At 73.6% G+C, this 57,328-nt stretch carries 49 protein-coding genes, 4 tRNA genes and 1 pseudogene (2 of these 54 only partly in view); 33 read left to right on the forward strand and 21 right to left on the reverse strand.

From position 1 onward, the window contains the following. Positions 1–147: the end of a LytR C-terminal domain-containing protein gene (locus tag NX801_RS05360; protein WP_258785807.1), read on the forward strand. Its footprint begins 489 nt before the window's first position; the window shows 147 of its 636 coding nt (coding positions 490–636); the start codon falls outside the window, past its left edge; the stop codon is at positions 145–147. Between the two features lie 239 nt (positions 148–386). On the opposite strand, the gene upp is transcribed toward NX801_RS05360, so the two are convergent. Then, positions 387–1,022: a uracil phosphoribosyltransferase gene (gene upp / locus NX801_RS05365; RefSeq protein ID WP_258785809.1), complete on the reverse strand. Its 636-nt coding sequence runs from the start codon at positions 1,020–1,022 to the stop codon at positions 387–389. 86 nt (positions 1,023–1,108) lie between these two features. Here upp and NX801_RS05370 point away from each other — a divergent pair, with 86 nt between their 5' ends. The 8 genes from NX801_RS05370 to NX801_RS05405 all read left to right on the forward strand — a co-directional run bounded on the left by NX801_RS05370 (position 1,109) and on the right by NX801_RS05405 (position 5,945). After that, entirely contained in the window at positions 1,109–1,351 is a 243-nt protein-coding gene (locus tag NX801_RS05370; protein WP_258785812.1) for a hypothetical protein, read from the forward strand. Between the two features lie 404 nt (positions 1,352–1,755). Further along, complete coding sequence (locus tag NX801_RS05375) at positions 1,756–2,292, forward strand: tRNA adenosine deaminase-associated protein (protein ID WP_258785815.1); 537 nt, start codon at positions 1,756–1,758, stop codon at positions 2,290–2,292. 215 nt (positions 2,293–2,507) lie between these two features. After that, a complete protein-coding gene (gene tadA / locus NX801_RS05380; protein ID WP_258785816.1) occupies positions 2,508–2,945 on the forward strand; it encodes a tRNA adenosine(34) deaminase TadA in 438 nt (145 codons plus the stop codon). A gap of 74 nt (positions 2,946–3,019) precedes the next feature. After that, positions 3,020–3,104 (forward strand) — tRNA-Ser (locus NX801_RS05385). A 127-nt stretch (positions 3,105–3,231) separates the two neighbouring features. Further along, positions 3,232–3,396 carry a hypothetical protein gene (locus NX801_RS05390; RefSeq protein WP_258785818.1) on the forward strand — a complete coding sequence of 55 codons (165 nt, stop codon included), beginning with the start codon at positions 3,232–3,234 and terminating at the stop codon, positions 3,394–3,396. A gap of 39 nt (positions 3,397–3,435) precedes the next feature. Further along, positions 3,436–3,729, forward strand: coding sequence for a Dabb family protein (locus tag NX801_RS05395; RefSeq protein ID WP_258785819.1), 294 nt, complete (start codon positions 3,436–3,438; stop codon positions 3,727–3,729). A gap of 250 nt (positions 3,730–3,979) precedes the next feature. After that, entirely contained in the window at positions 3,980–4,789 is an 810-nt protein-coding gene (locus NX801_RS05400; RefSeq protein ID WP_258786105.1) for an RNA polymerase sigma factor SigF, read from the forward strand. A 232-nt stretch (positions 4,790–5,021) separates the two neighbouring features. After that, positions 5,022–5,945, forward strand: coding sequence for an RNA polymerase sigma factor SigF (locus NX801_RS05405; RefSeq protein ID WP_258785820.1), 924 nt, complete (start codon positions 5,022–5,024; stop codon positions 5,943–5,945). Between the two features lie 307 nt (positions 5,946–6,252). Here the strand turns inward: NX801_RS05405 and NX801_RS05410 are convergent, their stop codons facing one another. Continuing rightward, positions 6,253–6,471, reverse strand: coding sequence for a hypothetical protein (locus tag NX801_RS05410; RefSeq protein WP_258785821.1), 219 nt, complete (start codon positions 6,469–6,471; stop codon positions 6,253–6,255). 179 nt (positions 6,472–6,650) lie between these two features. On the opposite strand from NX801_RS05410, the gene NX801_RS05415 reads away from it, so the two are divergent. The 3 genes from NX801_RS05415 (at position 6,651) to NX801_RS05425 (ending at position 10,832) form a co-directional block, all read left to right on the forward strand. After that, positions 6,651–7,109 carry a MarR family winged helix-turn-helix transcriptional regulator gene (locus NX801_RS05415; RefSeq protein WP_258785823.1) on the forward strand — a complete coding sequence of 153 codons (459 nt, stop codon included), beginning with the start codon at positions 6,651–6,653 and terminating at the stop codon, positions 7,107–7,109. 181 nt (positions 7,110–7,290) lie between these two features. Next, positions 7,291–9,762, forward strand: coding sequence for an MFS transporter (locus tag NX801_RS05420; RefSeq protein ID WP_487403416.1), 2,472 nt, complete (start codon positions 7,291–7,293; stop codon positions 9,760–9,762). 254 nt (positions 9,763–10,016) lie between these two features. Further along, positions 10,017–10,832 (forward strand): YceI family protein, encoded by an 816-nt coding sequence (locus tag NX801_RS05425; RefSeq protein WP_258785825.1) that lies wholly within the window; start codon positions 10,017–10,019, stop codon positions 10,830–10,832. 229 nt (positions 10,833–11,061) lie between these two features. Here NX801_RS05425 and NX801_RS05430 read toward each other — a convergent pair whose 3' ends face one another. The 4 genes from NX801_RS05430 to NX801_RS05445 all read right to left on the reverse strand — a co-directional run bounded on the left by NX801_RS05430 (position 11,062) and on the right by NX801_RS05445 (position 14,673). After that, positions 11,062–11,883, reverse strand: coding sequence for a TetR/AcrR family transcriptional regulator (locus tag NX801_RS05430; RefSeq protein ID WP_428986065.1), 822 nt, complete (start codon positions 11,881–11,883; stop codon positions 11,062–11,064). Positions 11,884–11,917: 34 nt separating this feature from the next. Further along, positions 11,918–13,459: an MFS transporter gene (locus NX801_RS05435; protein ID WP_258785826.1), complete on the reverse strand. Its 1,542-nt coding sequence runs from the start codon at positions 13,457–13,459 to the stop codon at positions 11,918–11,920. 163 nt (positions 13,460–13,622) lie between these two features. Then, positions 13,623–14,375 (reverse strand): response regulator transcription factor, encoded by a 753-nt coding sequence (locus NX801_RS05440; RefSeq protein WP_258785827.1) that lies wholly within the window; start codon positions 14,373–14,375, stop codon positions 13,623–13,625. A 151-nt stretch (positions 14,376–14,526) separates the two neighbouring features. Then, the gene (locus NX801_RS05445; RefSeq protein ID WP_258785828.1) at positions 14,527–14,673 is read right to left on the reverse strand and encodes a hypothetical protein; all 147 of its coding nucleotides are present in this window, start codon (positions 14,671–14,673) and stop codon (positions 14,527–14,529) included. A 373-nt stretch (positions 14,674–15,046) separates the two neighbouring features. On the opposite strand from NX801_RS05445, the gene NX801_RS05450 reads away from it, so the two are divergent. Continuing rightward, positions 15,047–16,030, forward strand: a complete 984-nt coding sequence (locus NX801_RS05450) for a nuclease-related domain-containing protein (protein ID WP_258785829.1) — start codon at positions 15,047–15,049, stop codon at positions 16,028–16,030. A gap of 107 nt (positions 16,031–16,137) precedes the next feature. On the opposite strand, the gene NX801_RS05455 is transcribed toward NX801_RS05450, so the two are convergent. Continuing rightward, positions 16,138–16,210: transfer RNA gene (locus NX801_RS05455), tRNA-Arg, on the reverse strand. A gap of 195 nt (positions 16,211–16,405) precedes the next feature. Next, a tRNA-Ser gene (locus NX801_RS05460) sits at positions 16,406–16,496 on the reverse strand. A gap of 283 nt (positions 16,497–16,779) precedes the next feature. Here NX801_RS05460 and NX801_RS05465 point away from each other — a divergent pair. Beyond that, positions 16,780–17,235, forward strand: a complete 456-nt coding sequence (locus tag NX801_RS05465) for an SSI family serine proteinase inhibitor (RefSeq protein WP_258785832.1) — start codon at positions 16,780–16,782, stop codon at positions 17,233–17,235. 131 nt (positions 17,236–17,366) lie between these two features. Beyond that, positions 17,367–21,503, forward strand: a complete 4,137-nt coding sequence (locus NX801_RS05470) for a PAS domain-containing protein (protein ID WP_258785834.1) — start codon at positions 17,367–17,369, stop codon at positions 21,501–21,503. 341 nt (positions 21,504–21,844) lie between these two features. Here NX801_RS05470 and NX801_RS05475 read toward each other — a convergent pair whose 3' ends face one another. Both NX801_RS05475 and NX801_RS05480 read right to left on the reverse strand, forming a co-directional pair. Beyond that, positions 21,845–23,491, reverse strand: coding sequence for a long-chain fatty acid--CoA ligase (locus tag NX801_RS05475; protein WP_258785835.1), 1,647 nt, complete (start codon positions 23,489–23,491; stop codon positions 21,845–21,847). Between the two features lie 123 nt (positions 23,492–23,614). Beyond that, positions 23,615–24,310, reverse strand: coding sequence for a SigE family RNA polymerase sigma factor (locus tag NX801_RS05480; RefSeq protein WP_258785836.1), 696 nt, complete (start codon positions 24,308–24,310; stop codon positions 23,615–23,617). A 232-nt stretch (positions 24,311–24,542) separates the two neighbouring features. Here NX801_RS05480 and NX801_RS05485 point away from each other — a divergent pair, with 232 nt between their 5' ends. Beyond that, on the forward strand, positions 24,543–25,427 hold the full coding sequence (locus NX801_RS05485; RefSeq protein ID WP_258785837.1) for a bifunctional DNA primase/polymerase: 885 nt from the start codon (positions 24,543–24,545) through the stop codon (positions 25,425–25,427). A gap of 48 nt (positions 25,428–25,475) precedes the next feature. Here NX801_RS05485 and NX801_RS05490 read toward each other — a convergent pair whose 3' ends face one another. Genes NX801_RS05490 through amcB form a run of 3 tightly spaced genes read right to left on the reverse strand, consistent with a single transcriptional unit; the run spans position 25,476 to position 27,564 of the window. Then, a complete protein-coding gene (locus tag NX801_RS05490; RefSeq protein WP_258785838.1) occupies positions 25,476–26,150 on the reverse strand; it encodes a pentapeptide repeat-containing protein in 675 nt (224 codons plus the stop codon). Positions 26,151–26,210: 60 nt separating this feature from the next. Continuing rightward, a complete protein-coding gene (amcA, locus tag NX801_RS05495; RefSeq protein ID WP_258785839.1) occupies positions 26,211–26,474 on the reverse strand; it encodes a multiple cyclophane-containing RiPP AmcA in 264 nt (87 codons plus the stop codon). Next, a complete protein-coding gene (amcB, locus tag NX801_RS05500) occupies positions 26,452–27,564 on the reverse strand; it encodes a cyclophane-forming radical SAM peptide maturase AmcB (protein WP_258785841.1) in 1,113 nt (370 codons plus the stop codon). The genes amcA and amcB overlap by 23 nt, the downstream gene beginning before the upstream one ends. A 182-nt stretch (positions 27,565–27,746) precedes the next feature. On the opposite strand from amcB, the gene NX801_RS05505 reads away from it, so the two are divergent. Beyond that, positions 27,747–28,967, forward strand: a complete 1,221-nt coding sequence (locus NX801_RS05505; RefSeq protein WP_258785842.1) for a helix-turn-helix domain-containing protein — start codon at positions 27,747–27,749, stop codon at positions 28,965–28,967. A 238-nt stretch (positions 28,968–29,205) separates the two neighbouring features. Here NX801_RS05505 and NX801_RS05510 read toward each other — a convergent pair. Then, positions 29,206–29,292: transfer RNA gene (locus NX801_RS05510), tRNA-Ser, on the reverse strand. A 44-nt stretch (positions 29,293–29,336) separates the two neighbouring features. Further along, positions 29,337–30,878, reverse strand: a complete 1,542-nt coding sequence (locus NX801_RS05515; RefSeq protein ID WP_258785843.1) for a S1C family serine protease — start codon at positions 30,876–30,878, stop codon at positions 29,337–29,339. A 194-nt stretch (positions 30,879–31,072) separates the two neighbouring features. Here NX801_RS05515 and NX801_RS05520 point away from each other — a divergent pair, with 194 nt between their 5' ends. From NX801_RS05520 to NX801_RS05530, 3 genes and pseudogenes are all read left to right on the forward strand, one after another. Further along, positions 31,073–31,930, forward strand: a complete 858-nt coding sequence (locus tag NX801_RS05520; protein ID WP_258785844.1) for a glycerophosphodiester phosphodiesterase — start codon at positions 31,073–31,075, stop codon at positions 31,928–31,930. A gap of 176 nt (positions 31,931–32,106) precedes the next feature. After that, a pseudogene (locus tag NX801_RS05525) lies at positions 32,107–32,613 on the forward strand (ATP-binding protein); the annotation flags it as partial. A 319-nt stretch (positions 32,614–32,932) separates the two neighbouring features. Continuing rightward, the gene (locus tag NX801_RS05530; RefSeq protein WP_258785846.1) at positions 32,933–33,910 is read left to right on the forward strand and encodes an SEC-C domain-containing protein; all 978 of its coding nucleotides are present in this window, start codon (positions 32,933–32,935) and stop codon (positions 33,908–33,910) included. Between the two features lie 178 nt (positions 33,911–34,088). Here the strand turns inward: NX801_RS05530 and NX801_RS05535 are convergent, their stop codons facing one another. Together NX801_RS05535 and NX801_RS05540 are read right to left on the reverse strand one after the other, a co-directional pair. Then, positions 34,089–35,012, reverse strand: a complete 924-nt coding sequence (locus NX801_RS05535) for a hypothetical protein (protein ID WP_258785847.1) — start codon at positions 35,010–35,012, stop codon at positions 34,089–34,091. 129 nt (positions 35,013–35,141) lie between these two features. Then, a complete protein-coding gene (locus NX801_RS05540; RefSeq protein ID WP_258785848.1) occupies positions 35,142–35,825 on the reverse strand; it encodes a bifunctional DNA primase/polymerase in 684 nt (227 codons plus the stop codon). A 1,243-nt stretch (positions 35,826–37,068) separates the two neighbouring features. Between NX801_RS05540 and NX801_RS05545 the strand changes: the two genes are divergently transcribed. Both NX801_RS05545 and NX801_RS05550 read left to right on the forward strand, forming a co-directional pair. Next, positions 37,069–38,637: a PP2C family protein-serine/threonine phosphatase gene (locus NX801_RS05545; RefSeq protein WP_258785849.1), complete on the forward strand. Its 1,569-nt coding sequence runs from the start codon at positions 37,069–37,071 to the stop codon at positions 38,635–38,637. Positions 38,638–38,944: 307 nt separating this feature from the next. Then, a complete protein-coding gene (locus NX801_RS05550) occupies positions 38,945–40,405 on the forward strand; it encodes an aminopeptidase P family protein (RefSeq protein ID WP_258785850.1) in 1,461 nt (486 codons plus the stop codon). Positions 40,406–40,626: 221 nt separating this feature from the next. Here NX801_RS05550 and NX801_RS05555 read toward each other — a convergent pair whose 3' ends face one another. Beyond that, on the reverse strand, positions 40,627–41,079 hold the full coding sequence (locus NX801_RS05555) for an ATP-binding protein (RefSeq protein ID WP_258785851.1): 453 nt from the start codon (positions 41,077–41,079) through the stop codon (positions 40,627–40,629). Positions 41,080–41,521: 442 nt separating this feature from the next. Here NX801_RS05555 and NX801_RS05560 point away from each other — a divergent pair, with 442 nt between their 5' ends. The 9 genes from NX801_RS05560 (at position 41,522) to NX801_RS05600 (ending at position 51,837) form a co-directional block, all read left to right on the forward strand. Next, positions 41,522–42,346, forward strand: a complete 825-nt coding sequence (locus tag NX801_RS05560; protein WP_258785852.1) for a hypothetical protein — start codon at positions 41,522–41,524, stop codon at positions 42,344–42,346. Positions 42,347–42,454: 108 nt separating this feature from the next. Continuing rightward, positions 42,455–43,258 carry a YcnI family copper-binding membrane protein gene (locus tag NX801_RS05565; protein WP_258785854.1) on the forward strand — a complete coding sequence of 268 codons (804 nt, stop codon included), beginning with the start codon at positions 42,455–42,457 and terminating at the stop codon, positions 43,256–43,258. 34 nt (positions 43,259–43,292) lie between these two features. Beyond that, positions 43,293–43,994 carry an SCO family protein gene (locus NX801_RS05570; protein ID WP_258785856.1) on the forward strand — a complete coding sequence of 234 codons (702 nt, stop codon included), beginning with the start codon at positions 43,293–43,295 and terminating at the stop codon, positions 43,992–43,994. Next, the gene (locus tag NX801_RS05575; RefSeq protein ID WP_258785857.1) at positions 43,991–44,455 is read left to right on the forward strand and encodes a copper chaperone PCu(A)C; all 465 of its coding nucleotides are present in this window, start codon (positions 43,991–43,993) and stop codon (positions 44,453–44,455) included. The genes NX801_RS05570 and NX801_RS05575 overlap by 4 nt, the downstream gene beginning before the upstream one ends. An 18-nt stretch (positions 44,456–44,473) precedes the next feature. Continuing rightward, entirely contained in the window at positions 44,474–46,657 is a 2,184-nt protein-coding gene (locus tag NX801_RS05580; protein WP_258785858.1) for a copper resistance protein CopC, read from the forward strand. A 68-nt stretch (positions 46,658–46,725) separates the two neighbouring features. After that, positions 46,726–47,961, forward strand: a complete 1,236-nt coding sequence (efeB, locus tag NX801_RS05585; RefSeq protein ID WP_258786108.1) for an iron uptake transporter deferrochelatase/peroxidase subunit — start codon at positions 46,726–46,728, stop codon at positions 47,959–47,961. A 109-nt stretch (positions 47,962–48,070) separates the two neighbouring features. Further along, positions 48,071–49,006, forward strand: coding sequence for a prephenate dehydratase (gene pheA / locus NX801_RS05590; RefSeq protein ID WP_258785859.1), 936 nt, complete (start codon positions 48,071–48,073; stop codon positions 49,004–49,006). Positions 49,007–49,729: 723 nt separating this feature from the next. Further along, positions 49,730–51,019, forward strand: coding sequence for a serine--tRNA ligase (gene serS / locus NX801_RS05595; protein ID WP_258785860.1), 1,290 nt, complete (start codon positions 49,730–49,732; stop codon positions 51,017–51,019). Further along, on the forward strand, positions 51,016–51,837 hold the full coding sequence (locus NX801_RS05600) for an HAD family hydrolase (RefSeq protein WP_258785861.1): 822 nt from the start codon (positions 51,016–51,018) through the stop codon (positions 51,835–51,837). The genes serS and NX801_RS05600 overlap by 4 nt, the downstream gene beginning before the upstream one ends. Positions 51,838–52,399: 562 nt before the next feature. Here NX801_RS05600 and lpdA read toward each other — a convergent pair. Next, positions 52,400–53,803, reverse strand: a complete 1,404-nt coding sequence (gene lpdA / locus NX801_RS05605) for a dihydrolipoyl dehydrogenase (RefSeq protein ID WP_258785863.1) — start codon at positions 53,801–53,803, stop codon at positions 52,400–52,402. A 267-nt stretch (positions 53,804–54,070) separates the two neighbouring features. Between lpdA and NX801_RS05610 the strand changes: the two genes are divergently transcribed. After that, on the forward strand, positions 54,071–54,748 hold the full coding sequence (locus NX801_RS05610) for a FadR/GntR family transcriptional regulator (RefSeq protein WP_258785864.1): 678 nt from the start codon (positions 54,071–54,073) through the stop codon (positions 54,746–54,748). A 222-nt stretch (positions 54,749–54,970) separates the two neighbouring features. Next, the gene (locus NX801_RS05615; RefSeq protein WP_258785865.1) at positions 54,971–56,230 is read left to right on the forward strand and encodes a CynX/NimT family MFS transporter; all 1,260 of its coding nucleotides are present in this window, start codon (positions 54,971–54,973) and stop codon (positions 56,228–56,230) included. Between the two features lie 38 nt (positions 56,231–56,268). Here the strand turns inward: NX801_RS05615 and NX801_RS05620 are convergent, their stop codons facing one another. Together NX801_RS05620 and NX801_RS05625 are read right to left on the reverse strand one after the other, a co-directional pair. After that, the gene (locus NX801_RS05620) at positions 56,269–56,517 is read right to left on the reverse strand and encodes an SGM_3592 family protein (RefSeq protein WP_258785867.1); all 249 of its coding nucleotides are present in this window, start codon (positions 56,515–56,517) and stop codon (positions 56,269–56,271) included. Between the two features lie 344 nt (positions 56,518–56,861). Further along, positions 56,862–57,328 carry the 3' portion of an ABC transporter permease gene (locus tag NX801_RS05625; protein ID WP_258785868.1) on the reverse strand. Its footprint extends 253 nt past the window's final position, so the window shows 467 of its 720 coding nt (coding positions 254–720); its start codon lies beyond the right edge, outside the window; its stop codon occupies positions 56,862–56,864.

Below are 57,328 nucleotides of genomic sequence, written 5' to 3' on the forward strand. Positions count from 1 at the left end.
CTCACCAGGACGGACACCCGGCCGACCGCCGATGTGGACCTGGTCATCGGTACGGCGTTCCAGGCGCTGACGCCCCCGAAGGACGCCACCGTCGCCCTCACCGCCCTGACCCGGCCGAAGCCCCTGCCCGAGCCGTCCGGCTGCTGAGGCCCGCACCGCTCCGGCCGGAACCGCCACCGGGCTGTCCGGCCGCTCGCCCGTACGGCCACCGGGCCGGTCTTCCGTACGTATCCTCTTCCGTACGTACCCTCTTCCGTACGTACACACGACGGGCCCGGCCGCCGGGTCGCCCGACGGCTTCGGCCGGCCGACCGGCCGGCCGCTCGTACCGGCTCACTCGACGATGCCGGCTCACTCGACGTGCCGGCCTCATCGACGGTGTCGGGTTACTCGGCCGTGCCGTACATCCGGTCGCCCGCGTCGCCGAGCCCCGGCACGATGTAGCCGTGCTCGTTGAGCCGCTCGTCCACCGAGGCGGTGACCACCGTCACCGGCGTACCGGCGAGTTCACGCTCCATCACCGCGACGCCCTCCGGCGCGGCCAGCAGCACCACGGCGGTGACGTCGTCCGCCCCCCGCTTGATCAGCTCCTGGATCGCCGCGACCAGCGTGCCACCGGTGGCCAGCATCGGGTCCAGCACATACACCTGACGCCCGGAGAGGTCCTCCGGCATCCGGGTCGCGTAGGTGGACGCCTCCAGGGTCTCCTCGTTGCGGATCATGCCGAGGAAGCCGACCTCGGCGGTCGGCAGCAGCCGCACCATGCCGTCGAGCATGCCGAGACCGGCCCGGAGGATGGGCACGACCAGCGGCTTCGGGGAGGACAGCTTCACCCCGGTGGTCCCGGTGACCGGGGTCTCGATGTCGACCTGCTCGGTGCGCACGTCCCGGGTCGCCTCATAGGCGAGCAGGGTGACCAGCTCGTCGGCGAGCCGCCGGAAGGTAGGGGAGTCGGTGCGCTTGTCGCGCAGCGTGGTGAGTTTGTGCGCCACCAGCGGGTGGTCGACGACGTGGATCCGCATGCCCTCCACAGTAGCCCGCACTGGCATGCACCCACGCCGGGGAGGGAAGCTGAGAAGGACGGACCCAGCCTGGGGGTGATGTCACGATGCCGGAGCCGGAGCGGCCGAAGCCGGTGCGGGAGAGCCCGGAGGACCCGGCGAGCCCGCGCCCCGGCCGGGGGGCGGCCGACGGGGGCGAGGCCGAGAGCGACGCGGAGCGCAGGCGGCGCCGGGCCCAGTTCCTTCGCGAGCTGAACGAGGCGAAGGCCCTGCGCGACCGGGTGCAGCCGCGCCGCGCCCGGGCGGTCAGAATGCGCCAGCAGATGCGGATGCGTACCTTCCGCTGGTGATGATCGTCACCCTGAGTCACACGGCGCGCGCCACCGGCCAGGGACACGCCGGACACGCCGGACACAGCGGTCGTCACGCCGGTCGTCACTCCGGTCGTCACTCCGGTCGTACCGGCACCCCCGTACTTCCGGCGACGCCCCGCGGCCGGACCGCCTCCCGGGGCCGCCGGACGCCGACCGCCGGGTCCCGCCCCGCCCCGGCGCACGGTCGCCGGGCCGCTCCACGGCGACGCGCGAGGCGGGGCGGGCGGTGACAGCGACGGGGTCGGGGACTCAGACTGGTGCACGACGCAAGAGCGGAACGCCTCTCCTGAGGGGTCCGTATCTGCCACGATTCCGGTTGGGCGGGGCACAGCAGGAGCGTTCCGCCCGATCGTCACACCTCTGATCAGTGGGAGAGTCAGGTGTACTTCGCCGCACTGCTCGCGCGCACCGAAGACGGGTGGGAAGCGAGCGACACAGAGCTCGACGATGTGGAGACCCTGTCGGATCTGACCGATCTGGCACGGGAAGCCTCGGTGGACGACGACACGGTCGTCGTCTACATCGAGCAGGAGGACGCGTGGTTCGGCATCGTCCGGGTGGAGGGCGAGGACGACCCGCGCATCTATGTGTCGGACGGGGCCGCCGCCGCGCGCTCCTCGTACGGGGAGATCCTCACCAAGGAACTGCTGGGCGACGACCGGGACGACGACGGCACCGACCTGGACGCGCTGGACCTGGACGGCACCGAGGACGGGGAGCCGCTGGACGACGAGGAGGAGGAGGAGGAGACGCCCCCGCCGGCCGCCGACGCCGTACCCGCCGCACCGGTCGGGGACCGGCTGCTCCTGGCCGACCTCGGCCTGTCCGAGAAGGGACTGCTGGCGCTCGGCCCGGACGCGCTGGCGGAGATCGCGGACGCGCTCGGCGCCGCGGAGGTACTGGAGACCGTCCGCTAGTGCACGACCCCCTGTCCTCGCCGGCCCCGCCGTCCCCCGCGACTCCTCCGCCGTCCGGGTCCCCGTCCCCGTCGTCCCCGTCCTCCTCCTCGTCCTTGTCGTCCGCGTCGTCCTTCTCGTCCTCGTCATCCTCCTCGCCCCCGTCGCCCTCCTCGGTGCCGGGCCCCTCCGCGTCCCCTCCCGCCGATCCCGTACGCGACCCGTGGCGGGCGCCCATGCGTCTCGCCCTGGCGGAGGCGGCGCGGGCGGCGCGGGCCGGCGAGGTGCCGGTCGGCGCGGTCGTGCTCGCCCCCGGCGGGCCGGAGGCACCGGTGCTGGCCGCCGGTCACAACGAGCGCGAGACCACCGGCGATCCGACGGCGCACGCCGAGGTGCTGGCGCTGCGCCGGGCGGCCGGGCGGCTCGGTGAGTGGCGGCTGGCCGACTGCACCCTCGTCGTCACCCTGGAACCCTGTGTGATGTGCGCGGGCGCGCTCGTTCAGGCCCGGGTGGGCCGGCTGGTGTTCGGGGCGCTGGACGAGAAGGCGGGCGCGGTGGGTTCGCTCTGGGACCTGGTAAGGGACCGGCGGCTGAACCACCGCCCCGAGGTGGTGCACGGGGTGCTGGCGGACGCCTGCTCCGGGCTGCTGACCGACTTCTTCCGCTCCCTCTGACCCGCCCCGCCCCACGCCACCGCGCTCCACGGCGGATTTCTCCGAAGCGGCATCTTTGGTCTAAGCTCTCTCTCGGTAGCGTGTCCGAGCGGCCGAAGGAGCTCGCCTCGAAAGCGAGTGTGGCGCAAGTCACCGAGGGTTCAAATCCCTCCGCTACCGCTCTTCACGAAGGGGCGGTCCCGTACGGGGCCGCCCCTTCGAGCGTTTGTCTCGCACCCGGGACGGCCCTCGGAAGCTCGGTTAGACTCACCCGACCGCCCAGGGGATCACAGGGGGAGCAGGGCAGATGGTGCAGGCGAAGAAGATCTCGCTCTATGTCCTTGTCGTCTTCGTGCTGTACACGATCATCACCTCCCCCGAACGGGCCGCCGATCTGGTGCAGGTAGGGTTCGAGGGCATTTCCAGCGCCGCGCAGGGCGTCGGCGACTTCATGACCGCGATCATCAACTAGCCCGCGCCCGGGCCGGCTTGCCACCCTCAGGGAGTCCGAGTGATCCGCCATCTGGTCCTGTTCAAGCTCAACGAGGGCGTGACGCGCGACGAGCCCCGGGTCGTCGCCGGCGCCAAGGCGTTCGAGGAGCTCGGCGGCCTCGTCCCGGAGCTGACGTTCTGGGAGTGCGCCTGGAACATCACCGACCGGCCCATCGCGTACGACTTCGCCATCAACTCGGCCGTCGCGGACCGGGACGCCCTGCGCCGCTACATCGAGCACCCGGCCCACCAGGCCGCCGCCGGGCAGTGGCGGGAGTTCGCCACCTGGGTGATCGCGGACTACGAGTTCTGACTCGTCCGAGCCCCCCGGCGCCGGTCCGCCGCCCCACCCTCCGGCCTTCCTCCGGCCCCCGGCCTCCGTACCACCCGTGGCACGGAGGCCTTTTCATGCCGTCGACCGCCAACACGGTGGCGGCCGGTGCTTGCACAGGCTGGACATGTCTTGTGATGCTATGACCGCTTTTGCCGGGTTAATTAGCCCTAATTGTCCTAATTGGAGAGGGGTGGCATCGACCGTGCCGGCCAGTACGACGCCTCACCAGGTGCCGCCCCAGAACGAGCCGGAGACCCGCGCCCAGCAGCGCCAGGGACGCGCCGCCGACACCCGGGCGCTCACCCAGGTGCTCTTCGCCCAGCTGAAGCAGCTGGAGCCGGGCACCGCCGAGCACGACCGGGTGCGCGGGGCGCTCATCGAGGCCAATCTGCCCCTGGTGCGGTACGCGGCGGCCCGCTTCCGGTCCCGGAACGAGCCCATGGAGGACGTGGTCCAGGTCGGCACCATCGGGCTCATCAACGCCATCGACCGGTTCGACCCGGACCGGGGCGTCCAGTTCCCGACCTTCGCCATGCCGACCGTGGTCGGCGAGATCAAGCGGTACTTCCGGGACAACGTCCGGACTGTCCATGTACCGCGCCGGCTGCACGAACTCTGGGTGCAGGTCAACGGCGCCACCGAGGACCTGACCACGGCACACGGCCGGTCACCGACCACGGCCGAGATCGCGGAGCGGCTGAAGATCTCCGAGGACGAGGTGCTCTCCTGCATCGAGGCGGGACGGTCCTACCACGCCACCTCCCTGGAGGCGGCCCAGGAGGGCGACGGACTGCCCGGACTGCTCGACCGGCTCGGCTACGAGGACCCCGCCCTGGCCGGGGTGGAGCACCGCGACCTCGTCCGGCATCTGCTCGTCCAGCTCCCCGAGCGGGAGCAGCGGATCCTGATGCTCAGGTATTACAACAATTTGACTCAGTCTCAGATCAGTCAGGAACTGGGCGTCTCCCAGATGCATGTCTCCCGGCTGCTGGCCCGCAGTTTCGCCCGTCTCAGGTCCGCAAACAGAATCGACGCCTAACCTGATTGGGTAAATTAGCCCGGCCTCGGTCGGGCGGCCAAAAGCCACATACCCCCACCTCTCGGCGCGGATCCCCCTCTCACATGTCGACAAGTCACTACAGCGTGTTGCCGACATGTGACATTCTGCTGGAACCGCGTTTGCCGCAGTCCCGCCGCCGGTATTCAGGTGGAGGCTGCGTTCCTTCGATGGTCGCGGCCTCGCGACCGTTCCGCGACCTCAAGGGGGTGGCATGTCCGCAGAACAGGGCAGCTCGAAGGTGCTCACGCTCACGCCCGAAGAAGCGTCCGCGCAGACGGTGGCGGGGCCGGTCATGGGGCCGGTCGCGGAACCGGCCGGGCCGGGCGGGGCCCCCGCCGCGCTCCTCGGCACCTCGGAGGCCATCGACACCCGTACGCTCTCCCGTTCCCTGTTCCTCCGGCTGCGTGCCCTCGACACGCAGGGCGTAGGCCAGGACGCCCCGGAGCGGACGTATGTACGCGACACCCTCATCGAGCTGAACCTGCCGCTGGTGCGGTACGCGGCGGCCCGCTTCCGGTCCCGGAACGAGCCGATGGAGGACATCGTCCAGGTGGGCACCATCGGGCTGATCAAGGCGATCGACCGGTTCGACTGCGAACGGGGCGTGGAGTTCCCGACGTTCGCGATGCCGACCGTGGTCGGGGAGATCAAGCGCTTCTTCCGTGACACCTCCTGGTCGGTACGGGTGCCGCGCCGCCTCCAGGAGCTGCGGCTGGCGCTGACCAAGGCGGGGGACGAACTGGCCCAGAAGCTCGACCGCTCGCCGACGGTGGCCGAACTCGCGGCCGTTCTGGGGGTGTCGGAGGAGGACGTCGTCGACGGCCTCGCGGTGGGGAACGCGTACACCGCCTCCTCGCTCGACTCGCCCTCGCCCGAGGACGACGGCGGCGAGGGCTCGCTGGCGGACCGGCTGGGCTACGAGGACGCGGCGCTGGAGGGCGTCGAGTACCGGGAGTCGCTGAAGCCGCTGCTGGCCAAGCTGCCGCCGAGGGAGCGGCAGATCATCATGCTGCGATTCTTCGCCAATATGACGCAGTCGCAGATCGGCGAGGAGGTCGGCATCTCCCAGATGCATGTCTCCCGGCTACTCACCCGCACCCTGGCCCAGCTCCGCGAGGGCCTGATCTCCGACTGATCTCCGGCCGATCTCCGGCCAGTTGATCTCCACCTGACTGGTCGCTGGCCGACCGATCTCCGCCCGGCCGATCTTCGCCTGACCGGTCTCCGGCCGGCCGATCTCCGCCTGACTGGTCGCTGGCCGGCCGAAGATCGGCCGGCCCCCGGCTGAGCCACGCGTACGTCTCGCACGGTGCGCGCGACGGAAAGAGCGGCGGCGCCACGGGTCCGGGCCCGGGGTGCCGCCGCTCTTCGTGTCCGCTCCTTCTTGTACGCCTATATACGCGCAGGTGCGCGGGCCCCGGTGAGGCGGGCGCGCGAGGAGATCAGCCGACGGCCAGCCACACCACCGCGGCGACGATCACCACGGCCGCCACGATCCCGGCGATCACGCCGACCCGGGGGCCCGACGAGGCCGCCGGGGGCGGGGTGTGCCGGCGGCTCTGTGGCGCGCCCTCGTCGACGAAGGCGCGGAACATCTGCGTGCTGCCGGCGGGGTCGTGGTGGCCCTCGGGGCCCTGGGGAGCATGGGGGTTGTGTGCCATGGGCCAGGACCCTAGCGAAACCGGGCGGACCGCCCAACCCGCGGCCGCCCCTACCGGGGTCGCTGCGGATCATTGACCGATTCTTTGCCGTGACTTGGTACGTCTTGGTCCATTTTCGTTTGCCTGTGGCAACCAACCTCTTCTATGGTTGCCCTAAGCAACAAGAAGCTGGGGGTGCCATGGCGGAACGGAGTCAGTACGAGGAACTGGCGCGGCAACTGAGCGCGATCGGTGCTGTGAAGCGCGGTCTCGCCCGGATGCTGCCCGCCGAGTGTCCCGCCGGATCCGCCGCCGTCCTGGCCTTCCTCGACCGGTACGGCGAGATGCGGATGAGCCGCCTCGCCGAGCTGCTCGCCGTCGACATGTCGGTGACCAGCCGGCATGTGGCCCATGTCGCGGAGCGCGGCTGGATCGAGCGGGAGCCGGACCCGGGTGACAAGCGGTCCCGGATCCTGCGGCTCACCGCCTCGGGCAAGAAGCTGCTGGACGAGCTGGGCCGGCGCTCGGCGGACCTGGTCGCCCACCACCTGAGCGACTGGTCCGACGACGAGGTCGGGCAGCTCAACGCCATGCTGGCCCGGCTCCGGGACTCGTTCGGGGACTGCCGGAGCCACGCCACCCGTACGACCGCTTATTGACGGTCTCCGGCCGGCGCGGATTCCGTACGCCGGCATCCGGCGCCGGCCGGCACCGACCGGTCACGACGTACACGACAGGCACACGCACACGTAAAGGAAGTTCATGGCTACGACCACACCAGCCGGTGTGCGGGGCGGCCACGCCAAGCATGGGGGGCACTCCTCCTCCGACGGCGCGCCGATGACGCACCGGCAGATCATGGAGGCGCTCTCCGGGCTGCTGCTCGGAATGTTCGTCGCCATTCTGTCCTCGACGATCGTCTCCAACGCCCTGCCGCAGATCATCAGCGACCTGGGCGGCGGGCAGAGCGCGTACACCTGGGTCGTCACCGCCTCGCTGCTGGCGATGACGGCGACCACGCCGCTCTGGGGCAAGCTCTCGGACCTCTTCTCCAAGAAGCTGCTGGTCCAGATAGCCCTGGTCATCTATGTCCTCGGCTCGGTGGTCGCCGGGCTCTCGCAGAACGCCGGCATGCTGATCGCCTGCCGGGTCTTCCAGGGCATCGGCGTCGGCGGGCTCTCCGCCCTGGCGCAGATCGTGATGGCCGCGATGATCTCGCCGCGCGAGCGCGGCCGGTACAGCGGCTACCTGGGCGCCACCTTCGCCGTGGCCACCGTCGGCGGTCCGCTGCTCGGCGGCGTGATCACCGACACCGACTGGCTCGGCTGGCGCTGGTGCTTCTACGTCGGTGTGCCGTTCGCGGTCATCGCGCTGATCGTCCTCCAGAAGACCCTGAAGCTGCCCGTGGTCAAGCGGGAGGTCAAGGTCGACTGGGGCGGCGCCTTCTTCATCACCGCCGCGGTCTCGCTGCTGCTGATCTGGGTCACCTTCGCGGGTGACAAGTACGACTGGCTGTCCTGGCAGACGTACGTCATGGTCGCCGGCTCGCTGCTGCTCGGCGCGGTCTTCCTGCTGGTCGAGTCCAAGGCCGACGAGCCGATCATTCCGCTGCGGCTGTTCCGCAACCGCACGATCACCCTGGCGTCGGTCGCCTCGCTCTTCGTCGGTGTGGCGATGTTCGCCGGCACGGTCTTCTTCAGCCAGTACTTCCAGCTGGCCCGGGACAAGTCCCCGACGATGTCCGGTGTGATGACCATCCCGATGATCGGTGGTCTGTTCATCTCCTCCACCGTCAGCGGCCAGATCATCACCAAGACCGGCCGCTGGAAGGCATGGCTGGTCAGTGGTGGCGTGTTGGTCACCGCGGGCCTCGGGCTGCTGGGCACCATGCGGTACGACACCGCGTACTGGCACATCGCGATCTACATGGCGATCATGGGCCTCGGTCTCGGCATGATGATGCAGAACCTGGTCCTCTGCACCCAGAACCAGGTGGCTCCCGCCGACCTCGGCGCGACCTCCTCGGTGGTGACCTTCTTCCGGTCCCTCGGCGGTGCCGTCGGCGTCTCGGCGCTGGGCGCGGTCATGGCCAACCGGGTCACCCACTACGTCAAGGACGGGCTCGCGGAGCTCGGCCCGCAGGGCGCGGCCATGGGCCACGGCGGTACCGGCGGCGGGGGCATCCCCGACCTGGACAAGCTGCCGGCCCCGATCCGCACGGTGGTCGAGAGCGCGTACGGGCACGGTGTGGCCGACGTCTTCCTCTACGCGGCGCCGTTCGCGCTGATCGCCTTCCTGGTCACCCTGTTCATCAAGGAGGTCGCCCTGAAGAGCACCATGGGCCACGCCGCCGCCCCGGAGCCGGTCCCCGCCGGTGCCCCGGCCGCCGGCGCCACCGCCGGGTCCGCGGGCTTCGCGGGGCCGGCCGAGTCCGCCCTGGAGTCGACCGTGGAGCAGCCCGCCGTCGGATCGGAAGTCACCGTCCAGAACGGCCAGGGTGCCCGGGGTGAGCAGGACGGGCAGACCGGGCAGCCGGTCGGCGGGTACGGCGTGCCGGTGAGCGGCACCGTACGCACCGCCGAGGGCACGGCCATGCCCGGTGCCGCCGTCACCCTGATCTCGCTGGCCGGGCGCCAGCTGGGCCGCGCGGTCACCCAGGCCGACGGCGGGTACGCGCTGGACGCCCCGGGCGCCGGCTCGTACGTCCTGATCGCCTCGGCCGACGGCTTCCAGCCGCAGGCGTCCACGGTGGTCGTCGGCGCCGAGCCGCTCGGCTACGACATGCTGCTCTCCGGCACCAGCGGACTCGCCGGAGTGGTCCGGGCGGCCGAGGGCGGGGCTCCGCTCCCGGACGCCATGGTGATCGTCACCGATGTACGCGGCGACGTCCTGGCCGCCGGGCGGTCGGAGGCGGACGGCGCCTTCACCTTCGCGGAGCTGGTGCCGGGTCCGGTGACCATCGCGGTCAACGCCGACGGCTTCCGGCCGCTGGCCCTGCCGGTGGAGATCGGCGGCCAGGGCGTCACCCGGATCGAGGCGCTGCTCCAGGCCGGTGCCCGGCTCCAGGGCACGGTACGCGCCGGAGCCGGCCGCCGTCCGCTGCCGGACGCCCGGGTGACCCTGGTGGACGCGGCGGGCAATGTGGTCGCCACCGCGACGACCGGTGAGGACGGGGCGTACGGCTTCGCCGACCTGAGCGCGGGCGACTACACGGTCATCGCGACCGGCTACCCGCCGGTGGCCGGGGCGCTCACGATCTCCGGCCACGGCGCGGACGGCCACGACATCGAGCTCTCCCACCCGGGGGAGTGACCCAGACTCGGGCGCTCTTAGCGGAGGCGCCCGATGGTGGGGGCGGCAGGCAGGGGACGGCCTGCCGCCCCCGTTCCGCTTGCCGGCGGCCCGGGCGCGTTTCAGCGCTTTCACACTCCGGTGCCCGCCGGACCGCCGGACCGGCGGGTTTCCGGCCTCCGGGCCTCCGGGGGACGGAACGCCGGACTTCCGGCCGCCGGACTTTCACACTTCCCAGCGACACGTACCGACACGTACCGAGGAGAGAAAACGGGATGGGACTGCACGCACAGGTACGGACGCGGGACGGCTGGGCGGTCCAGCACGCCGTGGTGACCGTGACCGACATGACCGGCGCCCAGGTGCTGCGGGCGGCGGCGGACGCGGACGGCGCGGTCCGGACCGGCGAGGCGCTGGCCCCGGGCCCGTACACCGTGGTCGTCACCGCCGTCGGGTACGCCCCGGCCGCCGCCACCGCGCTGGTGACGGCGAGCGGGCGGGCCGAGGTGGGCACGGTGGTGCTGGCCAGGGCGGGCGGCGTCGAGCTGCCGCCGCCGGGGGCCTGGTCGCTGGACCCGGCGCACTCCTCGGTCGGCGCGGTCGCCCAGCACCTGGGGATCTCCAGCGTGCACGGCCGGTTCACCGACTTCGGCGGCCGGATCGAGATCAGCCAGGACCTGGCCGCGTCCCGCGTGGAGGCGGTCATCGCGGCGGCCTCCGTGGACACCGGCAACGGCCTGCGCGACAAGCACCTCCGCTCGCCGGACTTCCTGGACGTGGAGACGTACCCGGAGATCACCTACCGGAGCTCCGGGCTGTCGCCGGCCGGCCCGGACCGCTGGACGGTTCACGGCGTGCTGGCCCTGCACGGCGTGGAGCGGCCGGTGGACCTGGACCTCACCTACCTGGGCACCGGCCCCGACCCGTGGGGCGGCGTCCGGGCGGCCTTCCGCGCGACGGCGGAGCTGCGGCGGGAGGACTTCGCGATGAACTACAACCAGGTGGTGCAGGCGGGCATCTCGGCGATCGGCACCACCCTGCGGGTGGAGCTGGACATCCAGGCGGTCCAGGGGGACCTCCCCCAGGCGTGAGCCGATCCCGGCCCCGGACGGCCCGGGTGTGAAGCGATCCGGGCGTCCGGCCCCCAGGCGTGACCGCCCCGGCCGCCGGGCGTGACCTGCCCGGGGCGGGGGCCGGTGGCCGGGGCGGGGGCCGGTGGCCGGGGCGGGGGTCGGTGGCCGGGGCGGGGGTCGGTGGCCGGGGCTGGGGCAGGTGGCCAGGGCTGGGCCGGGGCCGGGCGGCCGGCGGGCTCCGTCGGGCTCAGTTCCGCGGCCGCCGCCCCGCCGGGTCGTCCCGCATGGCCTCGATGCCCGCGACGAGGAGCCGCAGCGCGAAGTCGAAGTCGCGCTCGCGCATCTCCTCCACCGTGTCACCGCCCCGGGCCACCATCATCTCGGTGGCCTCGGCGAAGGTCCGCGCCAGTTCGGGGCGGCCGCCGATGGTCGCCATGGCCTGCTGGTAGTACTCGTCCTGGGTCATCCCGGCGCTCTCGCAGCGCCGCTTGAAATGGCCCTCGATGGTGCCGAAGCCGTACACGAACTGGAAGACCGCCGACATCGCCCCGGTCTGCCCGTGCGGCGGCACCCCGGTGTGGGCGACGATGCGGTGGACGCACCGGGCGAACGCCATCGCGTGCGGGCCGATGTTGAGGAAGTCGCCCATCAGCGGGGACACCCACGGGTGGCGGACCAGCAGCGACCGGTAGGCGACGGCCAGCGCCCGCAGGTCGTCGCGCCAGTCGCCGCCGGGCGCGTCCGGAGCAGGCAGCTCCAGTTCCCCGAAGACCGCGTCGATGGCCAGCTCCAGCAGGTCGTCCTTGGTGTCGACGTACCAGTAGACCGACATGGCGGTGACGTCCAGCTCCGCCGCCAGCCGCCGCATCGAGAACTTGGCCAGGCCCTCGTCGTCCAGCAGCCGCACACTGGTGGCGGTGATCCGGTCGCGGTCCAGCGCGCCGCGCTCCCGCTCGGCGGGCTCCGCCCGGCGGCCGCCCTCCGCCCGGCGGCCCCGGGCGCCGTCGGCGTCCAGCCAGACACTGGTCCGCGGCGGGCGTTTCGTACGGTCGGCCGGGGGCGGCACCATGAGCTTCTACCTCCTCGTCGCTGGCCTCCCGATGCTATGCCGGGGCGGCCTCCCGGTCCTCCGGCTCCTCCTGCTTCTCCGCCTGCTTCGTCTGCCGGCGGGCCCCGGCGGGCCGGCGCTCGGCGCGGCGGAGCAGCAGGGCCGCCAGCAGTCCGCCCGCCAGCACCGCGACCGCGCCGGCCAGCTGGCTGGTCTCCAGGCCGGAGGCGAAGGCGTCCGCGACGCCCGCCCGCTCGCCCGGCCCGTCCGCCGCCGCGAGGGCCGCCGGCAGCGAGGCGGCCGACACCCCGAGCAGCGCCGCGAACCGGGCGTTGAGCACGGCCCCGAGGACGGCCACGCCCAGCCCGTTGCCGAACTCCGCGAGGGTGCCGTTGATGCCCGCGCCGACCCCGGCCTTCTCCGGCGGGATGGCGCTCATCACCGCGTTGGCCATCGCGGGCATGGAGAGCGCGACCCCGGCGCCCATCACCACGAGCCCGAGCAGCATCCCGGGGTAGCCATGGGTGCCGCCCAGCAGCGCGATGGCCGCCAGCCCGGCCGCGACCAGGCCCATTCCGGTGCCGATCGCCCCCGGGGTGCCCATCCGGCCCACCAGCTTCGCGCCCAGGCCGCCGAGGTTGAGCACGACCACGGTGAGCGCCAGCGGAGCCGTACGCAGCCCGGCGTCCAGCGGACCGTACCCGAGCACGAACTGGAGGTGCTGGGTGAGCAGGAAGAGCGAGCCGGTCATGCCGAAGGCGACCAGAATGGTGCCGGCCACGGCGCCGGTGAACCGCCGGTCGCGGAAGAAGCGCAGGTCCAGCATGGGGTACGGGATGCGCAGCTCCCACCCGGCGAACAGGCCGAGCACCAGCAGCCCGCCGGCGGCGGAGAGCAGCACCCGCGCCGAGGTCCAGCCGTGGTCCGGGCCGGAGATGATCGCGTACACCACCGCCGTCATGCCGACCGTGGAGAGCAGCGCGCCGAGCAGGTCCGGCCGGTCGCCCTGCGCATGACGGGACTCGGGGACCAGCGCGGCGACCGCGGCCAGACCGACGACCGCGACCGGCAGGTTGATCAGGAAGACCGCGCCCCACCAGAAGTGGTCGAGCACCAGCCCGCCGAGCAGCGGGCCGGCCGCGAAGCCCAGCGAACTGACGGTGGACCAGATGCCGATGGCCCGGACGCGCTCGGTGTCGTCGAAGATCTGGACGACCACGGCGAGGGTGGTGGTCATCAGCAGCGCCCCGCCCACGCCCATCCCGGCGCGGGCGGCGATCAGCTGGGCGGAGGACTGGGCGAGACCGGCCACCAGCGATCCGGCGCCGAACAGGGCCAGACCGGCGAGGAGCATCCGCTTCCGCCCGTAGCGGTCGGCGGCGTTGCCCGCGGTGAGCAGCAGCCCGGACTGGACCAGGGAGTAGGCGTTCATCATCCACTGCACATCGGCGGTGGAGGCGTGGAGCTCCCGGGTGAGAGAGGGGACGGCGACGCTGAGGACGGTGTTGTCGAGCAGCACGGTGAGCTGGGCGAGGCAGATGACCCCGAGGATCAGCCAGCGCTGCGGATGGCCGGTGGCGGGCGTCGTTCGGGGCACGCGGGAACTCCTTGTACGGCGTACGGGCAACGAGCGTCATACACCGTACAAGCGCTCCCTGTACACCGTACAAGTCAATTTCCGCGCCCCGGCCGAGCCCCCGCCCTAACGGCTCCGGGACCGGCGCGGGTCCCGCGCCCCGGGTCCCGGGTCTCACCCCTGCTCAGACACCCGCCCCTGCCGCCGCACCGGCCCCGGCTCCGGTCCTGGTCCCCTGCCCCGCCGGCTTGATCAGATAGCCCGCGCCCCGGCGGGTGTGGATCATCGGCTCCCGCCCCGCGTCGATCTTGCGGCGCAGATACGAGATGTAGAGCTCGACCACGTTGGCGTGACCGCCGAAGTCGTACGACCACACCCGGTCCAGGATCTGCGCCTTGCTGAGCACCCGGCCCGGATGCCTCATCAGAAACCGCAGCAGCTCGAACTCGGTGGCCGTCAGATGGACGGGGACGCCGCCCCGGACCGCCTCCCGGCCGTCCTCGTCCAGCACCAGATCCCCGACCACCAGTGCCGCCGCCCCGGCCGGCCCGGCGCCGGACCGCCGGACCACCCCGCGCAGCCGGGCCACGACGTCCTCCAGCCGGAACGGCTTGGTCACGCAGTCGTCCCCGCCTGCCGTCAGCCCCGCGACCCGGGCGCTCCCGGAAGCGGCGGCGGCCAGGAAAACCGCCCGGATGCCCGGCAGTTCGCGCCGCAGCCCGGCCAGCGCCGCCAGGCCGTCCATGTCGGGCAGCACCGCGTCCAGCACCACCGCGTCGGGCCGGAACTCCCGGGCCGCGCGCACCGCGCCCGCCCCGTCGGCGGCACCGCGCACCTCCCAGCCCTCGTGGCGCAGGGCCATGGACAGCAGCTCGGCGACGGGCGGTTCATCGTCCACGACGAGCACCCGGAGCGGTGGTTCGGCGACAGCGGTCATGTCCGGCAGCCTCCCCGGGCACCCTGAGAGCTCCCTTTCCCCTTCCTGTGAAAGCCCTTAAGACCCGCCCGTCCCGTCCGTCCGGGCCTCCGGCGGGCCCGCCACCGGCCGTCCGGGGTCAGCCGATGGTGAGGTCGCCGCGTCCCGTCACCTAGCTGACGCCGCTGCTGAAACACCGGCGCACGTCCTTGGTCGGCACCGCCTTGCCCGAGAAGGGGCGGCCGGACATGAGGCCGGAGACGAGGGTGCCCTTGAGGAACGAGTCCATCGGCGTGCAGCCGCAGGGCGTGGTCCGCACCCGTCGCCCCCGCGGTCCCCACTGCCTCTATCACGCCTGTCGCCCCTGCTGGACCCGCCGTCGCCACAGCCGCTGCCGGCCACCGGGGCCGGGCCGGGGAGCGGCGATGTCCCCGCCGAACAGGCCGTAACCGCTTCGGCGGACGGCCCGTCGGCCGGGGCACCGTACGACGGCATCACGGAGGCACCGGCCCCCGAACAGCCGGACAGCGCGCCGGAGTCCGGCGGGCCCCCGCACCGAGCGGCGACGGCCGGCGTCGGCCACGGAGGCGCCGCCGTCGGGAAGGCCGGATCCACACGGGCGCTCTTGTGCGCCGGCGGCAGTCCTGATCGGATGGTGGCGCCGGACGTACGGGGGCTTGGGGGGCCGGAGCATGGGCGAGTTGCGGGTGTCGGAGTGGCGGCGCCACGGGCACGATCGGCTGTACGTGAACGCCCCGGGCGGGCGGACCGTCGCCTGGTTCGACCGGAAGACCGGGCGCGTCGAGGTCAAGGACGAACTCCTGCGGTCGGCCATCCTGGACGCCCTGGCCCCCCACCTCACCCGCCCCGGCCCACCGCTCTCCACCCCCCGCCCGGGCCCAGGCCCCGGTCCAGGCCCACTGCCCGCCACCCGCCCCGGCCCACCGTCCTCCGGTCCCCGGCCGGCGGTCGCACCACCCGCGCCGCTCGCATCACCCGCACCGCCCCTTTACCCCGAGCACGACCTGGCCCTCCACCGCCCCGGCGACCTTCTCCGGCCGAAGGCCAGGGAAGAGTCCCCGGCCGTCCTGCTGCGCTGCCTGAGGTGGCTGCTGGGGCGCCCGGTCCCCGCCGGCCCCTGGACGACCGGGCTGCGCGGCGAAAAGCTCGTCGGCCGCGAGCTGGCACGGCTCGAACGGCACGGCTGGCACGCGCTGCACTCGATACCGCTCTCCCCCACCTGGGACATCGACCACCTCCTGATCGGCCCCGGCGGCGTCTTCTCCCTCAACACCAAGCACCACCCCGCCAAAGCCGTCTGGGTCGGTGACCACGCGGTCCGCGTCAACCACGGGGAACCCCGCCCCTACCTCCGCAAGAGCCGCCAGGAGGCCGCCACCGTCAAGCGCGCACTCGAACGCGCCACCGGCTTCCCCGTCGACGTGACCCCGTTGCTCGTCTTCGTCCGCCCCGCCCGCCTCGACGTCGTCCCCACGCTCCGCGACGTACGAGCGCTCAGGGAGCGCGACCTGACGGCCTATGGGCGCGTCACCGGAAAGCTTCACCCCGGACAGGTGGAAGCCCTCTACACAGCCGCCCGCGACCGGCGCGCCTGGTCCGCGGCGACCCCCGTCCGGCCAGCGAGCCCGACCAGACGCACCCGGCCCGGCGAATGATTCGGGCCACCCGGGACGGACGTCCCGCGGGCCGCTCCCCCGGTTCATCCGAAGGTGGCCCCACGCGAGAGGCCCCCGGGGTGATCCCGGGGGCCTCTCGCCTGCTGTGCACTCGGCAGGATTCGAACCTGCAACCTTCTGATCCGTAGTCAGATGCTCTATCCGTTAAGCTACGAGTGCGTGTGACCTGAGCCACTCACTTGCTCTTCCTTCCGGGCTTTTCGGCCCGGTCGGCGTTGCGGGAACAACATTACATGACCTGGGCCGTAGCGCGAAATCCGTTGGTCGCACCCGGCCTGACCTGCGAAAACGACCCGAAGATCCCCGGAATGGCCGAAGCCCCGGCCGAGTGGGCCGGGGCTTCGGGTCGTGCTGCGGAGGCGGAGGGATTTGAACCCTCGATGGGCGGTAAAACCCAAACCGCATTAGCAGTGCGGCGCCATAGACCGGACTAGGCGACGCCTCCAGACCACCCGCGCGAGCGCGGATGGTGCGATGCAGATGATGGCACAGCCACAGGGCGTGTCACCAATCGCACTACACGGTACTAGGCGGGCGGGGTGCGGGGCAAAGCATTCGGCGGCGTCCGCCGGTGATCGTCCGCCGGCGGTGTCCGTCCCGGCCGGGGCGCGCCCGTCCCGGCCGGGGCGGCCGGGTCGCCGCGGTTGCGCAACGCCTCGGCCCGAGCGGCGTTAGACGGGTGGGAGCGCCGGGTGCCTCCCGTACGGATCCGTACCCCAGGAGTTCGAATGCTGCGCCGACTCGTCCTGACCACCGCCGCCACCCTCGCCGCCCTCGGGGCCGGCTCGCTCGCCTCCGCCGCGCCCGCCGGGGCGATCGGGCCGCTGCCGCTGCCGCTGTTCTCGGGCCCGGACAAACTGACCGTGACCGTGAAGGACAGCGGCAACCCCATGGCCGACGGCACCTTCGAGCTGACCTGCGGCGCCCGGACCGCCGAGGGCACCCACCCGAAGGCCCAGGGCGCCTGCGACCGGCTGGAGGAGCTGGCGGACGAGGGCCAGGACCCGTTCACGCCGGTGCCGAAGACCCGGATGTGCACCATGCAGTACGGCGGCCCGGCCACCGCCCATGTCACCGGCACCTGGCAGGGCCGGCCGGTGGACGCGCACTTCGACCGGAGCAATGGGTGCGAGATCTCCAGGTGGGACGCCATGAAGCCGGTGCTGCCGATGGCCCGGTCCTAGCCGGACCGGCACACAACCGCCGCCACGCCCTCACCGGCTGCCCTTAGACTCCCTTCCAGTGACGCGGTCCCGGCCGCCCGGGACCCGCGCCACTGTCAGGCCGCAGTACGTCAGTGGGAGGAAGCGTCGTCGTGAGCAGCAGGCCATCCCGAGGCGCTGCTCGCCTCGCAGCGATACTCGACGCGCTGCCCGACGGGCTGGTGCTCGTCAATTGCAATGGCACGGTCGTCAACGCCAACACCATCGCGCTGGAGATGTTCGAGACGCCGGGCACGGCGCTCGTCGGACGCGGGCTGCTGGATCTGCTGCCCGCGTTCGACTCCCGGCTGATCCCCGGCTCCATGCGCCGCCCCGAGGCGGCGGACGCGCGGGGCCGCACCAAGCCCGCGCGCATGATCGCCCGGCGGACCGACGGCGGGGAGTTCCCGGTCGAGGTCACCAGCGCGAGCCTGGAGGACGGCCGGGAGGCGTACGCCCCGCAGGGCGCGCCCGCCCCCACCTTCACCGGCGACGAGCTGCTGATGCTGGTCGTACGCGACCTCTCCGGCACCCTCGACACCGAGGCCGAGCTGGCCCGCTCGCAGCGGCAGACCGAGATGATCCTGCGCGCCGCCGCCGAGGGGGTCGTGGGCACGGACACCGACGGCCGGGTGGTGCTGGTCAACCCGGCCGCCGCGCAGATCCTCGGCTGGCGCGCCGGCGAGCTGGGCGGCAAGGAGCTGCACACGCTGATGCTGCACTCCCGGGCGGACGGCGAGCCCTTCCCGTACGACGAGTCGCCGCTCGCCGACACCCTCCGCTCCGGCCGCAAGCACCGGGTGCGCAACCAGGTGGTGTGGGCCAAGGACGGCTCGGCGGTGCCGGTGGACCTGACCACCGCCCCGGTCCGGGACGGCGACCAGCTGGTCGGCGCGGTGATGACCTTCACCGACCGCCGGCCGTACGAGGAGCAGGCCGCCCGGCACGAGGCGGAGCTCACGGAGCTCACCGAAGCGCACGAGACCGCGCTCGCGGAGCTCACGGGGAAGCACGAGGCGGAACTCGCCGCGCTGACCGAGAAGCACGCCACCGAGCTGGCCGACCGCAGCGAGCGGAGCGCCGTCACGCTGGAGCGGCTCCAGGAGCGGTACGACGAGGCCGAGCGGCACCAGACCGAGCTGACCGCCCGGCACGCCCAGCTCACCGCCGTACTGGCCGGGTCGCTGCGCGGCCCCCTGGAGCGGCTCCGGGCGCAGTTGGGCACCCTCGCCGCCGACCCGGCCGGCCAGCTCTGGCCCGAGGCCAACCAGGTGCTGCACCATCTGTCCGCCGGGTACGCCCGGATGACGACGCTTGTCGACAATGTGCTCGCCTACCAGCGGCTGGACGCGGGCGCCGAGGAGCTGCACAAGGACAAGGCGCTGCTGGACGCGGTGGTGGCGGCCGGCGTCGAGGGCGCGGTGGAGCTGATCGGCCCAGGCCGGGTGCAGTTCGCGGTGCACGCCCCGCCGATCGAGGCCGAGGTGGACGGCGCCCGGCTGTCGGTCGCGCTCGCCCATCTGATCGCGGACGTGGCCGGGGTCGACTCCACCGGTACGGCCCGGGCGGTGCCGGGCGGCGGCTACGCGGACACCACGGTGGTGGTCGCGGCGGCACAGCGCGGCGAGGTCGTACGGATCGAGGTGCGCGGCCCGTACGCCGGCGGCGACCCGGTCCACGAGCCGGTGGTGCGCGGGATCGTGACGGCGCACGGCGGCGTGGTCCAGGCCCACGAGGTGCCGGGGGCGGGCGCGGGCGCCTATGTCCTGGAGGTACCGCTCGGCGGCGGCTCCGGCGCGGTGGCCCCGGGAGCGCCGGTCCCCGCGAGCGGGGCGGCGCCGGCGGACGGCGACACGACCGGTGTGCCGCACACGGTGAAGGCGGAGGCGCGGGAGGCGGCGGGTTCGCCCGGCGGGGCCCCGGACACGGCTCCGGCCGCCACCCCGGCCGGCCCGGTCGTCGCCACCCCGGCCGGCGTCCCGGGCGGCCCGGTCACCGCTCCGGCCGGGCCGGCCGGTCCAGTCGTCACCCCGGCCGGCCCGGCCGGGACGCCGGTGGTGCCCGCGCAGGCATCGCCGGGGTCCGGTACCGCGGGCGGCGGTCGGCGGCGGGCCCGGCGGGCCTCGACCGACGCGTTCCTGGACAGCCCGGTACGCGCCGAGGACCCGGTGGCCGCCGAACCGACCGGCCGGCGCCGGGCGCGCCCCGAGCCGGCCGGTGCGCCCGCCGGCGCGCCCGCCGGGACGGAGGGCGCGGCCACCGAGCCGACCGGCCGCCGGCGCGGGCGCCCCAGCCCGGCCGAGACGGCTGCCCCCGGTTCCGGGGCCGCACCCGGGGCAGGAGGCGAAGTCGCCGCCGAGGGCGCGGTGCTGACGGCCGCCGAGAGCGCCCAGGGCCGTGCCGCGCTCGGCGAGACGGTGCCCCCGCAGGGCATGCCCGCCGACGCCGGTCCGGTACCGGTGCCGCCGGCCGGACGCCGGGCCCGGCGCGAGGGCGAGCCGCTCCCGGCCCTGCCCGCCGGCCCCGCCCTGCCTCCGGGCGGTGCCGAAACGCCCGCCCCCGGGACCGCCGAGGCGCCGGGCGGTCGCCGGGCGCGCCGGGCGCTGGCCGCCGCGCACGAGCGGGACCAGGCGCCGGTGGCTCCCGAGGGCGCCGCCCGTTCGCCGTTCGCCCTGCCGCCCGCCGCGGCCGACCGCCGTCCGGACGAGGCGGCCCGCCACGACGCGGCCGGCACCGCCCCGGACGACGACCACACCCCGCCCCAGCCGCACCCGCTCCCGTCCGGCCGGCGCCGCGCGCCCGCGCCCGTACCCGGGCAGCCGGGCGCCGGGGCCCCGGACACCGCCCCCGCGACCGGACCGGAGGCCGCGCCGACGAGCGCGGGCACCGGTTCCGTACCGCTGCCGCCCACCGCGCCCCCGCCGGCCGGCCCCGCCGCCTCCGGCACGCAGCCGCTCCCGGTCGAGGCGCCGGCCGACTCCACCCAGGGGCGGGAGTTCAGCGTGCGCACCCTGGGTCAGGGCGTGCCGTTCGTCCACCCGGGCACCGGCCGGCCGGTCGCGGCACCGGGCGCCCCGGCCCCGCAGCCGACCACACCGCAGCCGGCCGCCCCGCACCCCGGCCAGGGCACTCCGCCGCACGGCACCCCGGCGCACGGGACTCCGGCGCAGGGCACCCCGGCCCAGGCCGCGACGCCGCCCACCGGTACGCCTCCGGCCGCCGGTACGCCCCCGCAGGGCTCGGGCCGCCGCCGGAAGCTGGCCACGCCCCCGGAGGACGAGCCCGCGACCGCGCCCCAGCCGGCCCCCGCGCCCGCCCGGCCGGGTGCGGCCCGGCCCCAGCCGGGGGCGGGCGCTCAGCCCCCGGCAGCCGAACGGCCCCGGCTGGCCCCGCGACCGGGCGGCCGGGCGTACGAGATCGGCGCGCCCGACGAGAACGCCGACGAGGGTCCCGAGCCGCTGGACGGCCCGGGCGGCGCGGTCGAGGTGGCCAACGAGCCCGTGCCGCAGCCGGTCGACGACGAGCTGCCCCCGGAGCCGCTGGACAACCCGCGCCGGCTGCTGGTCTGGCCGGCGCCCGACGTCTCGACCCAGCAGGCGCTGAGCGACCGGGGCTACCGGCCGGTCATCGTGCACTCCCGCGAGGAGGTGGACGCGCAGATCGCGGCCTTCCCGGCGGCGCTCTTCGTGGACCCGCTGACCGGTCCCATCACCCGGACGGCCCTGCAGTCGCTCCGTCAGGCGGCGGTCGCGGCCGAGGTCCCGGTGCTGCTGGCGGCCGGGCTCGGGCAGGCCACCCGGGAGGCCGCGTACGGCGCCGATCCGGCCGTACTCCTCAAGGCGCTGGCACCCCGGGACAGCGAACAGCACCCCTCCCGGGTCCTGCTGATCGAGGAGCAGGAGGAGATCGCCCTCGCCCTGACGGCGGCGCTGGAGCGGCGCGGGATGCGGGTCGCCCACGCGGCCACCGACGGCGACGCGGTCACCCTGGCCGCCCAGATCCGGCCGAACCTGGTGGTGATGGATCTGATGCAGATCCGCCGCCGGCGCGCCGGGATCATCGACTGGCTGCGCGCCAACGGGCAGTTGAACCGGACGCCGCTGGTGGTCTACACGGCCGCCAGCCTGGACCGGACGGAGCTGCCGAGGCTGGCGTCCGGCGAGACGGTGCTCTTCCTGGCCGAGCGGTCGACCAGCGCCGAGGTGCAGTCGCGGATCGTGGACCTGCTGGCCAAGATCGGCACCAACTGACGCCACCCACCCGGCGGCCCGCCCCTCCCGGGGGCCCGGGTCGCCGGGCGCGTATGGCGTACGACGACGGGCCGTCGAGCCACGTACCGCGGACGGCTCCGGAGAGTCCGGCCCACGTGCGGGTACGGCTCCGGCGCCGCCGGCCGGCCCCGTACCGCGACGGCTGCGGGCCCCGGGCGCCTGCCGCGTACGACTCCGGGAAGCCCGGCCCGCGTGCGCGTGCGGCTCCGGGGCCGCCGGCCGCGTTCGGCGTAGCCCGTACGGTCCGGGGCCACCGGCCACCGGCCACGACGGCGTAGCCCGTACGAGTGATAAGCCCAGCGGGCCCGGCCCGGCCCGGCTCACATCCGGGTGACGTCCAGCTCCCCCGCCGCGTACTGCTTGCGGATCACCTTCTTGTCGAACTTTCCGACGCTGGTCTTCGGCACGGCAGGGACGATCGCCCAGCGCTCCGGCAGCTGCCACCTGGCGATGGACCCGGCCAGAAAGGCGCGGAGCGCCTCGTAGTCGGCGGTGGCGCCCTCCCGCAGCACGACGGTGGCCAGCGGGCGTTCGCCCCACTTCTCGTCGGGCACGGCGACGACCGCCGCCTCCGCCACGTCCGGATGGGCCATCAGCGCGTTCTCGATGGCGACGCTGGAGATCCACTCGCCGCCCGACTTGATGACGTCCTTGGCCCGGTCGGTGAGGGTCAGATAGCCGTCCGGCGAGATCACGCCGACGTCCCCGGTGCGCAGCCAGCCGTCCGGGGAGAACTTGTCATCGGGCCGGAGCGGTTCGGCGCCCGCCCCGCCGTAGTAGGAGCCGGCGATCCACGGGCCGCGCACCTCCAGCTCGCCGGCCGACTCGCCGTCCCAGGGCAGGGTGGTGCCGTCGGGACCGGTGAGCCGCGCCTCCACCGAGGCGGGGAAGCGGCCCTGGGTGATCCGGTACGGCCGCTCCTCCTCGGTGGTCAGCCCGGCGGGCGGGTTGGCCATGGTGCCGAGCGGCGAGGTCTCGGTCATGCCCCAGGCCTGGCAGAGGCGGACCCCGAGCCGGTCGTACGCCTCCATCAGCGACGGCGGACACGCGGAGCCGCCGATGGTCACCCGGGCCAGCGAGGACAGATCGCGGGGGCGGGCGGTGACCTCGGTCAGCAGCCCCTGCCAGATGGTGGGGACGGCGGCGGCATGGGTGGGGCGCTCGCGTTCGATCATCTCCGCGAGCGGGCCGGGCTGGAGGAAGCGGTCCGGCATCAGCATGTTGACGCCGGACAGGAAGGTGGCGTGCGGCAAGCCCCACGCGGCCACATGGAATTGAGGTACGACCATCAGGCTGGTGTCCCGGTCGGTGAGCCCCATCGACTCGGTCATGTTCACCTGCATCGAGTGCAGATAGATCGAACGGTGGGAGTACAGGACGCCCTTGGGGTCGCCGGTGGTGCCGGAGGTGTAGCACATGACGGCGGCCTGGCGCTCGTCCAGCTCGGGCCAGTCGTACCGGTCGGACCGGCCGGCGAGCAGTTCCTCGTACTCATGGACGCGCGGCGCGGCGCCGGCGAGGAGGGAGCGGTCCCCGGGCCCGGCGACCACGAGGTGCTCGACGGTGGTCAGCCGGGGCAGCAGCGGGGCGAGCAGCGGGAGGAGGGAGCCGTTGACGACGATCACCCGGTCGGCGGCGTGGTTGGCGATCCAGACCAGCTGCTCGGGCGGGAGGCGCAGATTGAGGGTGTGCAGCACGGCGCCCATGGCCGGGACGGCGAAGTACGCCTCCACGTGCGCGGCGTTGTTCCACATGAGGGTGGCGACCCGGTCGTCGGGGGCCACCGCCAGCTCGTCCCGCAAAGCCGCTGCCAGCCGGTTCGCCCGGACGCCGATCTCCGCGAAGGTGCGGCGGTGCGGCTCGGCCTCGCCGGTCCAGGTGGTGACCGTGGACCGGCCGTGGATCGTCGTCCCGTGGCGCAGGAGGCGGGTGACGGTCAGCGGTACGTCCTGCATGGAGCTCAGCACGGCGTCCTCCCGGTGGGCGCTACGCGGCGGTAGGGATGCCCAGATTCTGCGCACGTACCGCGCGGTATGTCACTACCCGGAAGTAGCCAGGGCGGCGTCCCGCCCCCGCCGCGGGGGATCCGCTCACCGCACCGGCGTGAGCCCCGGGTCGTCACGGAGCTTGCGCAGGGCACGGGAGACGGCGCTCTTGACCGTGCCGACGGACACCCCGAGCAGCTCGGCCGTCTGGACCTCGCTGAGGTCCTCGTAGTACCGCAGGACCACCATGGCCCGCTGCCGGTCGGGAAGTCGCATGATCGCCCGCCACAGGGCGTCCCGCAGCACCTGCCGCTCGGCCAGGTCGGGCTCGGGCCGGCCGACCGGCTCCGGCGGCTCGTCGCAGATGTACTCCTCGATCCGCCGCTTGCGCCACTGCGAGGTACGGGTGTTCAGCAGGGCCCGGCGGACATAGCCGTCGAGCGCCCGGTGGTCCTCGATCCGGTCCCAGGCGACGTACGTCTTGGCGAGGGCGGTCTGCAGCAGGTCCTCGGCGTCGCTCGGATTGGCGGTGAGCGAACGGGCGGTGCGCAGCAGCATCGGCCCCCGGGCCCGTACGTACGAGGTGAACGACGGGTACGTCGGATACGACGGGTACGCCGCCTGCTCCGGGAGCGGCGGGTGGCCCCGGTGCCCCGGGCGCGCCGAGCACACCGGCGACGACGGGTCCCCCGGCGCGGCCGGCCGGACGGCAGCCCGGGCGGGCACGGCGGCCGGGACGGCGGCGGCGGAGGCGCCCCTGCAGACAGGCCCGGTGGTCGTCGGCCCAGTGGTCGCGGTCATAGGAACACGCTATGAGCGGGCGCCGGGCCCCGGATCGGCCCCAGGTCCCGACCCCGGGTCCGCCTCAGGTTGTAGGGGCCACCGGCCGTGTACCTCCTGAAGGCGGAGACCCGCCGTAAGGGACGCCCCGCGCTTCGCACGGCGGCAGACCGGGGGCCGGGCACCGCCCCGGCCTCCCTCGCCCGCCCCTCTCCCGCTTCCCTTTTTCGAACGTTAGTACGAGACTGGTCCCATGGCCACCACTCACCGGCAGGCCCCGGCCACCCCGGCCCTGACCCATGCGCTGTCCGCCGCCGCCCACGGGCTGCCCGTCTTCCCGCTCTCCCCGGGCAAGCAGCCGGCGGTCCGCTCGCCCCACCGCGACGACCCCGGGAGGGCCACCTGCCGGGGTGAGTGCGGCCGCCCGGGCCACGGGGTGCACGACGCCACCACGGACCCGGCCGCCGTCCGGGCGCTCTTCGCCGCCGCGCCCCGGGCCACCGGTTACGGCATCGCCTGCGGCCGGGACCCGTATCACCTGATCGGCATCGACCTGGACCGCTCCTCGCCGCTGGAGCCCGCGAGCGCCGTGGAGCTGCGCCAGCTGGCGCTCCAGCAGCTGTTCGCCGTGCCCGACACCGTCACCGTGCTCACGCCCAGCGGTGGACGGCACCTCTGGCTGGCCGGCCCGCCCGCCACCGCCGTCCCGAACTCGGCCGGGCGGCTCGCCCCCGGCGTCGACGTGCGGGGCGCCGGCGGCTACCTGGTCGGCCCCGGCTCGGTCACCGCGCGCGGCGCCTACCGGCTGCTCCCCGGCACCGGCCGCCTCCCCCCGGCCCGCTGCCCGGACGCCCTGCTGCGCCTGCTGGCCCCGGCGCCCGCCCCGGCACCCGCGCCCCGCCCGACCGGCCACCCGGCGTCCGGCCAGGGCCTGCTGCACTTCGTCCTCGCCGCCCGCGAGGGCCAGCGCAACACGCGCCTGTTCTGGGCCGCCTGCCGTGCCTGCGAACACGACCTGGGCCCCGCCTTCCTGGACGCCCTGGCCGACGCCGCCGTCCGCACCGGCCTCCCCGCCCCCGAAGCCCGCGCCACCATCGCCTCCGCCACCCGCCTGACGACCCCGGCGCGGCGCGCCTGACCGGCGGCGGGGCCACCGGCCCGGTCTCCGCATGCCGGGTCCTGCTGGTCAGTCGTCTCCGACGGTGATGCCGAGTTCGTCCACGAGGGCCTGGGCGAGGTCTGTCTGCTGGCCGGGATCGATACGGACCTCGGCCAAGTTGGTGATGCCACGGATCCGTGAGAGGTCGTTGCCGCGAAGATCGGTGCCCCGGTACCGTCCGCCGCCGAACTCGGTCAGCTCGAGCCCGCTGTCCGAGAACACGGTGCCGGACAGGTCGCAGTCGGTGAACGCGGCCTCGGTGAAGGTACAACCGACGAACGCGACGGGGCCGGTGGCACGCACCTTCTCGAAGGTGGCGTAGTCGAAACGGCACTTCTCGAACAGCGCGTCGTCCAGGGCCACGCCGTTCAGTGCGGCGCCCATCAGTCTGCAGTCGCGGAAGTGGACCCGGGTGAGCTTGCTCTCCCTCCAGCGGACCGAGCCCAGATCACTGCTGGTGATCTCGACGCCATGAAGGCTCAGCGCGTCGAACTCGACCTGCTTCGCGCGGACACCGCTGACCCTGCCCGTGATGAGCCGGCCTCCGGCGAGGGCCAGCGAGCGCAGCTCCACGTCCCTGTACGCGAATTCCTGGACGGCACCGCGGGGACTGTCCAGCGTCTCGACCATGGACAGATAGATGCCTGGCTCATCGAGATCGGGAGTGGTCACGGTGATGTGGCCGAAGGTGCGGCTGGCCATGGTGCTCCTTCAACGTAGTGCCGGGACGGCCCGCTGTCGCTGGGGCCGTCCCTTTCCGGGTCACTTGTTCTTCCAGTTATCCCAGGTCGGCCGGTTGTCGAACGCGGGCGTGGGATTGTCCCAGGTCGGCCGGTTGTCGAACGTGCCGGCGAGAGGTCGGCGGCGGGTGGGTCCCGCAGCGGCGCCGTTGCTCCGGCCGGCGTCGGTCCGGGCGTTCACCCGGTGGCTGGGGACCGTACGGCCCGTGGCCTCCAGGAGGGACACGAATCCCGGGGCCGAGTTCATCACGAGAGCGGTGGCATCAGGGGCGATGTTCACGGACATGCCGCGCGACTCCTTCGAGTAGAGCGATCTTGGCGGTTGTGCAGTACCGGGTCCTGGTGCCGTCGAATCGACCGTCGTGCTCGAAGTAGCGGTTGGCCGCATGGGCGCCTCCACAGAACGCGAAGGTGGGGCAGGTGGCGCGGCAGGCGTCCACGCCATTCCAGAACTCGGTGATCCAGGGAGTGCGGGCCTCGGCCTCCACCACGAGGGGCTCCAGACCGGTGCGGAGCACGTTGCCTGTGGTGAAGTCGCCGAAGCGACTGTCGTCGAACCCGGCCAGCTCCGGAGAGAGCATGATCACGCCGCCGTCATGGGCGACGGTGGGTAGTGGGTCCCAGAGGGCCGAGGCCGGTGTCGGGTTCGTGACCTGGCTGCCCAGAACAGCCCCGGCGAAGTTGAGCACGCGGTCCACCTCGCGCAGCCGGATGACCGGGTTCGCCCGCCAGGCATCCGCGAGGGCGGTCCAGAATTCCGCTGCCCGCACGGAGTCGGCGTCCTTGGCGCCCAGGTTGACGCCTTCCTCCTCCTCGACGTTGACGCCGAGGGTCGTCACGCCCAGGTCGGTGAAGAAATCGTAGAAGCGGCTTGCCCTGTCCGGGTCGGGAGTGGAGACGACCGCGATGGCGGAGAACGGTATCCCGTGGCGGTGTAAGTGCTCCACGCCGCGCATGATGAGGCGGAACCCCGGGCGACCGGCTCGGGTGACGCGCTGGGTGTTCATGTCCTCGGGTCCGTCAATGCTGACGCCCACCTGGACCTGGTGCTTCAGCAGGAACTCGCACCACGCTCCATCGATCAGGGCCGCGTTGGTCTGCACGGAGTGCTTCACATCCTGAAACGGCGCCATGAGCGCGGCCAGGTGCTCGCGGCCGGCTGCGAGCGGCTCCCCGCCGTGCCACACGACCTCGAACCTCGGGTTCGCCGCGGCCCACTCGTTGACGGAGCCGGCAACGGCCCTGGCCACCTCCACCGACATGAGGTGCTTCATGTTGCGGAATGGCAGGTAGCAGTATGTGCAGTTCATGGGCAGGCACTGCGTGGTCGGCTGCATGATCACCGAGCCGGGAACTCTGGCGAGCCGCGTGCGCATCGTGCTCCTCTCCTGTCGAGGGTGCAGCAGGCCGCAGGTGTGACAGGAACCAGACCTGCGATCCGCTGCGAAGGGAGGCACTGCCCGAAGCCGTTTTTGCTCCGGGGTGCGTTGACCACCCTGGCGGCCTCGGAACCCTGAGACCACTGCGGCGTCCTATAGGGCCGCCCTATATTTCGGGGATGGAGCCGGAGCCGAACGTGTGGGCACACCCTGAACTGCGCACCGCGGTAGCGGCGGAGGACTGGCCGGCACTGCTGAAGACGTGGCGCAAACTGACGCGCAGCAGCCAAAGCAAGCTCGGCGCCCTGGTGGGTCTGGCGCAACCGGACATCTCCGCGATCGAGAACCGACGACGTGAGGTGACATCCGTCGAAGTGCGCCAGCGGATCATTCACGGCCTTGGCGTCCCTCTTGAACTGGTGGGCGCCCGGTACGAGGAACTTCCTTTGCCTTCACTCGTGTTGCCCGGTGTGGTGTCGGAGACGGACGCGGAGAGGCTGATCGCCGTGAAGCAGGGCGGACTGCGTTTGGACACCGCCTCTCTGGACGCGATGGACGCCTTGCTGGCCGCGCATCGCCGCGCTGAGGACACTGTGGGCTCACGCACGATCATCTCGCTCGTGACTGCTCAGTTCGAGGAAGTGGCCGCTCTCTACGGCCGGGCCCGGGGGCCGCTGGCAGACCGCGTTGTCAAGCTCCTGGCCGAGTACGCGCAGTTTCTCGCCTGGATGGCGCAGGACCAGGACAACGCCCCTGTGGCGCTGGGGTGGTTCGACCGGTCCTACGACTGGGCGCTGGAGTCCGGGTACGGCGACATGGCCGCCACCACCCTGAGCATGAAGGCGCACCTGGCGTGGTCCCAGGACAAGGGCCGGCGCTGTGTCCGACTGGGCGAAGCGGCGGCGTCAACGGCGGAAGCGAGCGAAGCGACGAGAGCCATGGCAGTCCAGATGGCCGGGCGCGGGCACGCGCTCGAAGGCAATAGCGCTGACGCGTACCGCAGGCTGGACGAGGCACAGCAGATCATCGCAGCCGCCTCGGACACCCCTCCCTGGCTGTACTTCTACGGCGAGTCGTGGTTCGCCGCCCAGCGCGGTATGGCCGACCTGCACCTCAAGGAATGGTCGAGCGCGACCGAGAACCTGCTGACAGGGCTCGCCGGCTTCGCTCCGTCCTTCCGACGGGACCGCGCCTGGTACGGGTCCTGCCTGGCCCACGCCTACGCAGGCGCGGGGGAGGCGGAGGCCGCTCTGGATGCCTCCCTGAGCGTGATCACCGACGCCTCCGAGATCGGCCGTCCCCATGCCTGGGAGGAGCTGCACAGAGTGGCGGGGATGCTGATACGCCGCAGGGCCCCCGAGGGCCGGGTGTTGTGCGACGCCCTGGTAGCACTGGACTGATGCCGGCCTGCGCCGCCCGCACCCGGACGCACATACGCCGGCTGCTGCCCTGCCGCCCGGAAGCCACGCCGGCACCGAGCACACGGGATGTGTCGCCCTGCGGACCGCAGCCGCGCCTGGTCCACGCATCATGATCCGCACCGGTACACGGGCGGGGCAGGGGGCGAACGGACCACATGCCGAAGGGGCGCCCCGATACGGGAGCGCCCCTTCCGACCGGCGGCTTCGCCGGACCCTGCGGTGGGTGTGGGATTTGAACCCACGGAGACGTTGCCGCCTCGACGGTTTTCAAGACCGTTCCCTTAGGCCGCTCGGGCAACCCACCCCTGCTGGCCGCCCGGTGGGGCGGTGCGGGGACAGCCTAGCCGGTCAGCCGTCGCCCTTGCGCTGGCCCAGGGTGACTTGGACGGTGGACTCCTTGCCGGCGCGCTTGAAGGTGAGGGAGACCTTGTCGCCGGGGCGGTGGGTCCAGATCTCACTGATCAGGGTGGGGCCGCTGTCGATGGTGCGGTCACCGAACTTGGTGATCACGTCGCCGGGCCGCAGGCCCGCCTTGGCGGCGGGGCCGCCGGGGGTGACGGCGGGGGTGCCGCCGGTGCCCTCGTCCGCGATGGCGGCGCCCTGGCCCTCGTCGACCATGTTCACGGTGGCGCCGATCACCGAGTAGACCGGCTGGCCGGTGGCGATCAGCTGCTCGGCCACGCTCTTGGCCTGGTTGACCGGGATCGCGAAGCCCAGGCCGATGGAGCCCGCCTGGGCCTGGCCGAGGCCGCCGCTGCCGGCGGACTGGATGGCGGAGTTGATGCCGATCACCGCGCCGCGCGAGTCGATCAGAGGGCCGCCTGAGTTGCCCGGGTTGATGGACGCGTCGGTCTGGAGGGCGCTCATGTACGAGTTCTTGCCGCCGGAGCCGTCGCCGGAGGCCACCGGGCGGTTCTTGGCGCTGATGATGCCGGTGGTCACCGTGTTGGAGAGGCCGAACGGGGCGCCGATGGCGATGGTGGAGTCGCCCACCGCGACCTGGTCGGAGTTGCCGAGCGGGAGCGGGGTGAGGCCGGAGGGGGCGTTGCGCAGCTTGAGCACGGCCACGTCGTAGCCCTGGGCCCGGCCGACCACCTCGGCGTCGTACTTCTTGCCGTTGGAGAAGGTGGCGGAGAGGGTGCCGCCGTCGGCGGCGGAGGCGACCACATGGTTGTTGGTGAGGATGTGGCCCTCCTTGTCGTAGACGAAGCCGGTGCCGGTACCGCCCTCGCCCTCGGAGCCGCCCGACTTGGCCTCGATCGTCACGACGCTGGGCAGCGCCTTGTTGGCCACCGCCGCGACCGTGCCGGGGTCGCGCTTGAAGCCGGCCGGGGCGTCGCCCGCCGCGACCGTGGTCGAGCTGGCCGAGTTGTCGCCGCGCTCGGCCGCCCAGTAGCCGATGCCGCCGCCCACGCCACCCGCCACCAGGGCGGCGACCAGGACGGCCGCGACCAGCCCGCCGGCCGACCGCTTGCGCGGGGCCGGCTCCCCGGGCGCGCCCCAGACCGGGCCGCCGCCCCCGGAGCCGTACCCGCCGGAGCCCCAGCCGCCCTGGCCGTGTCCGGGACCGTGGCCGTGGCCGCCGGAGCCGTAGCCACCGGAACCGGGAGCGCCCGTGTCCCAGCCGCCCTGACCGGCCGCTCCGTGGCCGAAGCCGCCGTGGGCCGGCGGGGCGGCGGGCGGCGGCGGGGTGGAAGGGGCGGAGGGGGTGGGAGGGGTGGCCGGGGGCGGGGGTGTGCCGTCGCCGGAAGCTGTCGCGGACGACGCGGCCGGGGCCCCGGCCACCGGTGCCGACGCGGTCGTGCCCTCGGGAGCGGCCACCGGCGCGGGAGGCGCGGACGGGGCCGTTGGGGCGGACGGAACCGCGGTGCCCTCGTTCTCGGTGCTCACAGCTCTATCTCCTCGGTCTTCCACGTCATGTCGGTCAGCTTTTCCCACCAGCCGTCAGGCCACTGTAAGCGGGAGCTGTGCGTCTTCCGAGCATCCCTTATTACCGGACGAAACGGATGGGGGCGGAGGCCCGGGCGAGCGGTTCCGGTGGCCCGCACCGCTCGTCCGCCCGGGCGCGGTGGCACCATGACGCGGTGACCCACGCACGCCAGCACACCATCCAGGTCGTCGCCCACCGCGGCGCCTCCGAGGACGCCCCCGAGCACACCCTGGCCGCGTACACGCGGGCGATCGAGGACGGCGCCGACGCCCTCGAATGTGATGTCCGGCTCACCGCCGACGGCCATCTCGTCTGCGTGCACGACCGGCGGGTCAACCGGACCTCCAACGGCCGCGGCGCCGTCTCGACGCTGGAGCTCGCCGACCTCGCCCAGCTGGACTTCGGCGCCTGGAAGGGGCTGGAGGAATCGGACGAGCGCCCGGACTGGCGCGACCCCCAGCTGACCTCCGTACTGACGCTGGAACGGCTGCTGGAGCTGGTGGCGGACGCCGGGCGGCGGGTGGAGCTGGCCATCGAGACCAAGCACCCGACGCGCTGGGCGGGCCGGGTCGAACAGCGCCTGATCGAACTGCTGGACCGGTTCGGGCTGGCCGCGCCGCCGCCCGGCGAGCCCTCGCCGGTACGGATCATGAGCTTCTCCGGCCGTTCGCTGCACCGGGTCGCCGCCGCCGCGCCGGGCATCCCGGTCGTCTATCTGATGCAGTTCGTCTCGCCCCGCAACCGGGACGGGCGGCTGCCGGCCGGGGCCCGGACGGCCGGGCTCTCCATCCGGATCCTGCGCAACCACCCCGGCTATGTGGAGCGGCTGCACCGGGCGGGCCACCGGATCCATGTCTGGACGGTGGACGACCCGGCGGACGTGGAGCTGTGCGTACGGCTCGGCGCTGAGGCGATCATCACCAACCGGCCGAAGCAGGTACTGGCCCAGCTGGGGCGCGGGCCGGGCGGGGTCGCCCGGGAGGCGGTACCCGGGCCGGGCGGAGACGTATAAGGGACTTCCCGGGCCGGGCCGGGACGCGTAGAGGACTCCTGGGACGGGCGGGGCGGGGACACCCGGGGGACGCCAGGCCCGGTGGGGGTAAGGACACCCGGAAGTCGCCAGGGCCCGGCGGGGGCGGGGAGAGAACGGGGCGGAAGGGGCGGTTTCCGGTCCAGGCCAATGGGGCATTGACTCCGTGGCGTGGGGCGAAGGAGGTCTCGGGGGTGGCGTTGGTGGTGGCACAGGCAGTGCCCACGTCGTCGAGCATGGCCGTACCTCATGGCCCGATGGGCGTGGGTGAGGCGCGACAGCGCATGCGGGAGCAGCTGAACCGCAGCGGGGTGTCCGCATCGGTCGTCGACGACGCCGTACTGATCCTTTCCGAACTGCTCAGCAATTCCTGCCGGCACGGCAGACCGCTGAGCCGGGCGGAGAGGGAGGACGGCGAGGTACGGGCCGCATGGCGGCTCGACCGGCTGGGCGCGCTCACCGTCGAGGTGACGGACGGCGGCGGGCCCACCCGCCCTGCACCCGGCACCCCCTCGGTGACGGCGCGGGGCGGCCGGGGACTGACCATCATCGGCGCCCTCGCCCAGGAGTGGGGCGTCCGGGACGGCGCCTCCGGTGAGGTGACGGTCTGGGTGCTCGTCACCGGGGGCGGGGTGACGGAGGACGGCGCTACGCGCGTCGATGCCGGGGATCCCGGGCGTACCGGGGCTGTCGTGGACGCCGTGGGTGCCGTGGACGGTTCTGTTCCGGCGCCGGACGGGCGCGGTCACGGACATGACCGGCGGGCCGGGCGTACGGGACGTCCGCCGGGGGTGCCGGCGCCCCGGCGCACCGCTCCGGGGGCGGCGTAGGACGGCGGCCGGGTGCCCCCGCCGCCGCGCGAGCCCCGGGCGGGCGCGGGGCGGTCATGGGGCGGGCGGGGCGGGGACGGCTAGGCTCGCGGCCGACAAGCGCCGACAAGCACAGAGGCGCCACGCCGTCACGCCGTTACGGAGAAGCCAGACCATGGGCAAGAAGCGACCCCAGACCAGGGCCGGGAAGCCGTCCGCCGCCACCGGAGCCGACGGGGCCGTACCCGTGGTCGGCGCCCGGGAGCCCTGCCCGTGCGGCTCGGGCCGGCGCTACAAGGCCTGCCACGGGCGGGAGGCCGCGCACGCGGTGACCGAGCTGGTGCAGCGGCCGTTCGAGGGGCTGCCGGGCGAGTGCGACTGGGTCGCGCTGCGGGAGCTGGTCCCGGCCGCGACCGCGCCGCTGGTGCTGAAGGACGGGCTGCCGGAGGGTGTGCCGTCGGTGACGCTGGCCACCGTGCTGCCGATGGCCTGGCCGGCGCTGCGGCGGGACGACGGCTCGGTGCTGCTCGCCCTCCAGAACGACACCTCGTCGGGTGATCTGAGCCGGGACCTCGCGGACACCCTGCGGCGGGCGCTCACCGCCGAGCCCGGTTCGCCGGTGGCCGGCCAGCGGGTGCCGGCCGACGGGCCGCGCCTCCAGGACCTGCTGGACCCGCAGGCCGGATTTGAGCCGACCGTGCACACGGGCTTCGAGTTCTGGCTGCCGGACTCGGCGGACAACTCCTCGCCCGAGGTGGCGGCTTCGCTGGAGCGGGCCAACGCGGCCGCGATCCCGACGGTGCGGCTCTCCGGGGTGGAGTCGGCCTACTGGTGCGAGACCCCGGAGAAGAACCACCTGCGCTGGGTCATGCCGCACCCGGAGGAGCGGCTGCTGGACGCGCTCGCCCGGCTGCACGCGGCCGGTACGTCCTCGCTCGGCGCGGGCACCCGGCTGGTCGGTTCGTTCCGGGCGCACGGGCTGATGGTGCCGGTCTGGGACCTGCCGCGCGAGATGGGCGCCGAGGAGTGCGAGAAGCCGGCCACCGAACTCGCCGGGCGGCTCGCGGCGGCGCTCGACTCCGACGCGCCGCTCACCGCCGAGGAGCGCCGGGCGCGCGGCGGGCTCACCAACCGGCAGGTCACCCTGAGCTGACCGGCCGTTCAGTCGGTCGTGACCTGCGCCACATGGCGCGTACCGACCGGTAAATCGCTGTCCGAATACCAGAGATCGAATTTGCGAACCGCCGATCTCTTGTTACGGTTCAGGAAGCCCGGTCGCTGGTGCATCCCCCGTCGCCAGCGACCGGGCGCTTCACTTTTCGCGGAATGACTCATTCCGCTTTCGCTCGCCCGGCGGCCTCGGTCCCCGCCCTCCGACCGGCTTCCCGGCCGCCGTCCGCGGCTCCTGTTCCGCCGGCCCAACCGGCGCGTTCGCCGGGCGAGTTGCTGCCCGAGCGGAGCAGCAGGGGGCTCCGGGCCGGATCGCCGTCCGCCGCGAACTCCGCCACCGCCGTGTAATCCCCGCTCCCCGCTCCGGGCCGTTCGCCCCGGGGTTCTCTGGGCGTTTCACAACTGCCCGGCTCATCGTCGGCGGGGACCGCGCAATGCGCCTCCACCGTCCGGCCTGCGGGGGCCATCAGAGTCAGTACGGCCCGCAGCCCCGAGCCCGTGGCATTGCGGTAGTACGTACGCGCCCAGCGGTCGCCGCCCTCGGCCAGCACACAGGTCTGCGCCTCGATGCCCTCCGGGGAGAGCAGCTCGGGACCGCAGGCGGTGACATGCGGGGCCGGGGGCGGGGCGGAGGTGCCGGGAAGCGGGGCGGGAGGGCCGGCCGGGATCGGCCGGAAGGATGACGCGAAGGTGTACGCGGTCGGCAGCGGGGCGCCCGGAAGGGCCGCCGACCCACCGGATCCGGCCAGAAGTCCGGCGGTCCCGGTGGCCGGGGCGGCGCCCCCGCCGACACCACCGCCACCACCCGCGTCACGGAAACCGCCGATACCGCCGATACCGCTGATATCGCCCGCACCGCCGACGCCGTCGTCACCCGTGCCCCGCCCGTCGCCGCCGGGCAGGCCGGGCAGGTTGGCGGTGAGGCCGGCGATGCCGGGGCCGACGGCGGCCGGGTAGTCGGCCGGGAGCGCCGCCGGAGTACGGAGCGGGGCCCCGGCCGGTCCCGCGGGGGCGGCCGGGGCGAACAGGGCGGCGGCCGCCAGGGCGGCTCCGAGCGCGGTCAGGCGGAGTCTGGTGGTCCACACCGGGCCGACCCTAGCCCCGGTGGGCAGGCGCCCCGGTGTCCGCGCGCCCGCCGCCCCGCCGACTCGGCCCACCGCACCCCTCGTACGAGTGACGCGCGCCTCGTACGAGTGACTTGACAGCCCGGCGAGTCAGTAGTGGAGGCGGCTGCCGCCGTCCGGGGCGGCCACGCTCGCCGCCACCAGCGCGGCCACCACCGTCTCGACGTCCGGCAGCCAGGGCGCGGCCGGGCCCGCCAGCGGGGCCCGCTCCCAGCGGACCTGCCCGGGCCCGGTCTCCGAGGGCGGCAGCACCAGATAGCCGCCCTCGCCGTGAAACCGGAGCGAGCAGGGCACCCGGTCCTGGGCGTACAGCAGTTCGCCCAACTGCTCCAGGGTGTACGGGGCCACCAGCAGCGCCCACCGGGTCGGCGTGGCCACCACCGGGCCGAGCCGGGTGCCCGTCCGGTCCAGTGCGGCGAGTGCCCGGGCTCCCGCGACGGCGGGCAGGCTCACCGCGCAGGGCGCGCGCCCGCCGGTCGCCAGCACCACCGGGGCGGCCGGGCGGTTCGTCCACCACCAGCGGATCATCCGCTCGTCGGTGGTGGCCGCCAGCAGGCCGGGGTCGAAGGGATGGGCGCCGGGTACGACACAGTCGGGATCGGGGCAGACGCACCCCCGGTCCCGGTCGCCGCGGCCTCCGGCCGCCCTCAGTCCCGCCCCGGGGAGTACGGGCCAGTTCCACTCGGTGGCGCAGGTGAGCGCCGCGCCGAGGTGCGCGGGCCGGGCCCTGCGCCAGAACCGGATCCTGCGTCGCCTTCCGAGGATCTCGCGCATGAGCGCTCGTTCCTTTCCGTTGAACGCCGAGGTCCACATCTCATCAGTTTCGCGGTACCGCACCATGCCCCCCGTACGCACCGTCCGCGCCGTCCGCACCATCGATTCGGTGTCGTCCGCGTCCGCCGCCGGGCGACCGTGCCGCCGTGCCGCCGTGCCGTCGTACTGTCCTGCCCGCCGTGTCCGGCGGACGTTGATCCCTGCTGTGTCGCGTTGCCCTGTTCCGCGCCGCCGCGGGTGTGTCCCGCGTTGCCGGGTTCACCCGTCTCGTCGGACCCATCGTGGTGTGCCGTGGTGCCGTGGTGCCGTGTCCTGCCGTGGTCCGGGCCGCGCCGGTTCGGTCGCGGCGGCGCCCGGCGGCCCGTGCCGAACCCGCCGACCGGTTCGCCCGGGCCGGCCGGTTCGCCCGTGCCGGAGGCGGGCCCGCGCCGGTCGCGTCGCCTTGTCCCTGTGCGTTCACGTGCCTGCGTGCCCACGTGCCGGTGTCGTACTCACGCGCCTGTGCCGTACTGACGCGCCTGTGCGCCCGCGCACCTGCGTGTCCGCGCATCCGCGCCGCGCCGAAAGCCGGTGACTGCTGCCTGCGTTGACTGCACTGTCCGGGTTGTCTGCGTTATCCGGGTAGTACGCGGTACCTGCGTCGACTGCGCCGACTGGGTTGCCTGCGTTTTCGCCTCCGGCCCGCGCCGGCCGTGCTGGTCCTGCTGTCCATGTCGTCGGTGCTGTCGGTGCTCTCAACGGGACACCCCCGCCATCGCGCCGCCGGCGTCTTCGCGCTGCCCGCGTCGGCTCGGGCACCCGTCCGCGACACCGGCCGCAGCCGGGCCGGGCCGGTCGGTCCGGGTCCATTAAACGCACGGCGAGGGGTGGCGCGGGCAGGGAACTCGCCGTCTCCACCGGACTCCGCCCGACGGATCGCGTCGGGTCTCGCCCGGCGGCCGGAACCGCCGAACGGGCGGTCCGGGGCACCGGATGGCACCCTTCGGCGGTGAGGACGCCGTGCCCTCCGCACCGGTTCCGTACCGCCCCGACACCCCGTGGCGGACATCTTTCCCGTACCCCGCACGCTCACGATGACGCTCTCCGCCGATCATGCCGACGATCACGCCGATCGCGGTTGGCGCCACCGCACCGGTGGGACACGGGCCTTCGAACGCGCTCAGTCGATCGCAAAAGGAAGTCATGGAGGGTAATTTTTGGCCAAGTTGGCCCGCTCGTAAATAGCGCGCGCCCCGTCGGGACAATGCTGGACATCGCCTTACTTCTGCGTGTACTTGTGGACGCAGTGGTAGCGGCGCAGAACGACATGGGGGTTTGCGATGCTATTGAGCGGAACCAGCCGGTCGGAAAGCCGGCCGTCATGAGCGCCCCTCACCTGCCGAAAGTGGCCGGAATCGATCCGGCCGAAGATGTTTCCGCACACACTGTGCCGACTCTGCCCGGTATCCCCGCGCCGCCCGGCGGGCCCGGTGCCCCGATCCAGGACCGGCTGGCCGGCTGGGTCTCCGACCTCACCACGCTCCACGAACTCACCGAGCGGCTCGCCCGCACCGACGCCCTGGACGCCGCTCTGCGCGAGGTGCTCCGGGCCGGTGCCGCGCTGGTCGGCGCCCGGCGCGGGATGGCGGTGCTGGAGCCGGCCGACGGCCACGGCCCGGTCACCACCGTCGGCCTCGGGCTGGCCCACTCCGAACTGGGCCACATCGAGACCGTGCCGCGCTCCGCCACCTCGTACGGGCGGATCCTGGAGGGGCTCCCGGATCCGGTCGCCGTGCCCGATCTCTTCCGCGACGAGGAGCTGGACCCGCGCCACCGGGAGGTCGCCGCCCGGCTCGGCTACGCGGCCAGCTATGCCGTGCCGCTCGCCACCGAGGCGGCCGGAAAGCTCGGTGCGGTCGTCTGGTTGTACGACGAGCCCGCCGAGCCGGACGAGCGGCGCCGCCATCTCATGGGCCTCTACGGGCGGTACGCCGCCGAGCACCTGGCCCGGCTGCTCGAACTGGCCCGGGGCCGGGCCACCATGGCGACCCTCGCCGAGGAACTGCTGCCCAGCCGGCTGCCCCGGGTCCCGGGGGTGCGGCTGGCCGCCCGGCACCGCACCTCGGCGGCGGGCGGCGGCGACTGGTACGACGCGCTGGCGCTGCCCGAGGGCGCGCTGGGCCTGGCGGTCGGCTCGGTCTCCGGGTCGGGACCGAGCGCGCTCGCGGCGATGGGCCGGCTGCGCGCCTCGCTGCGGGCGTACGCGGTGATGGAGGGCGAGGACCCGGTGGCCGTCCTCTCCGACCTGGAACTGCTGCTGCGGCTGACCGAGCCGGCGCGCTCCGCCACCGCGCTCTTCGCCTATCTGGAGCCCGTCGGAGGGGCCGGCGGATCCGGTCCGGCCTGCGGGGCGGGGCGCCGGAAGCTGGTGCTGGCCGGGGCCGGGCACACCCCGCCGCTGATCGTCGGGGAGCACCGTACCGAGTACGTGGAGACCTCCCTGTCGGCCCCGCTGGGGATGCTGGCCTGCTGGGAGGCGCCCAGCGTGGAGCTGGTCCCGGAGCCCGGCGAGACGGTGCTGTTCTACACGGACGGGCTGCTGCGGCGGACCGGGGAGCCCATGGACCGTGCCTTCGCCCGGCTGCACACCGCGGCCGCGACCGTGCCCCGGGCCGACCGGGACACCCCGGACGCCGTCGCCGACCATGTGCTGCGCGCCCTGCTGCCGGGGGCGCCGGACTCCCCCGGGACGGCCGGCGGCCCGCGCACCGGGGCGGGGCGGGGCGACGGGAACGACGAGGATGTGGTGCTGCTGGCGGCCCGCTTCGAGTAGCGGGCAGCGCCCTGAGGGGCATAGCGGGCCGCGCCCTGAGGGGCATGGGGCGCCGGGGCGTGCGCCGGGGCCCGGGGCGTACGCCCGAACAGGTCCGGCGGATACGGGCGCATCCCGGGGGGGGCGGGCCCGGCGGATACGGGGAGCGCCCGGGGGCAGGTCGGGGCCGGTTCGGCGGGTGCGACGGCCCAGGGCGAGCGGCCGGTTTCGCGTGATCGTCCGGCTCCGGGGCTTCCGACCCTGGACCCTGCTTTGTACGACCGTACGATGGAGATGGTCCAGAGTCGTACCAGAGGAGGCGGACCCCGTGGCGGAAGAGCCCAACCCGGAGATCCCGGAAGCGGAAGACGAGCCGATCAAGCAGCGCAAGAACGGCCTGTACCCGGGCGTGTCCGACGAGCTCGCGGAGAGCATGCGGACGGGCTGGGCCGACACCGAGCTGCACGGTCTTGAGCCGATCCCGCAGGCCGCCCACACCGCCGCCCGCCGCGCGGCGCTCTCGCGGCGCTTCCCGGGCGAGCGGCTGGTGATCCCGGCGGGCAACCTGAAGACCCGCTCCAACGACACCGAGTACGCCTTCCGGGCCTCGACCGAGTACGCGTACCTCACCGGCGACCAGACCCATGACGGCGTCCTGGTCCTGGAGCCGGCGGCCGGCGGCGGCCATGACGCGACGGTCTATCTGCTCCCCCGCTCCGACCGGGAGAACGGCGAGTTCTGGCTGGACGGCCAGGGCGAGCTGTGGGTCGGCCGGCGGCACTCGCTCACCGAGGCCGAGCAGCTGCTCGGCATTCCGGCCAAGGACGTGCGCGAGCTGACGGCGCACCTCGCCGAGGCCACCGGCCCGGTGCGGAACGTCCGGGGCCACGACGCGGGGATCGAGGCGGCCCTGACCGACAAGGTCACCGCCGAGCGCGACGAGGAGCTGCGGGTCTACCTCTCCGAGGCCCGCCTGGTGAAGGACGAGTTCGAGATCGCGGAACTCCAGCGCGCCTGCGACTCCACCGCGCGCGGCTTCGAGGACGTCGTACGGGTCCTGGACAAGGCGGAGGCGACCAGCGAGCGCTATATCGAAGGAACGTTCTTCCTCCGCGCCCGGGTCGAGGGCAACGACATCGGCTATGGCTCCATCTGCGCCGCCGGCCCGCACGCCACCACCCTGCACTGGGTGCGCAACGACGGCGCGGTCCGCTCCGGCGAGCTGCTGCTGCTCGACGCCGGTGTCGAGACGACGCACCTGTACACGGCCGACGTCACCCGCACCCTGCCGATCAACGGCCGCTTCACCGAGCTCCAGCGGAAGATCTACGACGCCGTGCACGACGCCCAGGAGGCGGGCATCGCGGCCGTCAAGCCGGGCGCCAAGTACCGCGACTTCCACGACGCGGCGCAGCGGGTGCTGACCGAGCGGCTGGTCGAGTGGGGCCTGGTCGAGGGCCCGGTGGAGCGCGTGCTCGAACTGGGGCTCCAGCGCCGCTGGACGCTGCACGGCACCGGCCACATGCTCGGCATGGACGTCCACGACTGCGCGGTCGCGCGCACCGAGACGTACGTCGACGGCACCCTGGAGCCGGGCATGTGCCTGACCGTGGAGCCGGGTCTGTACTTCCAGGCGGACGACCTCACGGTGCCGGAGGAGTACCGGGGCATCGGCGTCCGGATCGAGGACGACATCCTGGTGACCGAGGACGGCAACCGGAACCTCTCGGCGGGGCTGCCCCGGCGCTCCGACGAGGTCGAGGAGTGGATGGCCCGGCTGAAGGGCTGACCGCGGGGCCCGGGCCCCGGGCGGGACGTGGCCCTGACAGGAGCTCCTGGGGGCTTCCCGGGACTCCCGGAAGCTACCCGGGGCCCCCTGGAACACGGACGGGTCCGTGGCGTGGGTGCGCCACGGACCCGTCGGCGTTCGTGCGGTGCTCGGCCGGCGCCCGTCCCTGGGCCCGCCGTCACGGACCGGCGCCGGTGCGGTGATCCGGGTGGCCGAGGGGTTCAGGTGGTGAGGAGGGGCGCGTCGGTGCGCCATTTGACGATCTTGTCGAAGCTGACCACCGCCCCGCCCCGGCCCGAGCGGTTGCCGAAGTGGACGTGGTCGGAGAGCTCCTCGATCAGCCGCAGCCCCCGCCCGGACTCGGCCTCGGGGGCGGCCCGGCGGACGACGGGCACCGGGGCGGCCGGGAAGCCGGGGCCGCAGTCGGCGACCTCGATCCGGCACTTCTCGCCGTCCAGATAGGCCGTCACCCGGTACTCCTCGGTGACCCGGCCGGCGCCTGCGGCGCCGCCGTGCTCGACGGCATTGGCGCAGGCCTCGCTCAGCGCCAGCGAGAGGTCGTAGGAGATCTCCGGGTCGACGCCCGCCGTCTCCATGGTGCCGAGAAGCAGGCGCCGGGCGAGCGGCACGCTCGCGGCCTCGCGCCGCAAATGGAGTGACCACCAGATGCTCATGCTCCAGCCTCCTGGCCGCGGCTCGACATACCGATACGTATTGCCTCCCGGCACCGCTCGTAAGCGCCCTCCGGACGGGCGCTCCCTGTTCGGCGGATGCGCGTGCCCCGGACGACGGTGTATGCGCCGGGGATGCGGCGGTGACCACGGCGGTGGTGCGGCCGGCGTTCCGGAGCTGTCGCGTACCGGCGCTCCGGATCTGGCGCGTACGCATTCCGGGCCGTCGTGTACCGCCTGCCGTGCCTGCCGTATACCGCCTTTCGGGGCTGTCGCGTACCGCCCTTCGGGGTAGTCGCGTACCGGATCCGCCGTGTGCCGGCTTCCGTACCCGCCGTAGCGGGTCTTCCGGACCTGCCGTATGCGGTCCTCCGGATCCGCCGGGCGCCGGCGTTCCGGGCCTGCCGTATGCCGGGCCGGGCGTCAGTGCGATGATGGCCCGGCCATGTCTGCCCCGTCCGCCACGCCACGGCTGCTGAGGGCCGCGGTGTTCGCCGCGGTCTGTGTCGTGCTGTCCGCGCTGGGGCATGTTCTCGCCGCCTGTGCCGCCGTGCCGTGGTGGACCGTGGCCGTCGGATTCGCGGTCGTTGTGGTGCTCGCGGTGCCGTTCGCCGGGCGGGTGCGCTCGCTGGCGGCGGTGGTCTCGGCGCTGGCGGCCGGACAGCTGGGCCTGCACGTCCTCTTCGGCCTGGGCCAGCAGCGGCTGGCGATGGGCGACGGGGCGGACGACGCGCTGATCCGGATGGCCGCCCGGCTGGTCTGCGGTGGTGCGGGTGCCGCGTCGCTGAACGCCTCGGACGCCCGGCGGATCGTGGTACGCGCCGGGCTCGACCCGCATGACGCGGCCCCGGCCGCGCACTCCGGCCACCTGGGCCACCTGAGCCACTCGGGGCAGCTGGACGCCGCGCACTCCCTGGGCGCGGGTGACGCCGCCGGGCTGCTGCCCGGGCTGCCGATGGTGCTGGTCCATCTGTTCGCCGCGCTGGCCACCGGCTGGCTGCTGCGCCGGGGCGACCTGGCGCTGCTGAAGCTGGTCCGGCTCTCCCGGCGGGGCGCCGACGAGGTGGCCGAGGAGGCGCTGCGCGGGCGCTCGCTGCGGGCCGCGCTGCTGCTCGTACAGACCCTGCTGACCGGTGCCGCGCTGCTGCCGGTGCCCGGGCCGCGCGGGCGACGGGCCGACGACGGCCGTCCGCCGGCGCCCGCGGTGGAGGCACTCGCGCACTCGGTGATCAGGCGCGGCCCGCCGGCCGTACTGGTCCTCGCAGCCTGACGCGGCCCACTCGACGGGAGTGGTGCCGCGGCGCCCCCGCGCGCGCCCGGCTCCGGGCCCGTGCCGGTGGTGCGCGCCACCCTTCTCACTCCGTGGAGTGTGCTTGTCATGAACACCATTCGCGCGTCCCGTACCGCCCGCGTCGCCCGTGCCCCCCGTACCTCTCGCACCGGTCTGGTCCGGGCCGCCGCCCTGGCCGGCGGGGTCGCGGTCTCCTCCGTCGCCCTGCTCTCCGGCACCGCCTTCGCGCACGTCAGCGTGCAGCCGCAGGGCGAGGCAGCCAAGGGCGGTTACGCGACCGTCAACTTCAAGGTCCCCAACGAGCGGGACAACGCCTCCACCGTCAAGCTGGAGGTCACCCTGCCCGCCGATCACCCGATCGCCTCGGTGATGCCGCAGCCGGTACCGGGCTGGACCGTGGCGGTCGAGAAGACCAAGCTCGCCAAGCCGCTGGAGATGCACGGCAAGAAGATCACCGAGGCTCCGTCGAAGATCACCTGGACGGCGAGCGGCTCCAAGATCGCCCCCGGTCAGTTCCAGCAGTTCCCGGTCTCGCTCGGCCAGCTCCCCGAGGACGCCGACCAGCTCGTCTTCAAGGCGCTCCAGACGTACGACAACAAGGAGGTCGTGCGCTGGATCGAGGAGACCAAGGAGGGCGCCGCCGAGCCGGAGTCCCCGGCGCCGGTGCTGAAGCTGTCGGCGGCGGGTGAGGACCACCACGGGGGCGCGGCGGCCAAGAACGACGATCACGCCAAGGGCGACGATCACGACGACAAGGACGCCGGGGGCGCCGAGCGGGCGGACGGTGACTCCAGTGACACCACCGCCCGGGTGCTCGGTGTGGTCGGCATCCTGGTGGGTGCCGCCGGTGTCGCCTTCGGCGTGCTGGCCGGACGCCGCCGGTCCGCCTGACGACCGGCATCCGGATATCCGAGAGAGAAGTTCCATGCGCATCCCCACCAGCGCCGGGCGGCTCCGCCGTGCCCGGCGCACCACGCTGACCGCGGCGGCGCTCGCCGCCGCGTCGGTGCTCACCCTCACCGCCTGCCAGAGCGGCGGCTCCGGGGACGACGACGGCCCCGCCGCCGTCGTCTCCGGCGGCTCGTCGCTGAACGAGGGCGAGGGCAGGGTGCTGGACCGGCCGTTCGAGAAGCCGGCCCTCGTGCTCACCGACACCACCGGCAAGCCGTACGACCTCCGGGCGCGTACCAAGGGCAAGCCGACCCTGATCTACTTCGGCTACACCCACTGCCCGGACGTCTGCCCGCTGACCATGAGCAACATCGCGCTGGCCAAGCGGCAGCTGCCCAAGGCGGACCAGGAGAAGCTCCAGGTCGTCTTCGTCACCACCGACCCGGAGCGGGACACCCCCGCCGAGCTCGGCACGTGGCTGCCGGGCGCGGGCGACCCCTCGTTCACCGGGCTCACCGGCCCGTTCCCCGCCATCCAGGCCGGGGCGCGGAAGCTCGGCATCGGCATCTCGCCGTCGGTGAAGGAGAAGGACGGCACGGTCACCTCGATGCACGGCGCCCAGGTCATGGCGTTCTCGCCGAAGACCGACCGGGGCTATGTCCTCTACGGCGAGGGCACCAGCGCCGAGCAGTACGCCAAGGACCTGCCGAAGCTCATCAAGGGGGAGAACCCGTGAACCGCCGCACCACCGTCACCGCGCTCTCCGCCGCCCTGGCCCTCGCCGGGACCCTGGCCCTGGGCGGCTGCGCGGGCGACAAGCCCGACGAACCCGCGCTGAAGGTCAGCGGGGCGTACATGCCGCAGCCGGTCAACAACGAGATGGCGGGCGGCTTCCTGACCCTGAGGAACGACGGCGCGGCGGCCGACGAGCTCGTCTCCGTCACCGGCGACATCTCCGGCGACATCTCGATCCACGAGACGGTCGACCAGAAGATGCGGCCGGTGAAGTCCCTCGACATCCCGGCCAAGGGCGAGCTGAAGCTCGAACGGGGCGGCAACCACCTGATGTTCATGGGCCTCAAGCGGACGCTGAAGCAGGGGGACACGGTCTCGGTGAAGCTGCGCTTCGCCAAGTCCGAGCCCATCGAGGTGAAGCTCCCGGTGGAGGCGCCGAACCACGATCCCGCGCACCACTGACCCCGGGGGACTGACACCATGACGGCCATCGCCCCACCCTTCGGAACCACCCCGCCCCGGCCGCCGCGCCGCGCCCCGGGGCGGCTCCCGCGGCTGCCCGGGTCGCTGTGCGCGGCGGTCATGGCGGCCGTGGCGGCCCTCGGGCTGCTGCTCGCCGCCGCGCCGCCGGCCGCCGCGCACGCCGCGCTGACCGGGAGCGACCCGAAGGACGGGGCGGTGGTCGCCACCGCGCCCGCGACCGTCACCCTCAGCTTCTCGGAGCAGGTCGCCCTGGGCGACGACTCGATCCGGGTGCTGGAGCCGAGCGGAAAGCGGGCGGACACCGGGGAGTTGCAGGACCTGTGCAGCGGTTCGCAGGTCAAGTACGGCGTCACCCTGCACTCCGGGCTGCCGGACGGTACGTACACCGTCGCCTGGCAGGCGGTCTCGGCCGACAGCCACCCGGTGGCCGGGGCCTTCACCTTCTCCATCGGAGCGCCCTCCGAGACCTCGGTGGCGCTGCCCGACCAGGAGGTGGGCGGCGGACTGGTGGGCGCACTGTATGGAATCGCCCGCTATGCCTCGTACGGCGGTTTCATTCTGCTGGTCGGCGGTGCGGCGTTCGTGCTGGCCTGCTGGCCGCGCGGGGCGACCGTCCGGGCCGTGCAGCGGCTGGTGGTGTACGGCTGGGTGGCGCTGGCCGCCGCCACGCTGGCGCTGTTGCTGCTGCGGTCGCCGTACACCGGCTCGGGGCGGCTGACGGACGCGTTCGACCTGGCCGGGCTCGGGGCGGTGCTGGAGACGAAGACCGGTACGGCGCTGATCTCCCGGCTGCTGCTGCTCGGCGCGGCGGCGCTCTTCGTGGCGGTGCTCTTCGGGGCGTACGCCCGCCGGTACGCGGCGGTGGCGGCCGTGGCGGGGGCGGGCGCCGGGGGCAAGCCCGGGGCCGAGGGCGGTTCCGCCACCGGGGACGTTTCCGGCGCCGGTTCCGATGCCGGGGCCGGGGACGGGGACGAGGAGGTACGGAAGGACCTGGCGTTCGGGCTCGCGGTCGGCGGCGGAGTGGTGGCCGCGGGCATCGCGGGGACCTGGGCGCTCTCCGAGCACGCCTCCACCGGGTTGCAGCCGGGCGTCGCGATGCCGGTGGACATCCTGCATCTGCTGGCGATGGCCGGCTGGCTGGGCGGGCTGGTGGCCCTGCTGGTGACGCTCCACCGGGAGCCGTCGATCGAGCCGGCGGCGGTACGGCGGTTCTCCCGGCTGGCGTTCGGGTCCGTGGCGGTGCTGGTGGCGACCGGGATCTACCAGTCCTGGCGGCAGGTCGGCACCTGGTCGGCGCTGACCGGGACGTCGTACGGACAGGTGCTGCTGGTCAAGATCGCGCTGGTGGTCGGCCTGGTGGCCCTCGCCCGGTTCTCCCGGCGCTGGACCGGGCAGCTCACCGAGGGCGCGGACGGCGAGACCATGGACCGTACGGGAGGCCCGGGGGACGCCGGGACCACCGAGGCCACGGAAGCCAGGGAGGCCACCGAGGTCGCGGACCGTACCGAACGAATTGGACCGGGCGAGGGTGCCGGGGAGGCGAGGGGCGTCGCTGCTCGCGGTGGCGCCGCCGGTACGGGCCGGTCGGCCGGGGCGGAGGTCTCGCCGGAGCGGGCGGCGCAACTGGCCCGGCAGCGGGCCGCCGTGGCGTCCGCCCGGAAGCAGCGGGCCAGGAACGCCGACTCCGGGCGGGCCGGGCTGCGCCGCTCGGTGCTCGCGGAGGCGGGGGTCGCGGTGGTACTGCTCGCCGTCACCACCGTACTGACCTCGACCGAGCCCGCCCGGACGCAGGAGGAGGCGGACCGGGACCGGGCCGGGACCGCCACCACCGTGCCGGACCGGCCGGTCGATCTGAGCCTGCCCTTCGACACCGGCGGCCGGAACGGCAAGGGCACGGTCCGGCTGAGCCTGGACCCGGGCCGCTCGGGCGCCAACGTGCTGCATGTGCTGGTGGACGGGGCGGACGGCAAGCCGCTGGACGTCCCCGAGGTGAAGGTCTCCTTCACGCTGAAGGAGCAGAAGATCGGGCCGCTGCCGGCCGCCCCGGAGCGGATCGCCGCCGGGCACTGGAGCGCGGAGAACCTCCAGATCCCGATGCCGGGCGAGTGGACGCTCCAGGTGACCGTCCGGACCTCCGACATCGACCAGACCACTCTCGACAAAAACGTGAAGATCGGTTGACCGGCGTGGACCACACGGACGAGAAGAAGAACGAGCGGGAAGGGCCGGAGGCCGCCGGGCGGGGGCCGGTGACGGTCGAGGTGTCCCGGCGGCGGTTGCTGGGTGCCGTGGGCGCGGCCGGCGCCACCGGGGTGGTGCTCGGCGCGGCCGGCGGGGCGGCCGGATACGCGGCGGCCGGGGACGGCCCGGCCGGTGGCACGGCGCTGTCGGCGGTCGGCTCGGCCTCGGCGCCGTTCCGGGGCGCCCACCAGGCCGGCATCGTCCAGCCGCTCCAGGCGCGCGGCCATCTGATCGCTTTCGACCTGACGCCGGGCACCGGGCGCAAGGAGGCGATCGCGCTGCTGCGCCGCTGGTCGGCGGTGGCCGAGGCGCTGATGGCGGGGAAGCCGGCCGGCGACGGCGACACCGGGGTGGCGCTGGACGCCGGGCCCTGCGCGCTGACCGTGACCTTCGGCTTCGGCGCCTCCTTCTTCGACCGCACGGGGCTGGTGGACCGGCGCCCGGTGCAGCTGGAGCCGCTGCCTGCGTTCTCCGCCGACCGGCTGGACCCCCGGCGCTCGCACGGCGACCTCTGGGTGCAGATCGGCGCGGACGACGCGCTGGTCGCCTTCCACGCGCTGCGGGCGATCCAGCGGGAGGCGGGCGCCGGGGCGAGGCCGCGCTGGCAGATGAACGGCTTCAACCGCTCGCCGGGCGCCACCGCGCACCCGATGACCGCCCGCAATCTGATGGGCCAGATCGACGGCACCGGCAATCCGAAGCCCGCCGAACCCGACTTCGACCGGCGGATCTTCGTCGCGCCGGGCGGCGCCCAGCCGTGGATGACCGGTGGCTCGTACGCCGTGGTGCGCCGGATCAGAATGCTGCTGGACGACTGGGAGAAGCTGCCGCTCGCCAAGCAGGAGCAGGTGATCGGCCGGCGGAAGTCGGACGGCGCCCCGCTGACCGGGGGCGGCGAGACGACCGAGCTCGATCTGGACCGGACCGGTCCGGACGGCAGGCTCGTCGTCCCGGGCAACGCCCACGCCCGGATCACCGCGCCCGAGCAGAACGGCGGGGCGGCGATGCTGCGGCGCCCGTTCTCGTACCACGACGGCATCGACCCGGACGGAACGCCGGACGCGGGGCTGCTCTTCATCGCCTGGCAGGCCGATCCGCTGAAGGGCTTCGTGCCGGTGCAGCGGAAGCTGGACCGGGGGGACGCGCTGTCGCCGTTCCTGCGGCACGAGGCGAGCGGGCTGTTCGCGGTGCCCGGCGGTCCGGGGGACGGCGAGTACGTGGGCCAGCGGCTGCTGGAGGCGTAGGGCGGGGACGCGAGCGGCGTGAGGGGCGGGGACGCGCGAGTGGCGTGAGGGGGGAGCGGGGCCGGGTGACGGCCGGGCCGGGTGCTCCGGGGGCCATTAAGGTGACGGTATGTCGGCCACGCGATACACCTACCTCGGCCCCGAGGGCACGTTCACCGAAGCCGCCCTGCGGACGCTGCCGGAGGCCGCGACACGCGAGCTGGCGCCGATGGTCTCGGTGCCGGCCGCGCTCGACGCGGTACGCAGCGGGGAGGCCGCCGCCGCCCTGGTGCCGATCGAGAACTCGGTGGAGGGCGGGGTGACCGCGACCCTCGACGAACTGGCGTCGGGCGAGCCGCTGATGATCTACCGCGAGGTACTGCTGCCGATCACCTTCGCGCTCCTGGTCCGGCCCGGCACCGAGCTGTCCGCCGTCAAGACCGTGACCGGCCACCCGGTGGCCCAGCCCCAGGTGCGCAACTGGCTGCGCGCCCACCTGCCGGACGCCGTCTGGGAGTCGGCCGCCTCCAACGCGGACGGGGCCCGGCTGGTGCGGGACGGGCGGTACGACGCCGCCTTCGCCGGGGAGTTCGCGGCGGCCCGGTACGGCCTGGAGCCGCTGGTCACCGAGATCCACGACGCCCAGAACGCCGAGACCCGGTTCGTGCTGGTGGGCAGGCCGGCCCGGCCCGCGGCACCGACCGGCGCGGACAAGACCTCGGTGGTGATCTGGCAGCGCGACGACCACCCGGGCGCCCTGCTGGAACTGCTCCAGGAATTCGCCGTGCGCGGGGTGAACCTCATGCTCCTCCAGTCCCGGCCGACCGGTGCGGGAATCGGTAACTACTGCTTCGCCATCGACGCGGAGGGCCACATTTCCGACCGGCGGGTCGGGGAGGCGCTGACGGGCCTGAAGCGGATCTGCCCGGAGGTGCGGTTCCTCGGCTCCTACCCGAGGGCGGGTGTGACGCCGGGCGAGGTCTCGGCTCCGCGCCCCGGCACCTCGGACGGCGATTTCACGGCCGCCTCGGACTGGCTGGCCCGCTGCCAGGACGGACGCGTCTGAGTCCGAGTCCGAGTCGGACGGAAGCGTCTGGCAGACGCGTCCGGCGGACGCGCCGGGCCGGGCGAAGCGGCGTACGGGTTATCCACAGGGCGCCTTCTCCACCTGGGGACAAGTCGACAACCCGGCTCGTGGCAAGGTCGACAAATCAGCTTCTATGGGGCACGCCATCGCGGGCGATGGAGAAACGCCCTCTGCCGAACCTTTCAAGATCACGTCACCTCAATTCCGGCAATCACCCCCTTCAGGTGAAGAATTCCCACCCGAATGAGCGGATGAGGGCGGTTTGGTCAAGGATTCTCAGGGTGCGCTTCAACTCTTGGAATGATCAATTCCGGCGCCCGAGTGCCCCGGGGGGAGTCTCCACACAGCCTGTGGATAACTTTCGGGAATCTCCCCCTCCTGTGGATTTCCGGGCCGAGGGGCGGGCGGAGTGATCCCCACTCGCCCTCAGCCCGGCCGCCCGGGCGTCCAGCCGCACCCCCCGGCCGCACCGCCGGCCGCACCACTCGGGCGCGTCGGCCGGCCGCACCCCCCGGGCGTGCCGGGAGAGAACAGAAGGAAAAGGGACCGGAGGGCAAATAGGGCGAATGTCTCCAAATTCGCGATTACCCTCATTCCCCGGAAAGCGCTCGATGGCTATCGAAGCGCTCGTCGCGGCACCCAGGTCTCCACGGCCGCCGTTATGGGGTGGGGGCGCCCCTGCCGCCCCGGTAGCCTGGTGGGGTGATTGACCTTCGCCTGCTCCGTGAGGACCCCGACCGTGTTCGCGCCTCCCAGCGCGCCCGTGGAGAGGACGTCGACCTGGTCGACGCCCTGCTCTCCGCCGACGAGCGGCGCAGGTCGTCCGGCGTCCGCTTCGACGAACTCCGCTCCGAGCAGAAGGCGCTCGGCAAGCTGATCCCCAAGGCGTCCCCCGAGGAGCGCGGCGAGCTGCTCCAGCGGGCCGAGCAGCTGAAGGCGGACGTCAAGGCGGCCGACGCCGCGCAGCACGAGGCCGACGAGGAGGCCAAGCGGCTGCTCCTCCGGCTCGGCAACCTGGTCCACCCGGACGTACCGGTCGGCGGCGAGGAGGACTTCGTCGTCCTGGAGACGCACGGCACCGTCCGGGACTTCGGCGCCGAGGGCTTCGAGCCCAAGGACCACCTGGAGCTGGGCGAGGCGCTGGGCGCCATCGACATGGAGCGGGGCGCCAAGGTGTCCGGCTCGCGCTTCTACTACCTGACCGGGGTCGGCGCGCTGCTGGAACTCGCGCTCGTCAACGCCGCCATCGCGCAGGCGACCGCCGCCGGGTTCGTCCCGATGCTGACGCCCGCGCTGGTCCGGCCGCGCGCCATGGAGGGCACCGGCTTCCTGGGCCAGGCCGCCGAGAACGTCTACCACCTGGAGAAGGACGACTACTACCTGGTCGGCACCTCCGAGGTGCCGCTCGCCGCGTACCACATGGACGAGATCATCGACGCCGACCGGCTGCCGCTGCGGTACGCCGGGTTCTCGCCCTGCTTCCGCCGGGAGGCCGGCACCTACGGCAAGGACACCCGCGGCATCTTCCGGGTGCACCAGTTCGACAAGGTCGAGATGTTCTCGTACGTCGCCCCGGAGGACGCCGAGGCCGAGCACAAGCGGCTGCTGGAGTGGGAGAAGCAGTGGCTGACCTCGCTGGAGCTGCCGTTCCAGGTGATCGACGTGGCCACCGGCGACCTGGGCGCCTCCGCCTCCCGCAAGTTCGACTGCGAGGCGTGGATCCCGACCCAGGGCAAGTACCGCGAGCTGACCTCCGCCTCCAACTGCGACGGTTTCCAGGCGCGCCGGCTCTCCGTCCGGATGCGTGACGACCGGAACGGCAAGAAGAGCGTGCAGCCGCTGGCGACGCTCAACGGCACGCTCTGCGCCGTACCGCGCACCATCGTGGCGATCCTGGAGAACCACCAGCTGGCGGACGGTTCGGTCCGGGTGCCGGAGGCGCTCCGCCCGTACCTCGGCGGCCGTGACGTACTGGAGCCCCTCGCCAAGTGAGCACCTTCCCGTACAAACTGGTCGCCACCGATCTGGACGGGACGCTGCTGCGCTCCGACAGCTCGGTCTCCGCGCGTACCCGGGACGCGCTCGCCGCCGCCACGGCCGCGGGCGCGGCGCACATCGTCGTCACCGGGCGCTCGGTGCCGTGGACCCGGCACATCCTGGACGACCTCGGGTACGACGGTCTCGCCGTCTGCGGCCAGGGCGCGCAGGTCTACCACGCGGGCGAGCACCGGCTGCTGACCTCGGTCACCCTGGACCGGCAGCTGGCCGGACTGGCGCTCGCCAAACTGGAGGCCGAGACGGGCCCGCTGGCGCTGGCGGCCAGCCGGGACGGGCTGGACGGCGAGGTGCTGGTGAGCGCCGGCTACCGGCTGCACGACGGCCCGCTGCCGGTGCGGCCGTTCGAGGACCCAGCCGAGCTGTGGGCGGCCCCGCTCAACAAGGTGTACATCCAGCATCCGGAGCTGGACGACGACGAGCTGGCGCGGCTGGCGCGCGGGGTCGTCGGCGGTCTGGTGGACGTGGTGATGGCCGGCGCGGGTGTCGTGGAGCTGCTGCCGCTCGGGCTGACCAAGGCGACCGGGCTCTCCCTGGCCGCCCGGCGGCTGGGGGTGAAGGCGGCGGAGACCATCGCCTTCGGGGACATGCCCAACGACATCCCGATGTTCGGCTGGGCGGCGCACGGGGTGGCGATGGCCAACGCCCATGACGAGCTGAAGGCCGTGGCGCACGAGATCACCGCCGCCAATGACGCGGACGGCATCGCGGTGACGCTGGAGGAACTGCTGACCGGGCGGCCGGGCGCGCGCTGAGCCGCCCGCGGCCGGCCCGGAGGCCGACCGTCCGTGGCTCCTGCCGGCTCTCGGCGGCCGGTCCCCGGAGCTCCTGCCGGCCGTCAACGGCCCGGCTTCCGGAAGACCTGCCGGCCGGGGAGGAGTCGGCCGGTCCCCGGGAGACCTGCCGTCTGCCGGTGGCTTGACTCCTGTCGGCGGCCGGTAGTGGTCCGGCTCCTGCCGTCTGCCAGTGGCCGGCGGCCTTGCTTCTGCCGTCTGCCGGTGGTGGTCCAGCTCCTGCCGCCTGCCGCCTGTCTGCGGCCTGCGCGGCTTCTGCCGGTGGCCGGCCGGAAACGGGGGTGACCCGCGCGAAGTCGCGCGCTCGAAGCGGTCACCCCCGCCCTGTTCCGGCACCGCACGGCCGGTGCCGCACTCACTGTGCCCCTTGACGGGACGGGTCTCCACCGGTTTTTCCGGGTTCGCCCGGAGCCTTCGCGACGGCGGCCGGGACCGCCCGGGCCCGGCGCACCGGGCGGCCGGTCCTGTCACGACGGCCGGCCGGCCGGCTCTTCGGGGGGCTCGGGCGCCCGGGCCCCCGGCGTCAGAAGTTGATCATGTGTCCCGCCAGTCCGTGCACGGCCTCCTTGACCGCCTCGCCCAGTGTCGGATGGGCGTGGATGTTCCGGGCCACCTCATGAACCGTCAGGTCCCACTGCTGGGCCAGGGTCAGCTCGGGCAGCAGCTCGGTGACATCGGGGCCGATCAGATGCGCGCCGATGATCTCACCGTGGGTCGCGTCACTGATGATCTTCACAAAGCCGGTGGTGTCACCGAGCCCGTGCGCCTTGCCGTTCGCCATGAACGGGAACTTGGCGACCTTGACGTCGAAGCCCTTCTCCTTCGCCTGCGCCTCGGTCCAGCCGAAGCTGGCGATCTGCGGCTGGCAGTAGGTGGCGCGCGGGATCATCGGATAGTCCAGCTCCATGGTCTCGGCGTCCGCGAGGGTCTCGGCGGCGACCACGCCCATCGCCTCGGCGGTGTGGGCCAGCATCAGCCTGGCCGTCACATCGCCGATCGCGAAGATGTGCGGGACGCTCGTACGGCACCGGCCGTCCACCTCGATGGCACCGCGCTCGGTGAGCCGGACCCCGGTGGCCTCCAGGCCGTACCCGGTGACATTCGGCGCGAAGCCGATCGCCTGGAGCACCTTGTCGGCCTCCAGCACCCGCTGCTGCCCGTCCTTGCCGGCGACCGTGACCCGCAGCCGGGGGCCCGACTCGTCGATGGACTCGACCTTGGTGGCGGTGAGGACGTCGATACCGAGCTTGCGGTACTGCTTCGCCAGCTCTGCCGAGACGTCCGCGTCCTCCAGCGGGGCGATCCGGTCCAGGAACTCGACAATGGTGACCTTCACACCATAGTTGTGCAGCACATAGGCGAACTCGACGCCGATCGCCCCGGCGCCCGCGATCACGACCGACTCCGGCAGGTCCTCGGCGAGGATCTGCTCCTCGTACGTCACCACCCGCTCGCTCCGCCGGGTGCCGGGCAGCAGCCGGGGCGTGGCACCGGTCGCGATGACGCAGTGGTCGAAGGTGAGGGTGCTCTCCGAGCCGTCGGCCTTGTCCACCCGGAGGGTGTGGTCGTCCAGGAAGGTGCCCCGGCCGGTGAACTCGGTGATGCCGTTCTTCTTCATCAGGAAGTGGACGCCCTTGACCCGGCCGTCCGCGACCCGGCGGCTGCGCCGGAACGCCTCGCCGTAGTCGAAGGAGACCTGGCCGTCCACCTGGATGCCGTAGGTCTTGGCCTCGTGGGTGAAGAGGTGGGCCAGCTCGGCGTTGCGCAGCAGCGCCTTGGTGGGGATGCAGCCGACGTTGAGGCAGACACCGCCCCAGTACTTCTCCTCCACCACCGCGACCCGCTTGCCCAGCTGGGCGGCGCGAATGGCGGCGACATAGCCGCCGGGGCCTGCTCCGAGCACGACGACGTCGAAGCGGTCTGACATGGCTGCTCCCCTGGGTCCGAGAAAATCCGCGAGATTCGAGAGATTGCGCGAGATCCTGCGAAATTGCGAGAGATTGCGAGAGATACGAGAGTCCGGGCGATCCGGGTGTGCCGTGCGGAGCCTGCCCTTCGCGGTGGGGCCGGCGCCGGTCCACAGTAAGCCTGCGGGGGCGGGGTGCAGAATGATCGGGCGCTATTTGTAGGATGACCGGGCAACCGGGTGATTCCGGGGGCTGGGCGCGGGACGGTACGGAAGGGGCTGGGCGCGATGGCGGCGTTGCGGGCAGCGGGGCGGATCTCGCTGGTCGACGGGGTGGTCGAGCAGTTGCGCGGCCAGCTCGCCGTGGGCGAATGGGCGGTGGGCGACCGCATCCCGACCGAGCACGACCTGGCCGAACAGCTCGGCGTGGGGCGCAATACGGTCCGGGAGGCGGTCCGGGTGCTGGTGCACGCCGGGCTGCTGGAGTCCCGCCAGGGCCATGGCACCTTCGTCCGCTCCACCGCCGACCCCGCCGCCGTGCTCCGCTCGGTGCGGGCGGCGGGCGCGCTGGACGTGCTGGAGCTGCGGGTGGCGCTGGAGACCGAGGCCGCCCGGCTGGCGGCCGCCCGCCGGGACGCCCATGACCTGTCGCTGCTGCGGGCGGCCCTGGTGACGCTCCGCCAGGAGGGCGACCGGAACGCCGACGCGGACCTGGCCTTCCACCGGGCGGTGGTCGAGGCCACCCACAACGCCGCGTTCACGGAGGTGTACCGGTTCTTCTCGACACAGGTCCACGAGCACCTGGTCGAGGCGCTGGGCGACCGTTCCATGCCGCCGGTCGACCTGGACGCCCACGAGGCGCTGGTGGCCGCGATCGAGTCCGGTGATCCGGAGGCAGCGGAGGCGGCGGCGCGGGAGCTGCTGCGGGCGCCGCTGGCCGCGGTCCGGGCGGCGGCGGGGCGCTGACCGGCGGGGGGTAGGCGGAGGGCTTGCCTTCGGGGGTGGTCCGGGAGCCGGTCCGGAGGCCCGGAGGCCCGGGGCCAGTAGGGGGGTTCGGTCCGGGGGCCGGGGGCGGTGGGGGCCGGCTCGGGGGTGGAGGCCCCGCCAAGGGACCGGGAGTCCGGGGGTCGGGGTCCGGGGGGTGTTGTTGTCGGTGGTCGGGGGCTTGTGTGGGAAAGGTGCTGGGACTTGTCACGCCCGGATACGGATCAGTTGTTGCTCGACGCGGAGGCCGATGTCCGGCCCTCGCCACCGGGTACCGCCGCCCGGCGGGCCCTGCTGGCGCATCCGGCGCTGCTGCTCGTCGGGATCGTGCTCGCCTCGCTGAACATGCGCGCGGCGCTGGCCAGCGTCTCGCCGCTGCTCGGTGAGATCAGCGCGTCCTTCGGGCTGTCCTCGACCGCGGGCTCGCTGGTCACCTCCGTGCCGGTGCTCTTCCTGGGTGTCGGCTCACTGGTGGCGCCGGGTCTGGCACGGCGGTTCGGCAGCGAGCCGGTGCTCCTCGGCGCGCTGGCGCTGCTCGCCGCCGGCATCCTGGTCCGGGTGCTGCCCTCGGTGTACGCGCTCTACGGCGGCGGCGTCCTGGTCGGCACCGCGATAGCCCTGCTGAACGTGCTGATGCCCGGGCTCATCAAGCGGGACTTCCCGGACCGGGCGGCGTCCATGACCTCCGTCTACACCGGCTCCATGATCACGGGCGCCACCGTGGTGGCCGCCGCCTCGGTCCCCCTGGAGCAGGCGTTCGGCGGCAGCTGGCAGGCGTCGCTGGCCTTCTGGTCGCTGCTCGCGGCGGTGGCGGCGGTGGCCTGGCTGCCCCAGGTGCTGATCGCCCGGGGCCGTACCGGACACGAGGTACGGGTCGCCCCCGCGACCGGCACCCGGAGCGTCTGGCGCTCGGCACTGGCCTGGCAGGTCACCCTCTTCATGGGGCTGCAGTCCCTGTGGTCGTACGTACTGATCGCCTGGATGCCGACCATCTTCACCGACCATGGGATGAGCCGTTCGACGGCCGGTGTGATCTTCGCCTTCAACAACCTGGTGCAGGTCGCCGGGGCCTTCCTGGTGCCGCTGCTGGCGGGCCGGATGCGCGGTCAGCGGCCCCTGGTCGCCCTGGTCACCGCCCTGGTGGCCGGCGGATACGTGGGGCTGATGGTGGCGCCCGTGTCGGGTGCCTGGCTGTGGGCGGGCGTGCTGGGCATCGGCCAGGGCGGGGCGGTCGGTCTGGCCCTGACACTGATCGTGCTGCGCAGCGGGGACGCCCTGACGGCCGCCCGGCTCTCCGGGATGGCCCAGACGATCGGCTATCTGCTGGCGGCCGCCGGGCCCCTGGCGGCCGGCGCGGTGCACCAGGCGACCGGGGACTGGACCGTACCGCTCGCCCTGGTGCTGGTGGTCTGCGCGACGGCGCTGGTGATCGGCCTGCTGGCAGCACGGGACCGCCGGGTGTAGCGGGGTGCGGTTCCGGCCCCGGCCCCGCCCGGTCGCGGTCAGCCCTTGCGCCGCCTGCGGCGGCGGGCGCGGCTCCAGAACCAGCCGGCCGGTGGCTCGTCGGAGCGCCAGGGCTGCGGCTCGGGCGCCCCGTCCCGCCAGCGGGCGGCGAGCATCCGGGCCCGGGCCGAGGGCTCGGTGGCCCCGGCGCCCCGGATGAAGTCCTGGTCGAACTCGACCTCGTCCCAGTCGGGCGAGCCGTCCCGGGCCTTCGGATCCTCGGCGCCGGCGGGAGTGTCACCGTCCACGGGCGCACCTCCTCCGTTTCTCCGTGTCGCGGGTGCGGGAGACGTACGACGGTACGACCTATGCCATATGACGTATGCCGTACGACGTATGCCGTACGACGTATGCGGACGTACCGCAAGTGTGCCGACCACTCCGTCAGACCGGCGTGAAGTCCGGACAGGGCCGAAACCGGCCGGGCGCCGCGCCAGCGGAACGGGACCAGCGGCGGTGAAGACCGCCAGCGGAACGGGACCGACAGCGGTACGGGGCCTCCCGGCGGGAGGTCCCGTACCCGCTCAGCGAACGGCGGAGGCCGCGTCGCGCGCCCGGACAGGCGCGGGGCGGGCGCCCCGGTCCGCCGGGGTCACTCCTCGCCGGCCAGCTTCAGTCCCCGCAGCTTCTGGCCCGCGAACCAGGTGGCCGCCACGGTCACCACCGCCAGCAGCACCACCGCGACCGGCAGCCGGACGTCCGAGGCGACCAGCCCGCCCCCGCTGACCTTCTCGGCGACGGCCAGCGCCCACTGCTGGACGCTCAGGGTGCGGGCGCCCTCGATCAGGCTGCCGAACAGCGTCTCCCAGACCAGGGCGTAGACCAGGCCGATCACCACCGCGTGCCGGCTCACCGTGCCCAGCAGCAGGAAGAGCGCGCTGTAGGCGATCGAGGCGATCAGCGCGGCGACCGTGTAGGCGACCGCCACCTGCTGGCCGTTGCCGTTGAGGATCATTCCGGCGATGAGGGTGGGGACGGCCGAGAAGGCCATGGTGACGGCGACGGCCACGAAGAGCTTGGTGACGATGATGGTGGGCCGCTTCACCGGCTTGGACAGCA

The organism is Streptomyces pyxinae (genome assembly GCF_024756275.1).
Classification (GTDB): Bacteria; Actinomycetota; Actinomycetes; order Streptomycetales; family Streptomycetaceae; genus Streptomyces; species Streptomyces pyxinae.

Coding starts and splice junctions, on each gene's coding strand:
- amcA (WP_258785839.1), bottom strand. CDS start 26,474: ATGTCCGTGAACATCGCCCCTGATGCCACCGCTCTCGTGATGAACTCG.
- NX801_RS05485 (WP_258785837.1), top strand. CDS start 24,543: ATGGCCACCACTCACCGGCAGGCCCCGGCCACCCCGGCCCTGACCCAT.
- NX801_RS05450 (WP_258785829.1), top strand. CDS start 15,047: ATGGGCGAGTTGCGGGTGTCGGAGTGGCGGCGCCACGGGCACGATCGG.
- pheA (WP_258785859.1), top strand. CDS start 48,071: ATGTCGGCCACGCGATACACCTACCTCGGCCCCGAGGGCACGTTCACC.
- NX801_RS05430 (WP_428986065.1), bottom strand. CDS start 11,883: ATGGTGCCGCCCCCGGCCGACCGTACGAAACGCCCGCCGCGGACCAGT.
- amcB (WP_258785841.1), bottom strand. CDS start 27,564: ATGCGCACGCGGCTCGCCAGAGTTCCCGGCTCGGTGATCATGCAGCCG.
- upp (WP_258785809.1), bottom strand. CDS start 1,022: ATGCGGATCCACGTCGTCGACCACCCGCTGGTGGCGCACAAACTCACC.
- NX801_RS05545 (WP_258785849.1), top strand. CDS start 37,069: ATGCTGGACATCGCCTTACTTCTGCGTGTACTTGTGGACGCAGTGGTA.
- NX801_RS05405 (WP_258785820.1), top strand. CDS start 5,022: ATGTCCGCAGAACAGGGCAGCTCGAAGGTGCTCACGCTCACGCCCGAA.
- NX801_RS05420 (WP_487403416.1), top strand. CDS start 7,291: ATGACGCACCGGCAGATCATGGAGGCGCTCTCCGGGCTGCTGCTCGGA.
- NX801_RS05610 (WP_258785864.1), top strand. CDS start 54,071: ATGGCGGCGTTGCGGGCAGCGGGGCGGATCTCGCTGGTCGACGGGGTG.
- NX801_RS05425 (WP_258785825.1), top strand. CDS start 10,017: ATGGGACTGCACGCACAGGTACGGACGCGGGACGGCTGGGCGGTCCAG.
- NX801_RS05490 (WP_258785838.1), bottom strand. CDS start 26,150: ATGGCCAGCCGCACCTTCGGCCACATCACCGTGACCACTCCCGATCTC.
- NX801_RS05465 (WP_258785832.1), top strand. CDS start 16,780: ATGCTGCGCCGACTCGTCCTGACCACCGCCGCCACCCTCGCCGCCCTC.
- NX801_RS05390 (WP_258785818.1), top strand. CDS start 3,232: ATGGTGCAGGCGAAGAAGATCTCGCTCTATGTCCTTGTCGTCTTCGTG.
- NX801_RS05555 (WP_258785851.1), bottom strand. CDS start 41,079: ATGAGCATCTGGTGGTCACTCCATTTGCGGCGCGAGGCCGCGAGCGTG.
- lpdA (WP_258785863.1), bottom strand. CDS start 53,803: ATGTCAGACCGCTTCGACGTCGTCGTGCTCGGAGCAGGCCCCGGCGGC.
- NX801_RS05480 (WP_258785836.1), bottom strand. CDS start 24,310: ATGACCGCGACCACTGGGCCGACGACCACCGGGCCTGTCTGCAGGGGC.
- NX801_RS05560 (WP_258785852.1), top strand. CDS start 41,522: ATGTCTGCCCCGTCCGCCACGCCACGGCTGCTGAGGGCCGCGGTGTTC.
- NX801_RS05410 (WP_258785821.1), bottom strand. CDS start 6,471: ATGGCACACAACCCCCATGCTCCCCAGGGCCCCGAGGGCCACCACGAC.
- NX801_RS05440 (WP_258785827.1), bottom strand. CDS start 14,375: ATGACCGCTGTCGCCGAACCACCGCTCCGGGTGCTCGTCGTGGACGAT.
- NX801_RS05370 (WP_258785812.1), top strand. CDS start 1,109: ATGCCGGAGCCGGAGCGGCCGAAGCCGGTGCGGGAGAGCCCGGAGGAC.
- NX801_RS05505 (WP_258785842.1), top strand. CDS start 27,747: ATGGAGCCGGAGCCGAACGTGTGGGCACACCCTGAACTGCGCACCGCG.
- tadA (WP_258785816.1), top strand. CDS start 2,508: ATGCGTCTCGCCCTGGCGGAGGCGGCGCGGGCGGCGCGGGCCGGCGAG.
- NX801_RS05415 (WP_258785823.1), top strand. CDS start 6,651: ATGGCGGAACGGAGTCAGTACGAGGAACTGGCGCGGCAACTGAGCGCG.
- NX801_RS05540 (WP_258785848.1), bottom strand. CDS start 35,825: ATGCGCGAGATCCTCGGAAGGCGACGCAGGATCCGGTTCTGGCGCAGG.
- NX801_RS05530 (WP_258785846.1), top strand. CDS start 32,933: ATGGGCAAGAAGCGACCCCAGACCAGGGCCGGGAAGCCGTCCGCCGCC.
- NX801_RS05565 (WP_258785854.1), top strand. CDS start 42,455: ATGAACACCATTCGCGCGTCCCGTACCGCCCGCGTCGCCCGTGCCCCC.
- NX801_RS05580 (WP_258785858.1), top strand. CDS start 44,474: ATGACGGCCATCGCCCCACCCTTCGGAACCACCCCGCCCCGGCCGCCG.
- NX801_RS05570 (WP_258785856.1), top strand. CDS start 43,293: ATGCGCATCCCCACCAGCGCCGGGCGGCTCCGCCGTGCCCGGCGCACC.